Source organism: Roseovarius conchicola (assembly GCF_041403425.1).
Classification (GTDB): Bacteria; Pseudomonadota; Alphaproteobacteria; order Rhodobacterales; family Rhodobacteraceae; genus Roseovarius; species Roseovarius conchicola.
Window position 1 is genome coordinate 472,176 of the sequence record NZ_JBGEHK010000002.1, and the last position, 57,671, is coordinate 529,846.

Below are 57,671 nucleotides of genomic sequence, written 5' to 3' on the forward strand. Positions count from 1 at the left end.
CAGCGGCGACAACCTGATCTGCGGCGTGCATTACTGGGACTACCGGCTGGACAGCGGCGTGTCGGAATACGCCAATGACGAAGCACTGCCCAGGTTCAAATCGTGGGTTGAGGATGGCGATATCTGGGTGGACAAAGACGAGATCAATGCCTGGGCGCTCGAGAACCCACAGCCTTTCGATCGTGACGCCTACCTGGGGCTTTACGCCGACACCAGCCATGGCACCGAGGAAGAGCCTTACAATGGCTTGATCCAGAAATACGCCAAGGACGGGCTGAGCAAGACAGGCCATCATGGCGCTGTTGAATCGATGGGCGTGCCGCGCAACCAACTGCCGGATTGGGACGATATTCAGATCCTCACAGCACAATTGCACAAAGCGCCTTTGCTGGACGAGGACCCGGTGGGCACCGATGTGGTGATCGGCCCGAATGCGCAAAAACCGCTCACGTTGAAAATCCCGCTATTTGTTTCGGACATGAGCTTTGGCGCACTGTCGGAAACCGCCAAGGTCTCGCTGGCCATGGGGGCCGAGATGGCGGGCACTGGTATCTGTTCAGGCGAGGGCGGGATGCTGCCCGAAGAACAGGCGGCCAACAGCCGGTATTTCTACGAACTGGCCTCGGCTCGCTTCGGGTTTTCCTGGGACAAGCTGGAGAACGTGCAGGCCTTTCATTTCAAAGGTGGACAAGGCGCCAAGACCGGTACGGGTGGCCATCTGCCCGGCAATAAGGTGAAGGGCAAAATCGCCGAAGTGCGCGGGCTGGAACCCGGACAGGGCGCGATTTCACCGCCGCGCTTCCCGGAATGGACCGAGCCTGCACAGATCAAGGAGTTTGCCGATGAGGTACGCGACCGAACTGGCGGTATTCCCATTGGCTATAAGCTGTCGGCGCAGCATATCGAGAAGGATATTGATGCTGCGTTAGAGATTGGCGTCGATTACATCATCCTCGATGGGCGCGGGGGCGGCACGGGGGCGGCTCCGATTATCTTCCGTGACAATATTTCCGTCCCCACCATCCCCGCGTTGGCCCGCGCGCGGGCGCATCTGGACCGGTTAAAGCGGGGCGATGTCACGCTGGTGATCACGGGTGGCCTGCGCAAGCCCGCCGATTTCGTCAAGGCCATGGCGCTGGGCGCGGATGCGATTGCGGTGTCCAACTCGGCGATGCAGGCGATTGGCTGTCTGGCCATGCGGGCCTGTCACACCAACAACTGCCCCGTCGGGATCGCCACGCAGAAACCGCATCTGGTCAGCCGACTGATCGCCGAGAAATCGGCCAGGCAGCTGGCCAATTTCTTCGAGGCTTCGGTCGAGCTGATGCAGGTAATGGCGCGCGCCTGTGGCCATGACCACCTGTCAGGCTTCAATGCCGATGATCTGACCACCTGGCAGCGCAACATGTCTGACCTCTCGGGCGTGACCTATGGCGGCGTGGCATAAGGGAGAAAGCGCAACGCGCCCAAGCAGGGCAGATCTGGGAAACCGGTGTCGCCAATCCTTCCTTTGCCCACCTCTAGGGTGGGCCTTGCGAGAAGGTGAGCAACTCTGCGGACATTGAAACTGCCACCGCAACTGTTTTGGAGATCAACGGACCTGCTCTGGTGGAAATGGCGACCGAGGCTGAACTGGCCTGACGTTCCCATCGGGTCAGGCGCTTTCGTGCCCCATGAAAACATACCCGACCCCATGCACGGTCACGATCAGTTCCGGCGATTTGGGATCAGTTTCGATCTTGGTCCGCAATCGCCCGATCAGCACATCCACCGTGCGATCATAGGGTTGCCATTCGCGTGACGTCAGGCAATCGAGCAGCAGATCACGCTGAAGCACCCTTCCGGCGCGCTTTGCCATGAAACTCAGCAGTTCGAACTCGCCCCGGGTCAGATGCACATCCTCGCCATCGGGGTCTGTCAGACGCCGGGCACTGCGGTCCAGAAGCCATCCGTCAAACTCCTGCTGGTCGCCCTTCGCGCGCAGCGGGACTGTCGGGTTGGCCATGCGGCGCAGGATATTCTTGGTGCGCACCAGCAATTCACGCAGGTTGATCGGCTTATCAAGGTAGTCATCTGCGCCAATCTCAAGCGCCACGATATGATCCACATCCTCTGTCCGTGCGCTCATCACGATCACCGGCACGTCCGAGCTTTTGCGCAATTCGCGCAGGATCGTCAGGCCGTCTTTGCCCGGAAGGCGGATATCCAACACCACCAGATCAATGGCATGGCGGCGCAGTTCCTGCTCCATTTCATTGCTGTCACTGGCACGCCGAACGCGGTACCCTTCAACCTCGAAATAGCTGGCAACCGCCTCAAGGCTGGTCGGATCATCCTCTACGATCAGGATCTGTTTTGGCATGATCATTGCGCGCGCCCCAGGTTGTTTACATCATGTTTACATAAAATTACCAAAGGTTCAAAGCCCTAAGGCAACCTGTTTACAGCCCTCGTCTAACACCTCTGTGACGAAGGAGGCTGCGACAATGATCAAACGGCTATGGAACAGGTTCTGGGGACCTGCGGGGACAATCTCGCTTGGGGTTCTGGCAATCGGCGGGTTTGTTGCCGGGATTGTCTTCTGGGGCGGGTTCAACACCGCCATGGAATACACGAACGAGTTGGAATTCTGCATTTCCTGTCATGAAATGGCAGAAAACGTCTATCCCGATTACAAAGCCTCGCCGCATTTCATGAACGCGTCCGGTGTGGGCGCAATCTGTTCGGATTGCCATGTTCCCAAGAAATGGTTCCCCAAGGTCATCCGCAAGGTGCAGGCCACCAAAGAGCTTTACGGCCACTTCACCGGCAAGATCGACACGCCTGAAAAGTTTGAAGAGCACCGCGCCGCGATGGCGATGAAGGTCTGGGCCAAGATGGAGGCCAACGATTCGCTGGAGTGCCGGAATTGCCACGACGAGTCGCATATGGATTTCGCTCTTCAGAGTGAAAAGGCCGCCAAGGAAATGAAGGCTGGTTTTGAACGCGGCGACACTTGTATCGACTGCCACAAGGGTATCGCTCACCGCCTGCCGGATCTGTCGAAGGGCTATCGCAAGAAGTTCGAGGATCTCACGGCCATGGCTGAGGCGCACAGCCCTTCAGGTGACACCGCCTATCCGTTGGTCACGATCCCGTTCTTTGCCTCGGCCGCCGAAGTCGAAGCGGGTGAAGACGCTATTGGTCAGTTCCTGGCCGCCACCGAGTTGAAGGTCGTCGACCGTGATAACGGTATGCTGAAGGTTGCCGTTGAAGGCTGGCAGCAGGATGGCGTGGAGCAGGTTGTTTATGCCCTGCGCGGCCAGCGGATTTTCGAGGCAACGGTCAAGAAATCGGCGATCGACATTATCGAAACCCACGGAACCGAAACCGATGAGAATACCGATCTCGTTTGGCACCAGGTCAGCCTTGAAGGTTGGGTTGCCCCTGGAACGTTGCTTGAGGATGACGAGGAAATCTGGGCCTACACCAAGGAAATGTACGGGGCCAGCTGTGGCATGTGCCACTCCAAACCCGACCCTGGACATACCCTGGCCAACCAGTGGATCGGTGTCCTGAAGTCGATGAAACGCTTTATCACGCTGGACAAGGAAGAATACCGCATCCTGCAGAAATACCTGCAACTGAATGCCAAGGACACCGGAGCGGCAGGGCATCATGACTGAGTATGTTCCCCTTGCACTGTCCTATCGCTGGCTGGCGCAATTCTTCCTGTCGCCGCCTTCGGCTGAGCAGCTTGAGCAGTATCGTGGTCCGGACGGGCAGCAGGTCTTGTCAGCCTGCCGCTCGGTGCCCGCACTGGCCCCGGTGGTCGGACTGCTCGACGCGATGATTGCACCCGGTCAGGATCTTGAGGCTGAACAGAAGGGGTTTGCCCGCGCTTTCAGTCAGGCCTTCGATGTGGGTGGGCCGCGCTCTGCGCCACCCTATGCCTCGGTCTATGTCAGCGAACGCGGGCTGCTCTGCCAAGAACCGACGCGCGAGATGAACCGCATCCTGTCCGGATTGCAGATGACATTGCCCGGCGGTGTGAACGAACCTTCGGATCATATAGCCATTCAATTGCATGTCGCAGCCGAGTTGTGTGACCGCGAGCAGGCAGGACAGCACCTGCCGATCCCGACCGTCGCGTTTCTGGAACAACACCTGTTGAACTGGTTGCCAGAATTTGCTGATCGCTGCGCGCGGCTGTCCGGCCCGCCGCGGATCAGCCTTTTGACGAATGCAGCGTTGGACCTCGTGCGCGCGGACATCAAGGAGCGCCGCAAGGACCAGCCGGATCACGAGCAAGTTGCACGCGTTGCCCAAAGCGCCCTCGGGGCGATCAAGGCAACCTATTAGACGGCCAGACTGTGCCGCGAAGAGATGATGAAATAAGGCGCATTTACGATCTGTTTACATAAATTTACACCCGGTTAAACGGTTCCCCGCACCTCATTCACATCGCTTTGAAACACTCACGCAAAACGCGGTGGGCCGGCCTTTGGCCCTTGCCGCACAGGACGACCAAGCAATGGAGGGAACACAGATGTCGAGACATGATAGAAACGCGATTTCACGCCGAAGCGTGTTGAAGGGGGCCACGGCCCTTGGGGCGTTCAGCGCCTTTGCGCCTGCAATTTTGCGGCCGGGGGCCGCACAGGCCGCGACCGCCGGTGAGGTTCTGACCGGATCGCACTGGGGGGCGTTCCACGCCACGGTCGAGGACGGCGTCTGGACCAAGCTGCGCGCCTGGGGCGAAGATCCGAAACCCTCGCCCCAACTGGAAGGTGTGATGGACAGCGTCTATTCTCCCAGCCGGATCAAATACCCGATGGTCCGTAAGGCCTATCTGGAAGGCGGCCCGGGCGCGGCCCCCGAGGACCGCGGCAGCGAAGAGTTCGTGCGCGTCAGCTGGGATCAGGCGCTGGAACTGGTCACAAATGAGCTGAAACGCGTCAGCGACACGTATGGCCCCACAGGTATTTTCGCAGGCTCCTACGGTTGGAAAAGCTCTGGCAAGCTTCATAACTGTCAAAACCTTCTGCGCCGTGCCCTGAACGTCGGCCTCGAAGGCAAGTTCGTGAACAGCTCGGGGGATTATTCAACCGGGGCAAGCCAGATCATCATGCCCCATGTGATGGGCACGCTGGAGGTCTATGAACAGCAAACCGTCTGGCCCGTGGTGGTGGAAAGCACTGACGTGCTGGTCTTCTGGGGGGCTGACCCGATCAAGACCAACCAGATCGGCTGGACCGTGGCCGACCATGATGGCTATCCCTACATGGAAGACTTCAAAAACACCGGCAAGAAGGTGATCGTGATCGATCCGATCCGCACCGAAACCGCCAAGTTCTTCGATGCTGAATGGATTCCGATCCGCCCGCATACGGATGTGGCGATGATGCTGGGCGTGGCACATGCGCTCTATTCCGAAGGGATGCACGACCAGGACTTCCTCGATGAATACACCGCCGGGTTCGAAGATTTTCTGCCCTATCTGACGGGTGAAAGCGATGGCACGCCGAAAACACCGGAATGGGCTGCAGAAATCTGTGAAGTGCCTGCCGAACAGATCAAGGAACTGGCCAAACTGTTTGCCGACAACCGCACCATGTTGAGTTCGGGGTGGTCGATCCAGCGTCAGCACCACGGCGAACAATCGCACTGGATGCTGGTCACGCTGGCCTCGATGCTGGGTCAGATCGGTCTGCCCGGAGGCGGCTTTGGTCTCAGCTATCACTATGCCAATGGTGGCTCTCCTTCGGCCAATTCGGTCGTGCTTCCGGGGATTTCGGACGGTGGTGCAGCCGTGGAAGGCGCGGCCTGGCTTACCGAAGCTGGGGCTGCGTCGATCCCGGTCAGCCGGATTGTCGAAATGCTCGAAAATCCCGGTGGCGATATGGATTTCAACGGCACACGGACGCAATATCCGGAAGTGAAGATGGTCTACTGGACCGGTGGCAATCCCTTTGCACACCACCAGGATCGCAACCGGATGATCAAGGCCTGGCAGAGCTTGGAAACCGTGGTCGTACAGGACTTCCAGTGGACCGCCACCGCACGGTTCGCCGACATCGTTCTTCCCGCCACCACATCCTACGAACGCAATGATATCGAGCATATCGGGGATTACTCGCTGAAAGCGATCCTTGGCATGAAAAAGGTCGTTGACCCGGTCTTTGAATCGCGCACCGATTTCGACATCTTCGCCGAGATCGCCGACCGGCTGGGAGCGGGCAACGACTTCACCGAAGGCAAGGACGAGATGGCCTGGATCAAGGGCTTTTACGAGGATGCCGCCAAGCAAGGACCAGCCAAGGGTGTGGAAGTGCCCAGCTTTGACGACTTCTGGGAGGCGGGCGTGGTTGTCTTTGACATCCCCGACAGCGCCAAACAGTTCGTGCGCTATGCCGATTATCGCGATGATCCTTTGCTGGAACCGCTGGGCACGCCCACCGGCAAGATCGAGATCTTCTCGCGCAATATCGAGAAGATGGGCTATGCCGATTGCGGGCCACATCCGATGTGGATGGAACCGGTCGAGCGGCTGGGCGGCAATCAACCCTATCCGCTGCACGTCAATTCGGGCCACCCTGAATACCGCCTGCACTCGCAGCTGTGCGGCACCAAGATCCGCGATCTCTACACGGTTGCAGGGCGCGAACCTTGCGTGATCAACACCGAGGATGCCGCCGCGCGTGGCATTGCCGATGGCGACGTGGTGCGCATCTTCAATGACCGTGGTCAGGTGCTGGCCGGTGCGATCGTGACGGATGACATCCGCCCCGGCGTCCTGCGCCTCTATGAGGGCGGCTGGTACGATCCGGTCAATGGCGGCGAGGCTGGATCGCTGGATGCCTACGGTGACGTGAACTGCCTGACCGTGGGTCACGGCACCTCAAGTCTGGCACAGGGCAATTGCGGCCACACCGGTTTGGCCGATGTCGAGAAGTTCACAGGCGATCTGCCTGATGTGAACGTCTTTGACGCCCCGGCCGAGGGCTGAACAAACACCCGCATGGCGCGCCGATCCCCGTGCGCGCCATGCTTTCCTGACTGAGGTCGCATGATGCAGACCGTTCTCCTTAGAAGTCTTCTCGCGTTTCTGCTGGTGATCCTGTCGCTCAGCACAGCGCAGGCGCAGGACAGCCGAGACACCCGCTATCTTGATGGCACCTACGAGGTTTGGGCCAGCCCGGATGAGGCGGCCCGCCCGATTGGCAAATTGCTTGTGGCGGCCCCTTTGCAGGTTGTCTCACAGACTGGCGATTGGGTTGAAGTATCGCTGGAGGGCTGGACGCAGACGGGTGCCGAACGAGTGCTTTACGCCGCGCCAGGCATCCGCGTTTTGCGCGCTGCGCTGGCCAAGTCCGCGACCGACCAGTTGCAGTTTTCTGAATCAATCACAGACCCTGATACCGATCTGATCTGGACCCGCACGGCGCTGACCGGCTGGTTGAAGGCGCCTGTCTTGCAACCCAGCTTGCAGGATATCTGGGACCGTGCAGAACCACTGTTTGGCGAACGATGCACGGCTTGCCATCAACGGCGCATCGCCGATCACTACACCGCCAATCAATGGACCAGCCATTTGAAGGTCATGGGGCCGCGCACCGGATTGCCCAAGGATGACCAGTTCCTGATCCGCGCTTACTTGCAACATCACGCCAAGGATGCTGCCCGCCTGTTCAACACCCCCTGAAAGGAACAGATGATGACATATCCGATGCCCAGGCCCGCCGCGATCACCGCCCTGATCCGCGACAAGGGTCAGCCCGTTGATCCGATGCTGCACGCCGCTGCCAACCTCCTGCGTGACAAGGGGATGCGCGTGGCCGGAGTGGCGCAACAGGCCAGGTCCGGACGGGCCAGTTGCTGTGACGATTTCAGCCTTGTGAACCTTGCAACGGGCGCGCGGCATTGCATTTCTCAGGATCTTGGATCGGGTTCGAAAGGTTGCCGTCTGGATTATGGCACATTGGCCGAAGCCATCGCCGAGATCAGCACCGCGATCACACCGGATACCGACGTGCTGATCCTGAATCGCTTCGGCTATAGCGAATCTCAAGGCGGCGGGTTCCGCCCGTTGGTCGAAAAGGCGCTGGGCCTGAACATCCCGGTTCTGCTTTCGGTCACGCGGTCTTACCACGACGACTGGCGGGCCTATGCGGGCAGCTACGCAACTGATCTGCCAGCGACATCACCACATGTCCGGCAATGGTGCGATGCAATCCTGCGGGCCTCTGTTAAGATAGGGCAAGAGGCATAAGCGCCCCGGGGGACTTTCAGCATGCAGAGCTTCAAGGAGTTAATCGAACAGAACGAAGGCTGGCTGACCGATCATGTGGTGCACCTTGCGCAGGAGAGCGGCCATACCCAGTACTCGTCAACGCTTCGCGAAGCCTGGCGGATCTCGGTCTGTGGCGTCAGCAAGCCCCTGATCGAGTTCATTGAGCAGGCGCAATCCGCCAGTTCTCCGCGCGAGGCGACGGTCAAGCATCTGACGGAGTTTGGTATCGCCCAAGGGCACCGACACCGGGCGATGGGCATCAGCCTGAGCAGTTTTGTTGGTCTGCTCAAACTCTATCGGTCGGCTTATCTTGATCTGGTGGCTGAGAAAGAGACAGATCCCGAACAGCGCCTGCAATTCCATGACCTGATTTTTGAAGTATTCGACGCGATGGAGATCGGCATTCTCAAAGCCTGGGAGAACCTGACCGAGACTGAAAGACTGGCCGAGCTTCAGGCGCGCAATCGCGAGCTGAGCAACGAGAAGAACAAGTACCTGACCGTGTTCGAAAGCATTGCCGAGCCCGCGATCCTGTTGAACCCGGAGGATCAGCCGACACATGTCAACGCCGCCGCCAATCGCCTGTTGCTGGGCGAGACCAAGCCAGGCGCGGGCTATTACGGCGATCTGAGCAGTCCGGTCCTCAAGGATATTGTCACGCGCATTCTGACTGCGCGCGGCAAGGATGCAGATACCGCGCAGCCGCTGAAACTTGAAACGACAGGCGGCACCTTGGTTTTTCACGTGGCGATCCAGCAGATGCTGGATATCAGCAAGAAATTCGCCGGAACGGTCATCATTTTGCAGGACGTCACGGAATACCTTCAGGCCATTGATGCCGCGCGGGCGGCCGAGCGGGCCAAATCCGTGTTCCTGACCACGCTCAGCCACGAAATCCGCACGCCGATCAACAACATACTCGGGCTGACAGGTTTGCTGGATGATGGCAGTGCGAGTCCCGACAAGGCGCGGCATCTGCAAAGTATGCGGGCCTCGGGCGAGATGTTGTCGACGCTGATCGAGAACTCGCTGGGGCTGTCCAAGGCCGAAAGCAACGCGCTGCAATTGATCGAACAGGATTTCAATCTGGCCGAACTATGCGAGGCGCTGTTTCGCGTGCTGGATCTGAAAGAGTTCCGGCAACAGCTGCGGCTGGAACGTTTTATTGCACCTGACGTCCCAATCCACCTGAATGGCGACAGTCACAAGCTGCGCCATATCCTGATGAACCTGTTGTCAAACGCGCTGAAATTCACCGAGGCGGGCACGGTGACCTTGTCGATCTCGGCGTCCGGTAACACTGCTGGCGGGCGGCACGAATTGCGTTTCGATGTCATTGACACCGGTAAGGGGTTGGATGAGGACGAAATCGATCAGCTGTTTGAACCCTATTATCAAAGCCACAAATCAAGGGAGCATTCGCAAACCCATGGCAGCGGGCTGGGACTTGCCATCAGCAAGCGCCTTGTCGAGTTCCTGGGTGGGAAGATCGAATACCGGCCCAACCCTTTGGGCGGCAGTGTCTTTCGCTTTTGCCTGGCATTTGAGGACTCGCATCACCCTCAAACGTCCGATCTGAATGCCGCCGGGCATCGTGTTCTTGTGGTCGAGGACGATCCCGTCAACGCCATCGTGTTCGAGAGCTATCTGCAGGATCTTGGCCACAACGTCAGGGTTGCAGAGACTTATCAGGACGCGATTGACGCGTTGGATCAGCAAGAATTTGAAATCGTCGTCACCGATTACAAACTGGACGGCAAGACCGGGCTGGATGTGGCTCGCGCTGTCGAGCAGCTGGAGGCGCGCAAGGGGCTGAGCATTCCGGTGATCGTGGTCACGGCGGCGATTCCCGAAGATGCGCTTGAGACCATGGGCCATTCCAATGTGCGGTTGTTCCTTGAAAAGCCCTTTTCACGCTACGAACTGGCCAATGCCCTGGCATCGGTCACGCATCGTCCGGCCCCTGCAACCGGTGAGAGTGCTCCGGCCTCGGACAACGATGTAGACCGCCATGTGAAGACGTCGGACCTGAACCGCCTGTTAACAGACCTTGGCTTTGAGCGCTGTGAGGCCGTTGTGCAGAGTTACCAGGCCAGCGCCTCTGATCTGATCGCGGGGATGCAAAGGATGTTTGGGGCAGCGAATCTGTCCGGCCTGTCCGAGCAGGCCCATCAACTGGTCAGCGCATCAGGATTTGTCGGGGCCTGGAAAATCGTCGAAATGTCGAAAGATCTGACCAGGCTATCCAAGACTGGCAATATGCAGGCTGTCGGCGAAAAGCTTGCCGCGCTCGAAACCGAGAGTGACCTTACAAAGCAGGCGCTTGAAGACTACTGGCATCAGATCGCAAGCGCCTATGACAGCGATTGAACCGGCAACAAAACGCGCCTGAAAGGGCAGATTGCGCTGCCCGGTTCCGTCTCATTTGCAAGCCCGTCCGCGTATCGATGTCGGCGGTGAATTCGGATGCCCCGTTGACCAAAGTCAAGGAATGCGTTCGCGAATGGTGACCTTATGCATGGTGTCTCACCAGCAAATGGAGAGTGATAATGTCACTTGGAATCACCTACAAAAGAACAAGCCGCCTGATGGGCGCAAGCCTGGCACTATTGCTTGGCAGCGTCGCGGCACCCGCATTCGCCGAGGGCCCAACGCTGAGCGAAGAGGCCTTTGAAAGCTCAAAGCAACTCTACTTTGAACGTTGCGCCGGTTGTCACGGCGTGTTGCGCGTCGGCGCTACCGGTAAAAACCTCGAGCCGGAATGGAAGAAGACAGCAGCAGACGGTACCGTGACCGAAGGCGGTACGCTGAAACTGGGCCAAGAACGCCTTGAAAAGATCATCGCGTGGGGCACCGAAGGCGGCATGAACAACTTCTCGGACGTTATGACCGAGCAAGAAATCAAAGACATGGCGACCTACATCATGATGGAGCCGCCCAAGCCGCCAGAAATGTCGCTTGAGCAAATGATGGCGACCCGCAAGGTTTATGTGGAACCCGAAGATTACCCGACCGAGCCGCTGCATGGCCGGAACTGGGAAAACTTCTTCGTCGTCATCGAACGTGACGTGGGTAAAGTGGCCGTGATTGACGGTGACACCAAAGAGGTGCTGGCGCACATCCCGACCGGGTATGCCGTGCACGTTCTGAAAGCCTCCGAGCACCACAAGCTGGAAGAGCCGGAAAACCCGGGCCGCTTCTGGTACACCATGGGCCGCGACGGCAAGATGACCAAGATCGATCTTTGGCAAGAGCCTGAAAACATGCTCGTGGCCGAAGTGACCATCGGGTATGACGCCCGTGACGTGGCTGTGTCCGGCGACGGCAAATACGTGATCGGTGGCGCCTACTGGCCGCCGCACTTCGCCATCGTTGATGCCGAAACCATGGAGCCGAAAAAGGTCGTCTCGACCCGCGGTGTGAACGTGGATGGGGAGTATGTGGAAGAAGCCCGCGTGGCTGCCATCTACACCACCCCGAACGAACCCACCTGGATCGTGGCCGTGAAAGAACTCGGCCAGCTGTGGCAGGTTGATTACACCGATATCGACAATCTCGGCATCACCAAGATCGACAGCTCCAAGTTCCTGCACGATGGGTTCTTTGATCCGACCGGTCGTTACTTCCAGATCGCCGCAAACGCGTCGAACCAGATGGTGGTTGTCGACAGTGAAACCCACAAGCTGGAAGCGATCATCGACACGGCTGCCCTGCCGCACCCGGGACCGGGCGCCAACTGGGTTGATCCGAACTGCGGACCTGTTGGTGGTACAACTCACCTGGGTGAAGGTACTGTGACCGTCTGGGGCAACGATCCGGAAGGCCATCCTGATCAGGCCTGGAAAGTCTGCTACGAGGTGGAAACCGATGGCGCGGGTCTCTTTATCCGGACCCACCCGACCTCGGACTACGTCTGGGCGGATCAGACCAAGCACCCGGAGCCTGAGGTCCAGCAGTCGATTCAGGTGATCTCGAAAGAGACTGGTGAGATCGTGAAAACGATCCAGGTCACCGAAGAGGAAGGCAACGTCGCCGTCCACTTCGAGTTCAACCAGGACGGCAGCGAGGTTTGGGTTTCCAAATGGAACCGCTCGACCTCCAAGGAACCGAACGGCGAGATGGTGATCTACGACGCGAAAACGCTTGAAGAAAAAGCCCGCGTGAAAGGTCTCTATGCTCCGACCGGTAAGTTCAACGTCTACAACCGGTCGAACCACGTCACCTAAGGTGATCTGAACATCACTCGGGAAGGGCGGGCCAAGCGCCCGCCCTTCTTTTATTCACTACGGAGCCGGGACATGAGCCAGAGCAACGAAAACGAACCGAAGAAACCGATCTGGAGCCGCTATGTCTTCTGGGGAATGCCGCTTGCCGGGATCGCCGGGGTATTCGTCGCCGGTATTGTCTTCTGGGGCGGATTCAACACCGCCATGGAAGCCACGAACAAGGAGAAGTTCTGCATCGGCTGCCACGAAATGGAGAATTTCGTCTATCAGGAATACAAAGGGACGATCCACGATGTGAACCGTTCGGGTGTGGGGGCCGTCTGTGCGGACTGTCACGTGCCCAAAGACTGGACCCACAAGATGATCCGCAAGATCAAAGCCTCGCGCGAGTTGTGGGGCAAGGCGACCGGAAGCATCTCGACCAAAGAAAAGTTCGAGGCCAAGCGCCTGCACCTGGCAATGAACGAATGGGAACGCATGAAGGCCAACGATTCAAAAGAATGCCGTAACTGTCATGGTTTCGAATCGATGATGCCCGAGTTTCAGAAACCCCGCGCGCGTCAGCAACACCTGAACGCGATGGAAGCCGGTCAGACCTGTATCGATTGCCACAAGGGTATTGCCCACTCTGATCTGCGCGATCGCGCTGACGAGGATTACCTTGAAGAGCTGGAAACACCGAACCCGAAATTCGTGCGTGAAGTCCCGCAGGAATATCTCGATAGCCTGGCCTATATCACCGAGAAAGAGGCCGAAGAGGCCGCTGTGGTGAAGGCCGCTGAAAAGCAGGCACAAGAGGCGGTTCAGGCTCAGATCCTGGCAGCCGTCGAAGCCGCCCGCGCCGAAGAGCAGGCCAAGGCCGCTGGCACCGCGACCGAAGCGTCGGCCGATGGGGCCGCTGCTGGCGGTGGCAATGTCGCGCCCAATATCGACTGGGATGCGGTGGCGGGCACAGACCTGACCCTGTTCTACCCGGGACAAGCCTCGTTTGAATGGGTGCAGAACGGCAAGCAGCATGGCGGGGCACGTCCGCTGACCAAAGGTGGTGACAAATGCACTACCTGCCACGCAGCCGAACTCGAAGCCATTGGCAGCAAAGTCGTAGGCGGTGCTGGCGGCAAGAACGATGAGCTTGAGCCGACGCCGATCCCCGGCAAACGGGGCACGATCAGCACGACGGTTCAGGCGGCCCATGACGATGAAAACATCTATATCCGTCTGCAATGGCCGGATGCAGGCCACAACCCTGCGCCTTTCGTTGACGGCGGCAAGATGGACCCCGACAACCAGATCAAGGTGGCGATGATGATCACCGGCACCGGTATCGAGCTGGGCGAACAGGTGGGATGCTGGGCCTCGTGCCACGCAGACAACACCTATATGCCCTTCGCGGTCGAACCCGATGCGATCGCTGCCAATGCCGCTGTGCTTGAACAGCTGCAGACCCCGGATACGATCACAAAGTATCTTGCGGAAAGCCGCACGGATATCGAAATCCGGGGCCGTGGTGGCAAGCCGCAAGGCGGCTGGGATCAGCTGAAGCCCCAGGAAGAGATCGACCAGCTTCTGGCCGATGGCACCTTCCTTGATTTGTTGCGTGTCTATGCCGATGGCACCGCCCAGAACGGTCACATCCTGGAACGCCGCGTGGCCGAGGATGGCGAGTTGATGGGCGAGGCGACCTTGTCGGGCGGCATGTGGACGGTGGTGTTTGCCCGTGCGCTGAACTCTGGCGTCGCTGGTGACGTACCGCTGGAAGCGGGCAAAACCTACACGGTCGGCTTTGCCATCCACGATGACTTTGCCGCTGCACGTTTCCACCACGTCTCGCTTGATCTGCACATGGCGCTGGATGATGATGCTGCAGCGATCAATGTGATCAAGCAATGATCAAAGGCGGTGGCCGGATCTTACCCGGCCGCCGCTGTTCACACCGCAAGGAGATCGAAATGACCCGCTCTGTCCCTCTTCTTTCTGCATTTGTGATATCCACTCTGGCCGCTGCACCCGCACTGGCCGGGGGCGAAGACGACGCCGAACGCGCCGCGATCTGCGCCGAGGCCGAAGAACGCTATGTCGAGATGGTGGGCGCACCCTCTGCCGATGCCGAGGACGTGACCGTCGTCACCATGTACAAGTACAATTTCTGCCCCGCGCAGATCACCGTCCCGGTGGGCACAACCGTGCGCTGGGTCAATGTCGACAAACGCACCAGCCACTCCGTGCTGTCGCCCGACGCTGGCATGCCTGAATCCGACCGTGCCTTCCCGGAAGAAAGCATCGAGTTTACCTTCATGGTGCCCGGCGATCAGAATTATCTCTGCGGCCCGCATTGGGAAGTTCACGACATGATCGGTATGGTCACCGTCGAACCTTAAAACCGTCTGTTTCAGCGAAAAAATTTGCAGGCTTAACCTTAGTCAAGGCCGACGCGCGGTTCAGCGGTCATGCTGACGATATGAAACATCCGGCTTGCCCTCGTCTGACTCTCTCCGCTTTGCAGGATTTATCATGCAAAAGCAGAGATTTGCGTCGATTCGGGTGTGGGCTGATCACTGTCAAAAGCGAGATATGCGATGAGCGGTAAAGTGTTCCTGATCGGCGCAGGCCCGGGGGATCCCGAGTTGATGACCCTGCGCGCGCTGCGCATGCTGAATGCCGCCGATGTGGTGGTTTATGACAAACTGGTCAGCCCCGAGATTCTGGCCATGTCCCCGCCCGATGCGCGGATGATCTCGGTTGGGAAATCCCCCAAATGCCATCCCGTCACGCAGGATGGGATCAATGATATCCTTGTTACCGAAGCGCTCGCCGGTCACACGGTCGCGCGCCTCAAGGGTGGCGATCCGATGATCTTTGGCCGGGGCAGTGAAGAGGCCGCACATCTGATGGTGCATGGCGTTGATGTCGAATACGCCCCCGGGATCACCGCCGCGCAAGGGGCCAGTTGTACCACCGGCGTGCCACTGACCCATCGCGGGCTGGCCACCGGCGTGCAATATGTCACCGGCCACCGGCAGGCCGACAAGGTGCTTGATCTCGATTGGAAGCGTCTGGCAAATCCCAATACCACGCTGGTGATCTATATGGGCGTAGCCAATATCGGTCAGATCGCCATGGGGCTGATGACCGAAAACCTGCCCGGATCGACCCCGGTTCTGGCCGTTGCCAAGGCCACAACGGCTGATGAGCGGCGTCTGGTGTCGCGGCTGGATTGTATCGCGCAGGATATCCGCGAGGAAGAGTTTGTCGCTCCCGTTTTGTTCATCGTCGGGCAGGTAGTTTCGCTTTATGCCGAACATCCCTTCAGCGTCATTGCGCCGGGCATTCCGGAGGCAATCGCTCATGGCTAAGCTGGCGCTGATATTGCTGTTTCTGGCGGGCGTCGTTCAGGCGGGGCAAGCCGAACAGGCGATCGACCCCGAGGCGTTGCAACGCCTCGTGCATCAGGATTGCGGCAGCTGTCATGGTCTGACCCTGAAAGGTGGATTGGGTCCCGACCTGCGCGCCCAGAACCTGGAGCATTACGAGGCCGACATTCTGGCCGGAGTGATCCTTGATGGCATTCCCGGTACCGCCATGCCGCCCTGGCGTCCGCTGATAACCGAGGCCGAGGCCGAGTGGATCGCCAACTATCTTTTGCAGACGGAGGCTCAATGAAACGCGCCGTAACATCCTTGATCTTAGTATTTGCGACCAGCCTATTGCTGTCGCCGGCTCAGGCCGAACCCACTGCCACTGGTGATCTGGGTCTGGTGATTGAACGGGCCAAAGGCTCGCTGCTGCTGGTCGATCAATCCGAACGCGCCGCTTTGGCCCGGATCGAAGGGCTGGGCGATCTCAGCCATGCGTCACTGGTCTACAGCCCCGATGAACGGTTCGCCTATGTCTTTGGCCGCGATGGCGGGCTGACCAAGGTCGATATCGTCACCCGCAGCATTGCCAAGCGCGTGGTGCAGGCCGGCAATGCCATCGGCGGGGCGATTTCCGACGATGGCAAACTGGTGGCCGTGTCCAATTACGAACCGGGCGGGGTGCGCATCTTTGATGCCGACACTTTGGAGATGGTTCTGGACCTGCCGACCGGATCGAAAACCATCGGGCTGGTCGATGCACCGGGCAGCCGCTTTGTCTTTACCATGTGGGACACGGGTGAAACCTGGATTGCCGATATGTCAGGCGACGAACCGGCCATCACCAAGATTCCCGACATGGGCGAGAACCCCTATGACGCGCTGATCACCGGCAATGGCCGCACCTATATCACCGGCCTGTTCGGCGAGGATGGCATGACCGCGCTGGACCTCTGGGAGGAAGACCCGCAACCGATCCGCGTTCTGCCCGATTATGGCCGCGGGCAAGAGGAAATGCCGGTCTACAAGATGCCCCATCTGGAGGGCTGGGCGCTGACGGGCCGCGAATTCGTGCTGCCCGCCGTGGGTCACCATGAAGTTCTGTGGATCGACGCCAACAGTCTTGAGGAAACCGGCCGCACCCAAACCCATGGGCAACCGGTCTTTGCCATGGCCCGTCCCGATGGGCGCGAGGTCTGGGTGAACTTCGCCCATCCGCTGAATGACACGATCCAGATTCTGGATACCGTGACCAAAGAGGTCATTCACGAATTCAAACCCGGCCCTGCCGTGCTGCACATGGAGTTTACACCGCGTGGACGCGAAGTATGGATCAGTGTTCGGGATGCCGGAAAGGTCATGATCTACGACACGCAAACTTACGAAAAGCTGGGCGAGATCGACGCCGACAGCCCCTCGGGCATCTTCTTTACGGCCCGGGCGCACAGAACAGGATTGTAAGCCATGGAAGCCATTGCCGATCCCATTGATTGCCATCTCCTGGACAATTGGCAACGGGACTTTCCGGTCACCTCGCGGCCTTTTGCCGAGCTGGCCAATGATCTTGCGCTGGATGAGGCTGACGTGCTGGACCGTTTGCAAAGGATGAGCCGCACCGGCCGGATATCGCGCGTCGGCGCCACCTGCGCGCCGAATACGATTTCGGCCAGCACACTGGCCGCCATCGCCGCGCCACCCGAGCGTCTGGACGAGGTTGTCGCGATCATCAGCGCCGAGCCGGGAATCAATCATTCCTACCTGCGCGAAAACGAATGGAACCTGTGGTTCGTGGCCACCGGCCCGGACCGTGCTTTTGTCGACGCGGCGTTGGAGAACATCCAGACCCGCACCGGGTTGCGGGTGCTTGATTTAAGGTTGGTGCGTCCCTTCAACCTTGATCTGGGCTTCCGTATGAGGGGGCCGCGTGCGACAACCGCGCGGCCCCAGCCCCGCCAACCTGATTTGACCCGGATTGAAGCAGGGGATCGTGACATTCTGCAGGTGTTGGCCGAAGGCTTGCCGATTGTTGCCCGTCCCTATGCCGCACTGGGTGAACGCCTGAACCGGTCCGAAGAAGATGTGATCGAACGGATTGCTGCCTTGCAAGACGCGGCAATCATCTCGCGCCTTGGGGTGATTGTGCGTCACCGCGCGCTGGGCTGGCGGGCCAACGCGATGGTGGTCTGGGACTTGCCTTCAGAGTTGATTGATACGGCCGGTCCCCGCCTTGCCGCGATGTCCGGCGTGACCTTGTGTTACGAACGCCGTCCCGTGCCGGGGGTCTGGCCCTACCGGCTATATTCGATGATCCATGCCCGTGATCAGGCCGAGGCGCTCGCGTTTCTGGACGAAGCGCGAACAATCCCCGAATTGTCGGATGTTCCCTACGAGGCACTGTTTTCCACCCAATGCTTCAAGCAGACCGGTGCAATGATTAAAGACAAACCCGTGGCAGCAGCATGAGCCGAACCGTTCATAACGCCGATCCGGTCGAGCTGGACGAGATTGACCGCACCCTGGTCAACCGGTTGCAGGATGACCTGCCAACCGCGCACCGCCCGTTTGCGCCGCTGGCCGCTGAACTGGGGCTCAGTGAAGAGGCGCTGCTGGACCGGGTGAAAGCCCTGCGGGAAAGCGGTGTTCTGACCCGCTTTGGTCCGTTCTTTGACGCTGCAGCCATGGGCGGGGCGTTTTGCCTCTGCGCGATGGCCGTGCCTGCCGATGTGTTCGAAACGGTAAACGAGACGGTCAATGCCCACCCCGAAGTGGCCCATAACTATGAGCGGACGCACAAGCTGAACATGTGGTTCGTGCTGGCGACCGAGACGCCCGAGGGCATTGTTGAGGTGGCCGACCGGATTGAGGGCGAAACCGGGCTGACTGTTTTCCGCTTTCCCAAATTGCAGGAGTTCTTCGTCGGGTTCCGCGTCGTCGCGTGAGGGTGGGGGATGCACCTGAGGGCGTTGATCATTTTCCTCTGCGTGGGTCTGGCCACAACCGGCCTCGCTGATTCGCAATGGAACGCCGCCCAGATTGAGGCCAGCCGGGTGGTGCAAGAAACAGGCACCGAAACCGACGCGCCCAATTGGCTTGCTGATCCGGCGAATTTGCTCTTGATCGAAGCGGGTGTGCCGCCGTCTCTCCATCTGCTTGATGGCCGCTCTTTTGAGGTGTTTGGACGCATCGACCCTGGTTTTGCCTTGCAGGGGCAGCCTGTTGCTGATCCGGACGGGCGGTATCTGTTCCGCCTGTCTTCCGATGGCTGGGTTCAGAAAATCGACCTTCGGACACTGAGCGAAGTTGTCCGCGTCCGCGCAGGCCTGATCAGCCGCAATATGGCGTTCAGTCATGATGGCAAATGGTTGGCTGTCGCCAATGACGCACCCAACACCCTGACCATTCTGTCCGCAAGTGATCTCAGTGTCGCCAAGGTGCATCAGGTTGTTGACAAGCATGACACGCCGTCCGGAGTTGTGGCCGTTGCCACGCGTCCCACGCAGGAAAGCTTTGTTCTGACACTCAGCGACGTGTATGAAATCCACGAGGTGTTTTACGGTCCCAACCCGCCATTCTATGGCTTTGTGCATGACTACCGGATTGAAGGCCCCCCGGACGAGACCGAGGCCTTTCCCATGCGCTACATCACGGTGCCGGAGCTTTTGGGTGATTTTCAATTCGATCCCAGCTTTGAATATGTCATGGCTGCTGTACAAAACGGCCCGGGCGCTGCGGTGGTCGATCTGGTGATCGGCCACAAGATTGCGGCACCCGAGATGCCCGGTGTGCCTGACTGGGCGTCGGCCGTGACATGGCAGCAGGGCGATCAGGGCGTAACGGCAGTGCCGCATCTGGCGGGCAGCGGGGTGTCCGTGATGGACTTGAAGACATGGAAGGTGATCCGTCATATCACCACAGACGCCCCCGTTGTCGCTATGCAAAGCCATGACAATCTACCGGTGATCTGGGTTATCGCGGGGGATACTGTGCAGGTGATCGACAAGCAAACCTTTGACACGCTCAAAACTTTCCGGCCCCTACCCGGCGCGATGCCAAGCGAGATGATCTTTACCCGTGATGGTGCACATGCCCTGATAACCTTTGCCGAGGCGGACGTCGTTATCGTGCTGGATACGAAAACCCTTGCGCTGGTTCGGCGACTCAAAATGTCCAGACCATCGCTGATTTATGGGATCGGGCGGTAAACGTTTCTTTGAGATTCATGATCAAAGTCAAGGCACGGCGCTGGCCAAACCGTGAAGATAGGGGTGCGAACGGACCAATACTCTCCCAACTCACCCGAAGGCCCGCATGTCACTTGACGCCACAGATCGTTCTATCATCGAGGCCCTGCAAGCAGGCTTGCCACTGGTGCCCGCCCCCTATGCCGAAGTGGCCGAGGGGCTGGGCATTGACGAGGATGAGTTAACCACACGTCTGGACGCGATGAAGGCCAGCGGTGTTATCCGCCGGATCGCGGCAGCGCCCAATCATTACAAGCTGGGTATGACGGCGAACGGGATGACCGTCTGGGATGTCGAAGACGATCAGCTGACTGCGCTTGGCGCCATTGTCGGTGCCTTGCCCTATGTCACGCATAGCTATGAACGCCCCCGCGCCTTGCCGGATTGGCCGTACAACTTCTTTGCCATGGTCCATGGCACCTCGCCCGAGGAGGTCGCGGATAAACGCGCCCGGATCGCGGGCATCCTGGCGCCGGGCCTGCGCGGCAGCGATGTGCTGCTTTCAACCCGCATTCTGAAAAAGACGGGGCTGCGGCTTCGTAAGAAAGGATAGCCGATGTTTCGTATGTCCGAATACATGCACCAATTGGTAAACCCCACGCCGGTGCGCATGCGCCGCGGCACGGGCCCGGTGAAACCGGTCGTGATCTGGAACATGACCCGCACCTGCAACCTCAAATGTCGTCACTGCTACACCGTGTCGGCCAACACCCATTTCCCCGGCGAGCTGACCCATGATCAGGCGATGGCATGCGTGCAGGACATGAAGGATTTCGGCATCTACGCCCTGATTCTGTCAGGGGGCGAGCCGCTGGACCGGTTCGACTGGTTCGATATCGCCAAGGCGGCGCGGCCCTTCACCCGAATGCTGGCGCTCAGCACCAATGGTACGCAGATCCATGGCGAGAATGCCGATAAGGTGGAAGAGATCGGCTTTGACTATGTCGGGATTTCCATCGACGGGGTCGGCAAGACCAATGATTGGTTCCGGGGTGTCGATGGGGCCTTTGACGATGCCGTGCGCGGCGTGCGCGAGTGTAAAAAACGCGGCATCCGCGTGGGCCTGCGTTTTACCCTGACCAAAGATAATGCCGAACAGCTGCCCGATCTGATCAAGCTGTGCGAAGACGAGGATGTCGACAAATTCTACCTCAGCCATCTGGTCTATGCCGGGCGCGGCGATAAGAACCGGGGCGAGGATGCGATGCATGATCACACCCGCAAAGCCCTTGATATGCTGATTGATCACGCCTGGGCCGGGGCCACCGGGCAGGGCTATGCGCTGGATGTGGTGACCGGCAACAATGATGCCGATGCGGTTTACATGATGAACTGGGCGCGTGAACGGTTTGATCAGGACAAGCTGGACAATCTAAAGGATCATCTTGAGGCCTGGGGCGGCAATTCCTCGGGGCTTGGCGTCGCCAATATCGACCACCAGGGCAATGTGCATCCCGACACCTACTGGTCCGATTACAAGATCGGCAGCGTCAAGGACACGCCGTTTTCCCAGCTTTGGACCGGCGATGATCCGATGCTGGCCCAACTCCGCCTGCGCCCACGTCCCTTGAAAGGCCGCTGTGGCGCCTGCGCGCATCAATCCATCTGTGGCGGCAACACCCGTATCCGCGCCCTGCAGGTCACCGGCGATCCCTGGGCGGAAGACCCGGCCTGTTATCTGTCCAATGCCGAGATCGGAATCGAGGATGCCGATCGCCTGAGTGTCACACCGTTCCGAGGCAAACGTCATGACCCGAAACACCAGTTTTTCTAATCTTCGCCGTCTGGCCAAACTGACTCTGACCGCCTTTGTGATCAGCATCGGTTGTGCCCATGCCGACCCGGCCCAGATCTATGCCGAGAACTGTGCCGAGTGTCATGGACCCAACCGTCTGGGCGCGCAGGGCCCCGCCCTGATCCCGCAGACATTGAAACGGATGCGCGGACCCAAAGTGGCCAACGTGATCCTGCATGGCCGTGTCGCCACGCAGATGCCTGCCTATGCGGATATCCTTGATCCCGCAGCCGTGGATGAGTTGGCTGCTTGGCTGAAAACCCCGCTGGAAACCATTCCGGGATGGGAGGTTGACCAGATCAACGCCAGCCTTGCGATGAACCCGGACTATGTTGCCGTGGATGCGCCCAAATGGGCCTCGGACCCGATGAATATCACGTTGGCGGTGGAAACTGGTGATCACCATGTCAGCGTTCTGGATGGGGACACGTTCGAGGTGCTGGATCGTTTCGCCACGCCCTTTGCCGTGCATGGCGGGCCGAAATTCAGCCCCGATGGGCGCTATGTGTTCATCATGTCGCGCGATGGCTGGGTGCAGAAATACGATATCTGGGCGCTGCAAGAGGTTGGTCGTTTACGCGCGGGCCTCAACAGCCGCAACATCGCGATGAGCCATGATGGCAAATGGCTGGCCGTGGCCAATTACCTGCCAATGACCCTGACCATTCTGAGCACCGATGACCTCAGCGTCGCCGACGTGATCCCGGTTCTGGCCAAAGACGATGTGCCCAGCCGTGTCTCGGCGGTTTATCAGGCCCCGCAACGCGAAAGCTTTGTCCTCGCCCTCAAAGACGCCCCCGAGATTTGGGAAGTGGCTGCCGCCCCGGATGGTTTCTCGACACGCCGGATTGAAGTGGGCGAGCCAATTGATGATTTCTTCTTCGATGATGAGTATCGCAACCTGATCGGCGCGGCGCGCGACGGGGTACGCGGCATCGTTGTGAACCTCGATCAGGGGCAGGTGATTGCCGAACTGCCGCTGGATGGCCTGCCGCATCTGGGCTCGGGCATCAGCTGGGAACGCGATGGTCGCCGGGTGATGGCCACTCCGCATCTCAAGGAAGGCAAGCTGTCGGTGATCGATACCGAAACCTGGGAACGCATCACCACGATCAAGACCGAAGGTCCGGGGTTCTTCCTGCGCAGCCATGAAAACACGCCTTACATCTGGTCGGACGTGTTCTTTGGACCCAACAAGGACCTGATGCATGTGATCGACAAGCAAAGCTTCGAGATCGTCAAAACGTTGCAGCCCGTTCCCGGCGCCACGGTCGCCCATGTGGAATTCACGCGGGATGGCAAACACGCGCTTGTGTCGGTTTGGGAAGATGACGGCGCGGTGATTATCTATGATGCCGCGACATTTGAAGAAGTCCGCCGCCTGCCCATGCGAAAACCCTCGGGCAAGTACAACGTCTGGAACAAGATCACCTTCTCGGAAGGCACCAGCCACTAATGCGGCTCGGACGCACGGATCAAAGACGCTGCCAAAGAGTTTCTGCGATGGGGCCAAACCCGGCCGGGTCCGAGAAGGCCGAGATGGTGAGCGACGCAATCCAATCATCGCCTCCGACAGGCACAACCGACCCTTCGGCAAGCTCGGTGGCGATTGCTGTTTCAGGCATCCACGCAAACCCGCTGCCTGCCAACAGCCGCCGCTTTATCGCCTCGACCAGCCCGTCGATATAGAGTGTCTCGACGTTCAACGGCTTTCGATCCACCGTGTGCTCAACAACCATTCCCAGGAAAGACGACCGTTCGTAAGCCAGATAGGGGATTGGCGGCGCCTGGCGGTCTGAAAGGTCCCAGCCGTGAAAGCGTGCGGGCCCGGCGGCCGCCACCGGGATCAGGCGGTCCGTGAAAAGATCTTTGCGTGCGAAAGCCGCTTCATCGATCATGGGCGACACAGAACTATGGCAATAGCACAGCATCATATCGACCGCGCCTTCGACCAATAGTTCGCAACACACGCTCAGCGAATCGGAGAGGACGCGGGTCCGCAGATCGGGAATCTCTTTTTGCATATCTTCGATGCGGGACGCCAAAAAACTCACCGAAATCGTGTGAAGCGCCGAAATGCGGATGAAACGGCTGTCGCCTCGGTCCGCCTCGCGGATGGATTGGCGCGCCTCGGACAATTGCGAGATCGCCGCAATCGAGATTGGCAAAAGCTGGGTTCCGGCCTCGGTCAACTGGATCGGATAGGTTGCACGGTTGACCAGCGGCAGTCCCACCCAGCTTTCCAAGGCTTTGATTCTGCGACTGAAAGCAGATTGCGTGATGTTTCGTTCATTGGCCGCCCGGGTAAAACTCAGCGTTCTTGCAAGACATTCAAAGTCACGAAGCCAGTTCAGATCCACTGCTTTTCCCCTCTGTAGGATGGCGCCAATTACGTAGCGTAAATGAAACTATGCAAAATCAGAATAGTTTTATGAAATGTTTGAATTGGCCCTCTGAAAACCGCCTGCACTAGGCTGATCCCATAAAGAAGACCCGGTTTACGGGGGTGTCAGCACAGTAGCGCCCCAACAGCCCGGATAAAAAATCGCCGGAAAAGGCGCAGACCAACAGAGGAGAAAACCATGAAAACGAAACTGAAGTCCCTCGGCCTTGCGGCCGCTGTCAGCGTTCTGGCCCTGCCAGCCTTCGCTGCGGAAGAGGTCAAGATCGGCGTGCCGTCCTGGACCGGCGCGCAGGCCATCGCCCACCTGCTGGGCGCGGTTGTGGAAATGCGCATTGGCGGTACGGTGGAATACGTCCCCGGCAACAACGCCACGATTTTCCAGGCGATGGACCAGGGCAAGGGCGACATTGATGTGCACCCCGATGTCTGGCTGCCCAACCAGCAAAGCTTTACTCAGAAATACGTGGACGAGGCGGGCACGGTGACCCTGTCCTCAAAGCCTTATGAGGGCAACCAAGGCTTCTGTGTCAGCAAGGATTTCGGCGAAGCCAACAACATCACCGACATCGCCGATCTGGGTCGCCCGGATGTGGCCGCGCTCATGGACAGCGATGGCAATGGACGCGGTGAAATGTGGATCGGTGCACCCGGTTGGGCCTCGGCCAATGTGAACGAAGTGAAGGTGCGTGACTATGGTCTGCTCGACTTTATCGAGCCGGTCCGCGCCGAGGAAAGCGTGAAGACCGCACGTATCAAGGACAGCATCGCCAAAGGCGAAGGTTATGCGTTCTATTGCTACAAACCGCACGCCGTGTGGTTCATGTTTGACGTTGAAATGCTGTCTGAGCCTGCGTTTGACCCGGAAAAATACGTGATGATTCAGCCCTCGGATGACCCGGATTGGTACAATAAATCCATGGTTGCCTCGAAAGATGCGCTGAAGGACGTGCAGATTGCCTGGTCGAACTCCCTGGTGGATCGCTCGCCTGCGATTGCCGAGTTCTTCGCCAATTTCCAGCTGACCGCCGATGACGTGTCGGGTTTCGCCTATGAGATCAGTGGCAAGGGCCGTGATCCTGCAGAAGTCGCCCGCGAATGGGTCGAAGCGAACCCGGATCGTGTCGACGCCTGGCTGGGTCTCTGATCCTGTAACGACATTCAAGGTGGCACCAAAACTGCCGGTGCCACCTTGGAACGGCACAACCCACACAGCGACCTTCGGGGGGACACATGGGCGACGATACCGTTATTGAAATCTCGAATGTCTGGAAGATCTTCGGCGCAAAGCCCGAGATTGCCCTGCAGGCGATCCGCGACAAAGGGTTGAGCAAGGCCGATGTGCTGGCCGAATATAACTGCGTTGTCGGCGTGGCTGACGTCAGCCTGTCGGTAAACCGCGGTGAAATCTTCTGCATCATGGGCCTGTCAGGTAGTGGTAAGTCCACTTTGGTGCGCCATTTCAACAGGTTACTGGAACCCACCGACGGGAAGATCGAGATCGAAGGCACCGACGTGATGGCGTTGGGCCCGCAAGAGCTTCAACAGTTTCGCAACAACAAGATCGGCATGGTGTTCCAGAACTTCGCTCTGATGCCGCACCGTTCGGTTCTGGACAACGTGGCGATGCCGCTGGAGATCCGGCAGGTCAGCAAGAATGAACGCATGCGGCAGGCCGCTGCCATTCTGGACATTGTTGAACTGGGCGCGTGGGGCTCGAAATTCGCGCACGAGTTGTCCGGTGGCATGCAACAACGCGTCGGCCTCGCCCGCGCCTTGGCCGCCAACCCCGACGTCCTTCTTATGGACGAACCATTTTCTGCGCTTGATCCCCTGATCCGGCGCCAATTGCAGGATGAGTTTATCAGGCTCAGTAAAATCCTGAAAAAGACGACTATCTTCATCACTCACGACCTGGACGAGGCGGTACGTATCGGCAACCGCATCGCCATCATGCGCGACGGTAAGGTGGTGCAAATTGGCACTGCCGAGGACATCGTCATGCACCCTGCCGATGACTATGTGGCCGATTTCGTTGCTGGAATATCGCGCCTCAAGGTGGTGCGGGCCCATGCGGTTATGCAACCGATCCCCCAACATGTTGCAGCCCATGGCCCGTTACCCGCCGACGCCCCACGCGTGAACGAGAGCGAAAATCTAAGTACGATGATCAACCTGGCCATCGACAACCCCAGTGCCATCCTGGTCGAGGATGGCGGCGTCGATGTGGGCGTGATCACGCGGGCCGATCTGCTGCGCACGGTGATTGAAGGGACGGAAGTATCATGAGCACATCCGACGTGAACCCCCATGGTGTAAACCCGCTGGAAGACACCGAAAGCGAAGCGGCGCTGGCCTATGCCGAGGAACGGCGCGAGAATATTCGCGCTTTCGTCCGTACCAGCCCCGACTACTACATCGCCAATTTCGACAAGATCGGGGCCTCGTCCCGCTTCACGCCCACCTTCAACCTAATGGCCGGGATTTTCGGCCCGGTCTGGTTTGGTGCACGGGGGTTGTGGACCTGGGCACTGCCTTTCTTGATCATTGAAACACTGGCCTTTGTTCAGATGGCCCGGGGGCTTTTCGGCGATCTGGCCGCTGATGCGATGGAGCGGATCGCGTCCATCGAGGGCACGCTCGAGCTGCGCCGCAGGCAACTGGAAGCCGCGATTGAAGCCAATTCCGACAAGATCGATGTCTATCGCCGAACAGTGGAATCCCTTGAAGAAAATATCGGCGGCATCCGCGCCGAAGCCGAGGCGATGGCCTCAGAGGGGCCAAGTATTGCCCTCACCGGTCTGGCCATCTTGCTGATCGTCAAGGCTATACAGGCCATCGTGGCCAATTGGGCGCTTGAAGCGCGGTTCTCGGACTGGTTGTCTGACCGATCGGTTCGTTCGGCCTTGCCGATTCAAGAGATCGTCTTCAGTGCGATTTTCATGGTGCTGATCGTGACCGCTGCGATGATGCATTACTCGTTTCCGGGACGGTTCTCATTGCTGAGCCATTTTCCAACGGATCCCAACATTCGCCTGACCGGCATCACCTGGGTGGAAGACTTCATCGCATGGTGCGTTCGTAACAGCGAAGTCTTCTTTGACGGGCTGACAATTGGCATCCGCGCTCTTTTGGATGCGCTTGAGGTCATTCTGGTTCAAACCCCTTGGATCGTGATCGCAAGCCTGATCGTTCTGTTGACCTGGCTGACAGCGGGCATCCGCACCGCGATCTATTCGAGCGCCTTTCTGGCCTATATGGGCCTGCTGGGGTTCTGGGAGGCGGCCATGACCACGCTGGCCCTGCTGGGCACGGCGGCGTGTCTGTCCATCGTGATTGGTATTCCCTTGGGCATGTTCGCGGCACGACGGCCCAGGTTCTATGCCTTCATTCAGCCGATCATGGATTTCATGCAGACCATGCCGGCCTTCGTTTTCATGGTCCCGGTCATCGCCTTCTTCGGTGTCGGCAAACCGGCCGCCGTTGTAGTGACGATGATCTTTGGCGGCACGCCGGTGGTGCGTCTGACGGTGCTTGGCCTGCGCGGGGTGCCCGAAAGCGTGCGCGAAGCGGCGATCAGCTTTGGCGCGAACAAGTGGTACCTGCTGACCAAGGTCGACCTGCCCCTGGCGGCGCCGTCGATCCGGGCCGGGATCAACCAGACGATCATGTTGTCACTGGCCATGGTGGTGGTGGCTTCGCTGATCGGGGCGAAGGGTCTTGGTGAAGACGTGCTGGAAGCCCTGCAATACGCCAATGTGGGGCAGGGTATCCTGGCAGGCTTCTCGATCCTGTTCTGCGCGATGATCCTGGATCGCATCGTGCAGGGTGCCAGAAAATGACATCGCTTGTTTTTGTCCATGGGTTCATGGGCGGCAGCCAGCAGTGGCAGGATCAATGCGCGGTCCTTGGCGATGACTTTGAGGTCATCACGCCGGATCTGCCGGGATTTGGCGAGAACGCACATCTTGAAGCACCCGGCAGCATTGCGGGGTTTGCCCAATGGGTGCTGGATGACCTGAGCGCACGGGGTGTCGAACGGTTTCATCTGCTTGGCCACTCGATGGGCGGGATGATCGCGCAGGAGATGGTGGCCCAGGCACCGGATCGCGTCGACCGTCTGGTGCTTTATGGCACCGGGGCCACCGGGATTTTGCCCGGCCGGTTTGAACCCATCGGCGTGTCAAAACAACGCGCCAACGACGAAGGCGCGCGCGCCACGGCCCGCAGGATCGCGGCCACCTGGTTTCTGAAACACGAGGCGGCAACAGCCTATGAAGGGTGTGCCGCCATTGCCGAGCGCAGCGGTCTGCAAGCCATTCATGCCGGTCTGGACGCCATGCAGGGCTGGAGCGGGGTCTCGCACTTGCCCGAGATCCAGACCCAGACATTGCTGATCTGGGGCGACCGTGACCGTACGTATCCCTGGAACCAGACCGAGCAATTGTGGCGCTCGATCTCAGGCGCCAGCCTTGCCGTCATGCCGAAATGCGCGCATGCCGCTCACCTTGAAAAACCAAAGCTGTTCAACAGCATTCTGGACGATTTCCTGAGCGGGTGAACCGACCGCTCAGTCGCACAACAGAACCCCCCGGCTTGACTCGTCACGGGTGGCCGACTCACGACCGTTCAGGACACTCCGGCAAGCATGTCTGATCCAAGGTCTGCTTTGCGGGACGGAGCGGACCTTGCGGGTTGCTCCATCAATGTCCGCTTTCGTTGCGTGCCGTTGTCGTAGAGGCTGCCTCCAGTTCGGCACTCAAAATGGCCGCTAAATCGAAAAACCGTCGTCGCACGGCCTCGGCGTGGGGATTGGCCTTCTCAATCGCTTCGAAAACTTCTGGCGCATCATGCTGAACCATGGAAATCGCCTCGGATAGCAAGTCAAAGCTCTTCGTTGTCATACGCGTTGGCAGCGGCCCCATTCTTAGTAGCACTTTTGCGATGAGGTGCGTGAGTCCTTGGACAACTGCCGCTTCTTGGTCGTGATCGTCTGGTGTCGTCATTATGACAGTCAGACCCAGGGCCTTGCGTAAAAACGCAGCAAGCCGCCCATATCGCCTTCCCCGAATGGGGCAGACCGCAATCTTTAGACCCTCAATACCTGTCGCGGCACTCTGAGGACCGAACAAGGGGTGAGTTGCCACGATGTCCACATGGTCGGGTAGCAGCCGCCGCATGATTTCGGACGGAATGACTTTGACCGAACCAACATCGACAATCAGCGCGCCAGGTTTACAAGCACAAGCAATCTCGCCGACAACCTGCTCAAAGGACGACACTGGTGCCGCGATAAGGATCACATCAGCCCGCGACACTGAATGCAACGATGAGAGAGACACCCCGAGTTGCTGGGCGACCTTGGCAAGGCCCGGTGATGGATCATACGCCGATACTTTGAAGTGCTTACCTAGATGAAGGGCGGCAAGTTGTCCGAAAGCACCAAATCCCACGATGCCTAGTGACGTGTGTTGATTTCTACTGTTGTTGTTCAATTTCTCGACCTTCGAATTTGCCGCCCGGCATAAGGTCGTTTTCATGTTGACCGCTGTCAGGGGGCAGCGGAAAACCAATGATGAATGACCCGCAGCTATCGAAGCTGAGGATAATAGTCCTGAGATCGGGAACATGATTTCATCATGTGATCAGACGTAAAGCACCCAAGAGAGTAAAGTCAACGATTGCCGCAAAGCGAACATCAGCTGCCGCGCAGCATCATGCACTTTGAGCTCTGAGCAGCGCTTTTCTGTCAAGTGCCAGATGGCTGCGTTCAGGGAAGATGGCAACCTGGCCGACACGATGGCATAGCGTCTGCCTTATCCTTTGCTGTATCAAGGCGCGCCTGGACCGGCTGTCACATCATCAGGGCCGCGTCGGATTTCTCGGTGAACACCCGGACATAGTCCCCCGGCGACGATCCGGCCCAATAGACCCAAAGCCGGTGAGGATCATCCTTGTCGATCCAGACATAATCGCCCGGTTCCAGCCCGCGCAATTCTATGCTGATGTAATTGACCGAGGTATTGGCCAGAAAATCGGTGGCCGCCATGGTATCCTCAAAGGCGGCAACGCCCAGGATCGGCGCGTCGAAATAGACATAACCGAACTGGATACTGTCGAGGCTGTCGAAAAACACGTAATGGCTGGCCACCACGGTACCCTGTGCGATCACTCCGTCCTCGCCCCCGCCGATATCGACACGGATCGGCTCGCGCAACGCGATGTTCTGATCCTCGTCAAAGGCATAGAGATTGTCATCGTCGAACGTATCAGCTCCAACCGAGAACTGGTCTGCCGGGTCCAGTTTGACAAACTGCCCATTGCCGCTTTGCTGCTCGACATGGCCGTCAATCACGACCGCTGATGCAGCGTTTGCCAGTAGGGTCAACCCGACGACAAGCACCATGTGCCGGATCATGTGAAACGCTCTAGTCACCCAACTGGCGGCCTTCAACGATCTCGAACGTCTCAAGCGTGTCTCCGTTGACCCAGGCATATCCGCCATTGGTCATCACGATGGTGTAGCCCGCCCAATCCGCGTTGCGCCACCAGCTTTCATACTGATTTGTTCCGGTATTCACCCGCCACTTGCCCTGATCCGGGGGCGATCCCGCGGCAAGATAGATCGTCAGGCCGTTATCGGCGAAATACTGGCGATACCCTGTGCCCGACCACGCGCCGACGGTGGTGTTGCCGCTCAGCAAGGTTTCGATCTGTGCGGCAGTCAGTTGTACCGTGCCCACGGGCCAGTCTTCGGCCAGGGCAGGCAGGCCAAGGCCGGCGGCGCAAACGGCAGTCAGGAACATACGACGGTTCATGGCAGGTCTCCCTCGACTTTGCTTAACCCTGTCAGAGTGCCATGCGCCCGGCCATTCACATCTGCTTGATTACGCTGGGGGCTGGATCAGGATCGCGCGGAAATCATTGACGTTGGTCAGGGTCGGCCCGGTGATCACCTGATCACCCAGCGTGTCGAAGAATCCATGGGCGTCGTTGCGGATCAGCGCGGCATCGGGATCGACCCCCAGGGCACGCGCATTGTCCAGCGTGTCCGGCCCAATCACCGCACCGGCCACTTCGGCAGCCCCGTCCACGCCATCCGTGTCACAGGCAATCGCGTGAATGCCCGGTGCCCCCTTCAGGGCCAGCGCCAGCGCCAGCGCATATTCCGCATTCGGCCCGCCGATGCCGTCACCGGTGCGTGTCACGGTCAACTCGCCACCTGACAAAAGCACCACGGGCGCATCACCAGGCTGCATCCCGTTTTGGACCTCGCGCGCCATGGCAGCCTGCATCGCGCCAATCTCGCGCGCCTCGCCTTCCAGAGCGTCCCCCAGCATCCGGGGTGACATGCCCTCGGCCTCGACCATCTCGGCGGCAGCGGCCAGCGATTGAGAGGGGGCGGCATAGATCACGTTTTCAACCTTTGAGAGCCGCTCATCCTCCGGCTCGATCACGTGGCGGGGGCCATTCAGAACGGCGCGAACAGATGGCGGGGCCGCGATCCCGTACTGATCCAGAATGGCGCGTGCCTCGGCGGGGGTGCTGGCGTCGCCAACAGTGGGGCCTGATCCGATCATCGCCGGATCATCGCCGGGCACATCCGAAATCATCAGGGCCAGCATCTTCGCCGGATAGGCCGCTGCGGCCAGTTGCCCGCCTTTCACGCGGCTCAGGTGCTTGCGCAAGGTGTTCATCTGCCCGATCGGCGCGCCTGATGACAGCAGCGCCGCGTTGACGTCCTGTTTCTCCAGCAGGCTGATATCGCCCGCAGGCTGGACCAGCAGGGCCGAGGCCCCGCCCGAGATCAGCGCGAGAACCATGTCATCCTCGCCCAGCCTCTCGACCAGATCCAGCATCCGCGCCGTGGCGGCCTGACCGGCGGCGTCGGGCACGGGGTGCGCCGCCTCGACAATCTCGATGCCCTGACACGGGCGGTCATAGCCATAGCGCGTGATCACCAGACCATCACAGGGGCCATAAACCGCCTCGACCGCCTCGGCCATCCGCGCGCTGGCCTTGCCCGCGCCGATCACAACCAACCGACCCGCCGGTTTTTCGGGCAGGGCGGCGGCAAGGCTGCGCATCGGATCGGCCACCTCGACGGCGCGATCAAACAGGGCTCTCAGAAAGGTATTGGCGTCTGGCATAAAGCTGGCTCCGGATATCACGTTGATCAAGCTTAGACGCGGATCGGCACGGGCAAAAGCGCAATCGCGTCATCCCGCTAATGGAATGCGCCGGGGCGTCCCGCTTGACAAAGCAAGGGCGGCGCGCAACAGACGCCCGCATGATCATGACGTTTCTTCAGGTGGGCCTTGGCGGGGCCATAGGCGCGATGCTGCGCTTTGGAACCGGGTTGGCGCTGTTGCGCTTGACCGGGGCCGGGTTTCCCTTGGGCGTGCTCGGCGTCAATGTGGTCGGCTCGTTCCTGATGGGCGTCTTTGTCGTTTATGCGCTGCACCGCGATCTTGAACATCTCAGCCCCTTTGTGATGGCGGGTGTGCTGGGTGGCTTCACCACCTTCTCGGCGTTTTCACTTGAGACATTTGCGCTTTATGAAAAGGGCGAGATTGGCCAGGCGGCGCTCTATGTTGCGCTATCGGTCATCCTGTCGATTGGCGCGCTGATCCTGGGCGTTTTTCTGGCAAGGAGTGCCTGGGCATGAGCCGTGTACAAACCCTGACCGTCGAGGCGGGCGATTCCGGTCAACGTCTGGATCGCTGGCTTCGCCGGATTTTCCCGCATGTCCCGCAAGGGCGCATTGAAAAGATGTGTCGCAAGGGTGAACTCCGGGTGGATGGTGGCCGGGTGAAGGCCTCGACCCGTCTGGAAGAAGGCCAAGCCGTGCGCATTCCGCCGCTGCCCGATCCAGGTGCGCGGCCGGAACGAGCGACAATGAACATCTCGGATGCCGATGCCAGGATGATGCAAGACTGCGTCATTTACCGTGACGACCACATCATCGCGCTGAACAAACCGCCCGGCCTGCCGGTGCAGGGCGGTTCGAAACAAAGCCGCCATGTGGATGGTCTGTCCGAGGCACTGCGCTTTGATCTGGAGGAAAAACCGCGTCTGGTGCATCGCCTCGACAAGGACACATCCGGCGTTTTGCTGCTGGCGCGCACCCGCGCGGCGGCCTCGGCCCTGACCAAGGCGATGCGCCATCGTGAGACGCGCAAGATATACTGGGCCGTCGTTGCCGGTGTCCCGCACCCCTTCCTTGGTGAAATCAAGTATGGTCTCGTTAAGGCACCCGGCCATGGCGCCAAGGGCGAGGGCGAAAAGATGATCTGCCTGCATCCCCGCGATGTGGATGCCACCCCCGGTGCCAAACGCGCGATCACGCACTATGCCACGCTATACCGTGTGGCCAGCCGCGCCGCATGGGTGGCGATGGAGCCGATCACCGGGCGCACGCACCAATTGCGCGCGCATATGGCCGAGATCGGGCATCCCATTATTGGCGATGGCAAATATGGCGGATCAGGTCAGGAAAACATGGGCGATGGCTGGGGCGCGCATCTGGGCGGGGTGATCTCGAACAAACTGCACCTGCATGCCCGTTCGATGAGTTTTGAACATCCCACCACCGGCAAGATCATCACCGTCACCGCCGATCTGCCGCCCCATATCGCCCATACGTTTGACACGCTGGGCTGGACCCCTGATCTGGCCGCCGATGACCCGTTCGAGGCGATGCCATGAGCGATCTGCGCCTCGTGATCTTTGACGTGGACGGCACGCTGGTGGACAGTCAGGCCGATATTCTGGCGGCGATGGGCCATGCCTTTGCCGCGGTCGATCTGCCTGCGCCTTCGCGTGAGGATATCCTTGGGATTGTCGGGCTGTCCCTTGAGGTGGCCATGCCGCGCCTCGCGCCGGGCTTGCCGGCGGACACCTATGCCGAGATGGTGCAGGGTTGTAAGAACTCGTACATCAAACTGCGCGCGGCCAGCGGGGCGGCCAAATCCTCGCCACTTTATCCCAATGTGCGGCATGTGCTGGATCAACTGCACGCCGTGCCCGAAACACTGCTGGGCGTGGCCACCGGCAAATCGCGCCGTGGGCTGGACAAGCTGCTGGAAGGGCACGGCCTGCACAGCTATTTCGTCACCCAGCAGGTCAGCGATCACCACCCCTCGAAACCGCACCCGTCGATGATCGAAACGGCCCTGTCGGAAACAGGGGTCGACCCACAAAACGCGGTAATGGTGGGCGACACCAGCTATGATATGGAGATGGCGCGTGCCGCCGGAATTGCGGCGATTGGCGTCAGCTGGGGCTATCATCCCCTGGACCAACTCAGCGCCGCGCACCGCGTGATCGACGATATTCTCAGCCTGCCTGCACTGCTGAGCACATTGTGGGAGCCCGCATCATGAGTGAATGGAAAGCCAAACGGTTCTGGAAAACGGCCAGCGTTGCCGACGCCCCCGGCGGATTTACCGTCGAGCTGGATGGCCGTTCGGTCAAGACACCTGCAAAGGCACTTCTGGTCGTCCCGTCGCACGCACTTGCAGCGCGGATCGCCGAAGAATGGGATGCGCAGGGCGAGGTGGTTGACCCGCTGTCGATGCCCTACACCCGCTCGGCCAATGCCGCGATTGACAAGGTCACGCATCAGCATGGCGAAGTGGCGCAATTGCTGGCGGATTACGGTGATGCAGACCTGCTGTGTTATCGCGCCGAGGGGCCCGACTCTCTGATTGCACGACAAAAGGCAGCATGGGACCCAATTCTGGATTGGGCCGCCGAGGTTCTGGAGGCGCGCCTGACCCCTGTGACGGGTGTCATCCACCGGCCGCAATCGCCTGACGTGCTGGCGGGGCTTTCGGCCCGTGTCCATGCGATGGATGCCTTTACGCTGACCGCCTTTCACGACCTCGTCGGCATGTCAGGTTCCCTGATTCTTGGGTTTGCGGCACTTTATGACCACAAACCCGCTGCCGAGATCTGGCAATTGTCCCGCGTGGACGAGCTTTGGCAGGCCGAACAATGGGGCGATGATGACGAGGCGCTGGAACTGGCCGCGAAGAAAGAATCAGACTTTTTACACGCCAAATCCTTTCACGATCTTGCGAGCCGGCCGTCGGATTGATCAATTCTTGGCCTTACGCAGGGGCAACTGCCCATAGTTCCATCGTTTTTCGTGACCTTGGGGTTGACCTTTTATTATGAATCTAGCCATTCTTGCGCCCACTGAGGGGGCCACTCCCCCTTTGAAGTATCGCTCCGGCTCGTAAGGGGCCGACTAAACCGTCTTGTAACAGGCGGACAATCAGGAAGAGGTAAAAATGAAAAAAACCGTATTCTTTGGTGCGCTCACAGTTGCTGGCCTTGCGGCTGGCGTTGCTGCGGCTGGCACGTTGGATGACGTCAAGGCACGTGGTAAACTGAACTGCGGCGTGACCACCGGTCTGGTGGGCTTTGCAGCCCCCGACGCGAACGGTAAATGGGATGGCTTCGACGTCGGCGTTTGCCGCGCTGTTGCAGCCGCCGTACTGGGTGACTCGGAGGCCGTTGAATTCGTGCCGACCACGGGTAAAACCCGCTTCACCGCTCTGGCATCCGGCGAAATCGACATGCTGGCCCGGAACACCACCTGGACCTTCAGCCGCGACGTGGACCTGAAGTTTGAATTCGTTGGCATCAACTACTATGACGGCCAAGGCTTTCTGGTCCCCAAGGAACTGGGCGTGAGCTCGGCCAAGGATCTGGACGGCGCGACCGTCTGCATCCAGACCGGCACCACGACCGAGCTGAACCTGGCGGATTTCTTCCGCTCGAACAACATCAGCTACGAACCGGTTCCGATCGAAACCAACGCCGAAGGCCAGCAGCAATACCTGGCCGGTGCGTGTGACACCTACACCACCGACGCGTCGGGCCTGGCCGCGACACGCGCCGCGTTCGAAAACCCCGGCGATCACATCATTCTGCCTGAAATCATCTCGAAAGAGCCGCTGGGCCCGCTGGTCCGTCACGGCGATAACGAGTGGGCAGACGTTGTGCGCTGGACTCTGAACGCGCTGATCTCTGCTGAAGAACTGGGCGTCACAAGCGCCAACATCGGCGAGATGTCGAGCGCTGCGGGTAGCAACCCCGAAGTCAACCGTCTGCTTGGCACCGAAGGCAACTTGGGCGAAATGCTGGGTCTGGATGGTGACTGGGCTGTCAAAGCCATCGGCGCCGGTGGCAACTACGGTGAACTGTTCGCTAAGAACATCGGCGAAGACACACCGGTGGGTCTGGCCCGCGGCCTGAATGCTCAGTGGACCGATGGCGGCCTGCTCTACTCGCCGCCGTTCCGCTAAGAACAACTGCAAAAGGGCGCGGATCACTCCGCGCCCTTTTCACGACTGCATAAATGAATAATCGGCCCATCACCGCGCGCCAAAGCGCAGTGCAAAAAACAAAGGGCTGAACAAACGGGGAAGTCCCAGATGACAACATTGTCCGACCCTCCCAGGGAGTCGTTCCGGCTATCCATGCTGTTGAACGATACCCGATACCGGTCCTACACGTTCCAATTCATCGCTCTGATTTGTGTGATCGGCCTGATCGCCTATCTGGCCTCCAACCTGGTGGCCAACCTCAAGGCGCAGGGCCTGAACATCTCATATGAATTCCTGGGCGAGCCTGCGAATTACGATATCAACCAGCGTCTGATCGAATATGACAGCCAGTCTTCGCATTGGCGCGCGTCGGTCGTCGGGGTGCTCAATACGTTGCTGGTGGCCTTTCTGGCCTGCGTCACGGCCACCATATTCGGTGTCTTTGCCGGTGTGCTGCGCCTTAGCCACAACTGGCTGATCCGCAAGCTGATGGCGGTTTACGTCGAGGCGTTCCGCAACGTGCCCGTTCTGATCTGGATCATCATCATCTTCACGATCATGACCGCCGTTCTGCCCCAACCAAGGGCGTTCCGGGGGGATAATGCGACGGCCTCGATGCTGTTTGACGCCTTTGCCTTTACCAATCGCGGGGTGTTCATCCCAAAGCCGGTCTTTGAAAGCGGCTCGATGATCGTGGTGCTGACCTTCCTGGCCTCAATCGTCGGGGTCATTGCCTATCGCCGCTACACTACCAAACTGTTGTACGCGACCGGCAAACTTTTACCACGGACCTGGCCGTCACTGGCGATCCTGTTCCTGCCGTCGATTCTGATCTACTTGATCATGGGTCAGCCGATCAGCCTGGATTACCCTGAGCTGAAGGGCTTCAACTTTACCGGGGGCTGGAATATTCGCGGCTCGCTGATCGCGCTCTGGTTTGCCTTGGCGATCTATACCGGTGCCTTCATCGCCGAGAACGTGCGCGCGGGCATTCAGGCTGTCTCGAAGGGACAGACCGAGGCCGCCGCCAGCCTGGGCTTGCGTCCGGGTCGGATCATGAACCTCGTGGTGCTGCCTCAGGCGCTGCGGGTGATTATTCCGCCGCTGATTTCGCAATACCTGAACATCACCAAGAACAGCTCGCTGGCGATTGCGGTGGGCTATATGGACATCACCGGCACACTGGGCGGCATCACGCTGAACCAGACCGGCCGGGCGATTGAATCGGTGCTGCTGCTGATGGCTTTCTACCTGGCCATTTCGCTGGCAATCTCGGCGCTGATGAATGTCTATAACAACTCCATCAAGCTGAAGGAGCGCTGATATGTCAGATACATCACACCGTTCCGAAGCTTACGTGCGCGCCGAAATGCTGCCCGAGCAGGAACCCCCTGTTACCGAGCGCGGTGCCGTCAAATGGATGCGCGAAAACCTGTTCGCGGACGTTCCCAACTCAATCCTGACCATCGTCTCGATCATCGCGATCTACTACATTCTGGCCGGGGCCTTGCCCTGGTTGCTGAATGGCGTGTGGGACGCCCCGTCAATCCGGGCCTGTCGCGAGGTTCTGGATGGGGCCGTGGGGGGCTGTTTCGCGGTTCTCACCGAACGTTGGAACCAGCTGTTGTTCGGGTTCAAATACCCGACCGGCGAATACTGGCGTCCGGCCGTGGCCTTTGCGCTGCTGTTCGTTGCGGCAGCCCCGGTCATGTTCTTCAAGTACCTGCCGCGCAAGATGCTGATCTTTACCGGCCTCTACCCCTTCCTGGCCTTCTGGCTGATCTGGGGCGGCACGATCTGGACGCCGATCTTTGCGTTGGTCGGCTTTCTCGTCGGCTATGCTGTCTGGACGACCTTCGTGGCGCGGTCCTTCGCGGCGGCCTTCTTCGGGTCGATCGTGGCCGCCTTTGTCACGTGGTGGATCGGGGGTTACATCGCGGCCCTTCTGGCACCTGAAACGCCGCTTCTTTCGGCCGTGCCTTCGCGTGACATGGGAGGCTTCATGCTCAACATGATCCTCGGCACGGTCTGTGTGTCACTGTCGCTGCCTCTGGGCATCGCACTGGCACTGGGGCGTCAAAGTTCGATGCCGATCATCAAGTGGATCTGCGTGATCTTTATCGAGTTCGTCCGCGGTGTGCCGCTGATCACCTTGCTGTTCGTGGCAAACGTGGTTCTGGCCTACTTCCTGCCGCCCGGCACCACCTTCGACTTGATCCTGCGGGTGATCATCATGATCACCATGTTCTCCTCGGCCTATATCGCCGAGGTGATCCGGGGTGGCCTTGCCGCCCTGCCGCGTGGTCAATACGAGGCCGGTGACAGCTTGGGTCTGGATTACCCACAGGCGATGCGCCTGATCATCCTGCCGCAAGCGCTCAAGATCTCGATCCCGGGCATCGTGAACGTCGCGGTGGGTCTGTTTAAAGACACCGTGCTGGTGTCGGTGATCTCCATGTTCGACCTCTTGGGCATGATCCGCGGACCAATTCTCGCCAGTACCGAATGGAATGGCGTCTATTGGGAGCTTCTCGGCTTTGCCGCACTGCTCTTCTTCGTCGTCTGCTACGGCATCTCGCAATATTCGCAATGGCTCGAACGCGAGCTTCAGACCGATCACAGATAGGAGGCCCGGACATGGCCGAACAAGCACAAGCACTGCAGGTCTCAGAAGAGATCGCCATCCAAATTGAGTCGATGAACAAGTGGTACGGTTCGTTCCACGTTCTGCGCGATATCAACCTGACCGTCTACCAGGGCGAACGCATCGTGATCGCCGGGCCGTCGGGCTCGGGGAAATCGACGCTGATCCGGTGCATCAATGCGCTGGAGGAACATCAGAAAGGCAAGATCGTCGTGGATGGCACGCTGCTGTCCTCGGACATCAAGAACATCGACACGATCCGCTCCGAGGTCGGCATGGTGTTCCAGCACTTCAACCTGTTCCCGCACCTGACCATTCTGGAGAACCTCACTTTGGCCCCGATCTGGGTGCGTAAAACGCCCAAGAAGGAAGCCGAGGAAGTGGCGATGCATTACCTTGAAAAGGTGAAAATCCCCGAGCAGGCCGACAAGTTCCCCGGCCAGTTGTCAGGTGGTCAGCAACAGCGTGTGGCGATTGCCCGCTCGCTTTGCATGAAGCCGCGGATCATGCTGTTTGACGAACCCACCTCGGCGCTTGATCCCGAGATGATCAAAGAGGTTCTGGATACCATGGTGGAACTGGCCGAAGAGGGCATGACCATGCTGTGCGTGACCCACGAAATGGGCTTTGCCCGTCAGGTCGCCAACCGCGTGATCTTCATGGACCAGGGCCAGATCGTCGAACAGAACGAACCCGAAGAGTTCTTCAACAACCCCAAGAGCGACCGGACCAAACTGTTCCTCAGCCAGATTCTGGGTCACTAAGGCGCGGCGGGGTAAATCCCGCCCCATATCAAACAACACGGGTAGGGCGGGGTTTCACCCCGCCTTTCCTTTTAGCGCCGTCGCTGGCCAGTTGCGCACGTTAACTGCAGCGAAAGCACGTTTCCTCTCCCGCACCTCACATTGACCAGACACAGCAGGTCTGCGTAGCTCCCAGCGGTTGCAAACGGGTCTCAGCCGGGCGCGGGCACAAGGCACATCCCACGGACCGATTGACTAAACCGCCCCGTGGCCGCATTACAGAAGCCAAACCAGTCCACAAATAAAGAGCAGGACCCATGAAAATTGCAATGATCGGCACCGGGTATGTGGGGCTTGTCTCGGGCGTATGTTTTTCGGATTTCGGGCATGACGTCGTTTGTGTCGACAAGGACCCTGCCAAGATCGAGATGCTGGAGCGCGGCGAGGTTCCGATTTTTGAGCCGGGCCTCGATGCTCTTATGGCCAAGAATGTCGAGGCCGGGCGGCTGTCCTTTACCCTTGATCTGGCCGAGGCGATTGATGGGGCCGAGGCTGTGTTTATCGCTGTGGGTACACCAACGCGGCGCGGCGATGGCCATGCCGACCTGACCTATGTGATGGCCGCCGCCGAAGAAATCGCGCGCGCGGCCAAGGATTACGTGGTGATCGTCACCAAATCCACCGTTCCTGTGGGCACCAACCGGCAGGTCAAACAGACCGTCAAGAAAGCCAATCCCAAGCTGGATTTCGATGTCGCCTCGAACCCCGAATTCCTGCGCGAAGGCGCCGCGATCGAGGATTTCATGAAACCCGACCGCGTGGTTGTCGGCGTGCAGACCGAGCGCGCGGGCGAAGTGATGGCCGGGATTTACCGCCCGCTTTATCTGCGCGACTTTCCGATCCTGACCACCGATCTGGAATCTGCCGAGATGATCAAATACGCCGCCAATGCGTTTCTGGCGACCAAGATCACCTTCATCAACGAAATCGCCGCCCTGTGCGAACGCACCGGCGCGGATGTGAAACAGGTCAGCCAGGGCATGGGGCTGGACGGACGGATCGGCAACAAGTTCCTCCATGCCGGTCCCGGCTATGGTGGCAGCTGTTTTCCCAAGGATACCAGGGCGCTGGCACGCATTGGGCAGGAACACGGTCTGCCCATGCAGATCACTGAAACGGTGATATCCGTCAATGAAGAGATCAAGCGCCGGATGATCGACAAGCTGCAGGATCTGTGTGACGGCAGCTTTAACGGCAAGACCATCTCGATCCTGGGTGTGACCTTCAAGCCCAATACCGATGACATGCGCGACGCGCCCGCCCTGACCATCGTCCCGGCTCTTGTGGGCGGCGGGGCCAAGGTGCGGGTTTGCGATCCGCAAGGCCGGCACGAGGGCGAGGCGATGTTGCCTGGCGTGCACTGGACGGAGGACGCATATAAGTGCGTTCACAAGGCTGATCTGTTGGTGATCCTGACCGAATGGAACGAGTTCCGCGCACTTGATCTCAAACGCATGGCGCGCAAGATGACCACGCCGCGGATGGCGGATTTGCGCAACATTTACTCGGTGCGCGATGCCAAACGCGCCGGGTTCGAGGCCTATGAAAGCATCGGGCGCACCCCGTTCCGGCGCAAGCCCGAAACAGACGAGGGCTAGCATATGCTGTGCCAGATCGGGCCGGTCGAAATCTGGCGCATTCTTGAAATGCACGGCCCCTTCCTGCCGCCTGCCGAGCTGTTTCCAACCGCTGGCCCGGATGTGGCCGAGATTCTTGAGGCCAATGCGCCCGGTCAGGTCTGTTCCCGGACCGGCGGGCTGATCATTCCCGTTCAGGGCTTTCTGCTGAAAACGCCAAGTCATACGATCCTGGTGGACAGCTGCGTGGGCAACCACAAGACCGTGCCGGGCCACCTGCCCTGGCATCAACGCGACAGCACCCGGTTCATGGCGGCTTTGGAGACGGCGGGGGTTGGCCCCGAAGACGTGGATTACGTGCTTTGTACCCATCTTCACACCGATCATGTGGGCTGGAACACGCGACTGGTCGATGGCCGCTGGGTCCCGACCTTTCCGCGTGCCTGCTATCTGATGCCGTCCGAGGACGAGGCGTTTCACAGGGACCAGCAAAGCCACCTCTACCGCGAGAACGTGTTGCCGGTGGTTGAAGCCGGTCAGGCCGAGATGGTCAGCGCGGGGCATATGCTGGGCGATCATGTCACGCTGGTACCGACACCCGGCCATACCCCCGGCCATGTTTCGGTTTTGGTGGATGGTGGAAACCGTCAGGCCCTGATCACAGGTGATGCGTTGCACACGACCTCGCAATGTGCCTATCCCGACTGGCATTTCAAGTTCGATGCCGATCCGGAGCGGGCCGTGATCTCGCGCCGTGCCCTTCTGGAAGAGGCGTCCGAACGGGGCTGCAAGGTGCTGGGCAGCCATTTCGCGCTGCCCTCGGTTGGCCAGGTACGCACCAAGGGCGACGCGTTTGAATGGGATGCGGACTGAGCGTCGGCGCAGTTGGCCATCAGTCGCATTTGTTGTGATGGAAGCTGATCACAGCAGTGCAACTCTATCTCTCGAAGCAGTCTTTCAAAATGCGCAAACTCAATTGATCGGCAATGGTCCTTTGACCAACCGCAGAAAAAGTCATGAACCGCGTCTCAGTTTAGCTCGGGGAAATAGCCCGGAGGGGACACCAAGATATCCAGGACTTCATCCCGGCCTTGTTCAAGCAGGGTGATCGGCGGCCCGATGGAGCTTTGGTGATCCGCATCATCAAGCGCCGCAATGGCTTGCCGGATCGCAAGGATACCTTGTTGCGCAGGATCATCGAAAGGCGCGGCCGCAACACTCCCGTTCAGCAAACCACGTTTGGTGTTGTGGTTGACATATGTGGAAAAGAGCAACGGCCATTTTTCTGCATCCGGATGGGTACTGGCAATGCCCATTGCGGCTTCGATGGCAGGGGCGCTGCCGATCAGCAAATCAATGTCGGGATGGTCCCGCAACGCGATTTGCACAAGGTCCAACTGTTGGCGCAGACCTGTATCAGCACCGTAGACCTGAACGACTTCGACGGCGCTGTCTGCCAGTGCGTCGCGCAGGCCGGTTTCCAGTGGAGCCGCCCAGCCAGACACTTTGGGGCCAGAGATCAGGACGGCCTTCTTTGCTTGCGAACCCTTCGGGAAGCGTGTTGCGAGGTGTCGCCCTAGGCTTCTGCCCATATCGCGCCAGTCAACACCGATGCGTCCGCTTAATGCATCGGAATGCAATTCGTTCACCAGACCGAACAGGCGCTTTGATTTGGCCGCTTGTGACAGGGTGGACAGAAGGTCAGGGTGATCTGAACTGACGGCCCCAAGCAGAATGCCGGCAAGAGTCATGTCAGCGCAGGCTTTGATCTGTTCAATCTGAGCATCCAAAGCCTGATACCCGCCCGCCTCAAAAAGGATCAGGTCCACATTCTGCCGCTCGGCCTCCTGTTCCAGGCCGAACGCGACACTGAGCCAGTAATCATCCTTGAAATGCGGCACGAGCACGCAAAGGGTTCGCTGTGCAGCAGCCGCGTCCTGAGCGCTCGCAGGAATCACCGGAAAGACGCCGAGCAGAAGCACGAGAATTGCACTGGTAATGTGCCGCGCGTAACATTCGAATATGCAGAGAACCAGCTTTGACAAGAGACTGACGCAAACCCTTTCATTCATGGTGTTTCTGGCACTGATGGTGGGGACGTCTGCGCTTGCGGTCAATTGGTTTCTGTCGAACACGCATCGTGCATTCATCGACGCCAATCTGCCGTTTCTGGACGCAGCCAACGAAATTGATCTTGCAACCCAGATCATCTCGGAGCGGTCGCGAGACCTTGTGCTGGCGGAAACCCTTGACGATTTGCAGCGCCACGAACGCGAATTGCAGACCGCCATGGGAACAGTTCAGACCAAGCTGGCTGAATTGCCACCGGAGCTTGCCGGGTCATGGTCCGGTGAGCGCGCGGCACAGATCTCGGAAGTGGTGAATCAACTCGTCCAGAATCGGCACGAATTCATCGACATTCGGACCGAACGATCGCGCCTGTTGCAACGGATCGAGAAGATCGGTGGCCGCCTGAACAAGATCGTGGCCGCAGAGCTGGAGCTGGCCCGGCTCAGGATCATATCGCAGATTGTCAGCCTCTATACCGGGCAGGACGTCAGTCTGCGCGACGATCTGGATCGCCTTGCAGATCAGTATTTCTTTGCCTTCGAGCGCTTGACCGAGATGGTCCGGACCGTCGATGCGGTACGTCTCGGGGTTCAGAGGGTGCCCGACCTGGCAACGCAGGCCGAGGTCGCCGATTTCGAGATGACCTTCGCAGCCGCCATGCGAACCATCGAAACAAGGCAAACCTTCCTGCCCACGAAAAAAGCAGAACAGGAGACGCGTGCGCTGGTCGAACAGCTCCGGATGGCAGTGACATCCTCGGGACTTGTCACGCAGCAGGACAGCTTGATCACGCTGGCTCGGGAAAGCCGACGGGCCAGTAACGCGCTGGCAGACCGGGTATCAGACTTGTCGGATGACATTGTGGAAATCCGGAACAATGTGCAGGAAGCCAGTGTCGCAAGCCTGTCCAGAGCGGACAGGCTGTCCACGCGATTGTTCCTGCTTCTTCTGCTCATAGTGCTGATTGCATCGCTCGCCGGAGTGATCTTGTGGGTGCGTGTGCGCCAGCAATTGCTGAAACGTCTGAGCAATGTGTCGCGCCGCATCGTAAGCGTCGCACAGGGCGACTATGGCGCGCCGGTTCCGATTTCCGGCCATGACGAGATCGGGCAGCTTGAAAAGGCGCTGAACGTGCTGCGAAGGCGGGCCCAGGCTGCGGAAGCGCTGCGGGGTCAATTGGAAGAGCAGGTCATTGCCCGCACTGGCGATGTCGTGGCGCAAATGAAAGCCTCGGATGAGGCGCGCGAAACGGCGGAACGTGCGAGTGCCGCCAAGACCGAGTTTCTGGCCCGCATGAGCCACGAGATCAGGACACCCTTGTCGGGCATGATTGGCATGCTCGATCTGTTGCAACTGGAAGTGACCGATGCATCGCGACGCGCCCGCGTCGAGACGGCGCTTGCCTCCGCGCGGGAGTTGCTGGAAATCACGAATGACGTTCTGGACTTCGCCGGCAGCGATGATCCGGTCAATCGCGGCAATCCCGTGCATTTTCGGTTGCGTGAGCTTGTTGGCCAGCTGGGACATCAACTCATCCCACTCGCGTCGCAACGCGGTTTGAGTGGTGAGGTCGAGCTTGTTGAGCCCGTCCCCGAAGCGCTGTTCGGGGATGTCGTGAAGATCCGCCAGATCGTGGGCAACCTGATATCCAACGCGGTCAAATACACAGACACCGGGCGGGTTTGTCTGACTGTCGAAAGTGCGACGGATCCGGCAACCGGACACCCGGTGATCAGCTTTGCCGTCTCAGACACCGGCATTGGAATGACGCAGGAAGCGGTCGCACATGGCTTTGACGCCTACAGCCGCACAGACCAGGTACGACGCTCCGGGGCGCCGGGAATGGGGCTTGGGCTGGCGATTTCCCGTAATCTGACAGAGGCGCTTGGCGGTTCGCTTCATGTGGAATCCGCGCCCGGTGTGGGCAGCATTTTTACCTTGTCTGTCCCCATGGAGTTCGGTGACGCCGTTCAGATCGATAAGGAAGAAGCCGCGCCCACCTCCGGTGAGGGTGGCCAGAGCGTGCTGGTGATAGACGATCACGCCACCAATCGAATGGTTGCCCGCGGATATCTGGAACGGCTTGGCTGCGATGTGGTTGAAGCCAGCGACGGTCAGACGGCGCTTTCCCTGCTTGCGAAAAGCCCTGTGGACCTGGCGTTGATCGACTTTGACTTGCCGGACATGACCGGCAAGGACGTGGCCCTGGCAATTGCCAAGATGCATCTCAAGATAACACTTGTGTTGCTGACCGCGCATCATATCAAGGACACGGACTCGCTTAGGAAAGAGTTCGGCGTGGCGCGTATCCTATCCAAGCCTGTCTCGCCGCGCGCTTTGTCCGACATCCTGAGTGGTACTATGGCGGGTCCGCCGGACCTGTCGGGCGAGGAAGGGCCAGAGGCCAACCTGCGGCAAGACATCGAAGAGATCGGTATTGAGACTACGGGTCACATCCTGAGCGAGTTTCTGTCGGGATTAGACAACGCAGTGCGCGAAATCAGAAAGGCTCCGCCGGACCAGCGGGCGCGCCTTGCACACCGTCTGAAAGGTGCGGCATCGAACTTTGCGCTGACAGAACTTTGTGCGCATCTGGCGGACATCGAGAAAAGCGAGCCTGCATTGGTAGACCCCTTGCTGGAGGCCCTTGCCGAGAAAGTCGAAACTGCGGTGACCCGGCTTCGCCAGGCGGCTCACAGGTTGGGCATATCTATCGCATGAGGATCGACAAACCGGTATCCTTCTCCGTGCACGGTCAGGATCCAGTCAGGAGAGGCCGGATCGGTTTCGATCTTCTTTCGCAAGCGCCCCACCAACACATCGACCGCGCGATCGCTTGGGTTGACGTTTTTTCGTCCCACCAGTTCGGCAATCCGCGTGCGGCCCAGCGTCAGGCCCGGATGATCTGCAAGGACACACATCAGATCGTATTCTGAGCGTGTCAGATCCTCTGTCTTGTTGATCGAAACCAACCTGCGACGAATTCGGTCAAAACGCCAGGGCCCAAAGGTATCGACACTCTCCGGTTTCTGGGGGGCCTGCCCGATATCGTCGATCCGGGCCAACAGGTTCTTGACGCGGGCCGCGAGTTCCCGTTTGTCAAACGGCTTGGTCACGTAATCATCAGCCCCCATTTCAAGGCCGACGATCTTGTCCACCTGATCGTCGCGGGCCGTGAGAAGTATGATCCCCACGCGCGATTGCGCGCGCTGCTCTCGGGTTATCGTGAGGCCGTCCTTGCCATCAAGATTGATGTCGAGAAGCAAGAGTTCCGCAGGATCACTGTCGATAATCGACTGCATTTCTTCCGCGTCTTCAGCTTCGGAAACGCGGTATCCCATGCTGCGCAAATAGGCAGCCAGGCGCATGCGGCTAACTCTGTCGTCTTCAACGATGAGAACATGATGCGTCAAGAATTGACCCGTTGGCCGGCTGTTACAAACTGTTACATAATCGAACAGCACAACTTGGTCTAAGTCAAGCTTTGCGCAAAGGCCACGCGGTATCATCGGGGCAATTGAAGTTGAAACCCCGGAGGTCACCATGTCACTTTCCAACCCAACCCGTCGTACATTCCTGCAAGGGGGGGCCGCCGCCTTTGGCGCGTCCAGCCTGCTTGGTACCACTGCACTTGCATCCATCGATCCGAACTCCTTCTCGGATCGCATTTTCCATGCCAGTCATTTCGGCCCCTTCGAGGCTGTGGTGCGTGATGGCAAATTGCTGGGTATCCACAGCGTTGTCGAACTTGACGCCCAGCCCACTGAGATGCTGACCTTTGGCGTCAAGGACCGTACCTATGACAAGAGCCGCATCGAATATCCGATGGTGCGCAAGTCCTATCTTGAAGGATGGGAAAGCGGCGACATCAAGCCCGAGTTGCGCGGCAAGGAAGAATACGTGCGCGTCGATTGGGACACCGCCTGGGGCCTGACCGCCAAGGCGCTGCTCGACACCGCCACCAACCACGGCAACGAGGCGATCTTCAGCTCGTCCTATGGCGGCTGGTCCAACGCAGGCGTGTTCCGCCCCAACGTGCTTCAGGGCCGGTTGATCAACCTGATGGGCGGCTGCACCAACACCGCGGGCGACTGGTCGGCCGGTGCCGGACAGGTCGTCATGCCCCACATCATCGGCGATATGGAGGTCTATTCACCGCAATCCGCCTGGGAAACCATCCGGGATGAATGCGAGTTGTTCGTCTTTGTCGGGTGTGACCCGATCAAGAACAACCGGATCGAATACCGCGTCGCCGACCATGGCATGTATGCCCACTGGGCCGAGATCCGCGACAATGGCGTTCAGTTCATCTCGATCAACCCGCAGCGCACCGGTACAGATGAATATCTGGGCGCGGAATGGAAAAAGATCATTCCCAACACCGACACCGCGCTGTTCCTGGCCATGGCCTATCATGTCCTTGAGCAAGGTCTGGAAGATCAGGCCTATATGGACGCCTTCACCGTGGGTGCCGACAAGTACATCGCCTATGTCAAAGGCGAAACCGATGACACACCCAAGACACCGGCCTGGGCCTCGGCGATCACCGGCATTGATGAGCAGGAAATCAAGGATCTGGCCGAACTCATCGCCGCCAAGAAAACCAATATCGGCGCGTCCTGGGCCATTCAGCGGGCACAGCACGGCGAAATGGCCTATTGGTCGATCGTCAACTTTGCGGCCATGCTGGGCAAGATCGGCAAACCCGGTCAGGGCATCGGTTTCTCCTGGCACTACGGCAACGGCGGCATGCCCCAGGGTGGCAACGCCACACCTGTCGGCATGAGCCAGGGCCGCAACTTCGTCAAGAAGATCGTCCCGGCCTCGCGCATCACCGAAGCGCTGGAAAACCCCGGCAAGGAGTTCTTCTATAACGGGCAGACCAATTCCTACCCGGACATCAAGATGATCTTCAACGCGGGCAACAACTTCATGTCGCACCAGCAGGACACCAACCGGCTGATCCGTGCGCTGAACAAGGTGGAAACCGTGGTCAGCGTCGATGTCTGGTGGACCGCCGCGACCCGCTGGGCCGATATCGTGATGCCTGCGGCCTCGACGCTGGAACAGGATGACATCACTTCGGGCGGGACCTATTCCAACGACAAGGTCTACGCCATGAAGAAGGTGATCGACCCCGTCGGCGACAGCCTTCCGGATTACGAGATCTTCGAAGGTCTTGCCGACAAGCTGGGTCTCTGGGCGCAGTTCACGGACAGCGAAGACAAGATGTACCACATCAAGCTGGCCTATGAAGCCTCCGGTGCAGCCAAAGGCACCCCGTTCGAGGAGTTCTGGGAGCAGGGGTATGCCCGGATGCCGGTGCCGAAAGAGGCACGCGGCTGGGTGCGCCACGCCGCCTTCATCAACGATCCCGAAGGCAGCCCGCTTCACACCGCCTCCGGCAAGATCGAGATGTTCTGCGAAAACATCGCCAACATGCAGATCGAAGACTGCCCCGGCATGCCTACATGGATGGAGAAACACGAATTCCTCGGCAATGCCAAAGAAGGCCAGTTGCACGTCGTCTCGCCACACCCGTGGTTCCGCCTGCACAGCCAGATGGACCAATCGGCCAGCCTGCGCGACCTCTACAAGGTACAGGGCCGCGAGCCGGTACGGATCAACGCCCAGGATGCCGCAGATCGCGGGATCGAGGATGGTGATCTGGTCGAGCTTTACAACGATCGCGGCACGGTCATTGCCGGGGCGGTTGTCTCTGACGAGATCATGCCGGGTGTCGTGTCGATCTATGAAGGCTGCTGGCCGTCGCTGGACAGCAAGGGCCGCTGTAACTCCGGTCTGGTGAACTTCCTCACCTCGACCCAGCGTGCATCCGGTCTGTCCGAGGCCACCTCGGCCAACACTGTGCTGATCGAGATGCGCAAATGTACCGATCCCGAAGGTCCGAACCAGGCCTATGAAAAACCGCCGATCATCGACGACATGGAGCTTGCTGCGCTCGACGATGACAAGCTTGGGCTGGAGCGACTGACGGATCTGACAGAGGCCCTGATGGCCGACATGGGGCCGGGCGAGAAGATTTTCTTCGAGCGCTGCACTGTCTGCCACGCCCCGCGCGAGGTCACGCACTATACCCAGCAGCAATGGAAGGGCATCACCCCGTCGATGTTCCCCCGTGCCGGTCTGGACGAGGCCGAAGCTGCGCTGGTCATGGACTACCTCATGGAGAACGCGGCAGACGCGAACTAAAAAAACAGACCTTCGGGCCGGGACCCCCGGCCCGAAGGTTTCCGTCAGGCGAGGCTTTCCCCGATGCTAGATCAAATCATCCCTCCGGCTTGCGATTGCGACGACCCGCATGGCACAGAGAGCCTTCTGGAGATCGAAACCGCGATCTCTCTGGCCTTGTCACTTGTCTCCGAGTTTGACAAAGCCGAGACCATACCGCTGATGACCTCCATCGGCCGGGTCTGTGCAAAGGACCGGCTGGCCACCTGCGAAATGCCATTCTTCGACAACTCGGCCATGGATGGCTTTGCCGTCCGTTGCCAGGACTTTACTGACAAACCTGCCTTGCCGATCTGCGGCACAGTCGCTGCCGGTCAGGCACCCGGGCCGCTCGCACCGGGCACGGCCATGCGCATCTTCACCGGTGCGCCTGTTCCTGCCGGGGCAGATGCGGTGATCAAGGTGGAAGACTGCGTGGAAACCGATGAGGGTGTGACCTTTCGTTGTGCCCCACCCCGACAGGGCCAGAACATCCGGACGCGCGGCAGCGACCAACAGCAGGGGGCCTGCCTGCTTCGTAAGGGCCAGCGTATCGCGGCGCGCCATCTGGGGCTGCTCGCCGCTCAGGGAATTCAAGATATTGGCGTTGCCTGCCGGCCTCGCGTCGCCGTTGCATCCACCGGGCACGAGCTTGGCCCGATGGCTGACGGGGCGGCCCGGATACATGACGCCAATCGCCCGATGCTGATGGCCCTGGTCGCCGCCATGGGGGCAGAGGTGATCGACCTTGGCGTGATCCCGGACGAAGCCGGTGCGACCGCCAAGGCCCTGGCACGCGCGGTTGGTGCCTGCGACCTGATCCTGACCAGCGGGGCCGTGTCGATGGGAGGCAAAGACCATATGCGCGCCGCCGTGACAAACGCGGGCGGGCAGATCGACGGCTGGCGCGTCGCTGTCAAACCCGGCAAACCGGTGATGTTCGGCCATCTCGGCCCCACGGCGATCACCGGCCTTCCCGGCAACCCTTTCGCTGCGTTTGTCGGCTTCCACCTCTTCGCCGCCCCGCAGATCGTCAGGCTGATGGGGGCCGATCATCGGCCTGCGCTGTCGACCCCGGCGCAGGCTGGCTTTGACTGGAGCCGCAAACCGGGCCGCGCCGAGGTCTTTCCGGTGCGCCTGCTCGGCTACTCCGGCGCCGGGGTTCCGCAACTTGACCGTCTGGGCGAAAGCGTGTCGGCGACCTTGTTCCCCTTGTCCGGGGCTGACGGAATCGCGCTGGTGGGGCGCGAAACAGCCCAAGTCGCGCCGGGTGATGCGTTGCTTTGGCATCCGTTTGCAGACCGGGGAGGCGTCCTATGACATCCCCCATGCTCGCCGCCATCCCCTTCGACACGCAGGATGTCGATGGTTTTCTCGGCGATATCTCGCAGTCGATGAAATCCTGCGGCCTTACGGTGCGCGGGGTGGTGCAATCCCGCGGCGCAATCCAGGGCGAATGTCGCTGTGCCGATATGGACCTGACGTCGCTGGGGTCGAGGCAGGTGTTCCGGATTTCCCAGCCTCTTGGCAATGGATCGCGGGGCTGCCGCCTGCACCTGGGCTCCCTGGCAGTTTGTGCGGCACATCTGCAGGATCAGATCGCGCAAGGTGCTGACCTTCTGGTGCTGAACCGTTTTGGACGTGGCGAAAGCGAAGGGCGTGGATTCCGAGACGTCATCGCGCAGGCGCTCGGGGCCGGTATTCCGGTGCTCACTGCCGTGCGTCCGACCTATTGGGCAGCGTGGCGCGGTTTCGCCGGAGATGCAGCGGTGACCCTGCCAATGACCCATGCGGCCGTCTTTGACTGGTTTCAATCGACACGGGAGATCTGTGATGCCGTTTGATGCCTGCGCCGCGCCGCTCTTAGACGGCTTTGGACGTCATGTAAGCTACTTGCGCATGTCGGTCACGGATCGCTGTGATCTGCGCTGTACCTATTGCATGGCGGAGAAGATGAAATTCCTGCCTCGTCGTGACGTGCTGAGCGTGAAGGAAATGCTGTCCTTGTCACGCGTCTTCGTGGATCACGGTGTGCGCAAGATCCGCATCACCGGCGGCGAGCCACTCGTGCGGCCCGACATCATGGATCTCTTTGAGGGACTGGCACCATGGCGCACCACTGGGGCGCTGGATGAAATCACGCTGACCACCAACGGCACCCTGCTGGCGCGCTATGCCGAGGCCCTTTTCAGAAACGGCGTGCGCCGGGCCAATGTGTCGCTCGATACTCTGGATGCCGCGCGGTATCGGGCGCTCACCCGTCTTGGAGACATCAGGCGGGTCCTGACCGGAATCGAGGCGGCGCTGGAGGCAGGCATCAAAATCCGTCTCAACGCGGTGGTAAGCCGCGGTGCGTTCGAAGAGGAAGTGGACGATCTGATTGCCTTTGCGCACGGGCGCGGCATGGACCTCGCCCTGATCGAAGAGATGCCGCTTGGTGAAACCGGGCAGGATCGCGGGCATAGCAGCTTGTCCAACACCGCATTGCTTCAGGACCTGCGCCGGCGGTGGACGCTTTCGCCCGCCTTGAATCGTACCGGCGGGCCAGCCCGGGTGTTTCATGTGGCGGAAACCGGCGGTCAGATCGGCTTTATCTCGCCCATGTCCTGCAACTTCTGTGCGGCCTGCAACCGCGTCCGCCTGAGCTGCACGGGACGTCTTTACACATGTCTTGGAGACGACGGCTCGGTCGATTTGCGTGCGCCCCTGCAACAGTCCGGGGATGCGGTTCTCGTCGCTATACGACATGCGCTGCTGCAAAAACCTGAACGCCATGCCTTCGACATGGCAAAGATTGCGACCCCGTCGCTTGACCGACACATGTCGGTTCTGGGCGGATGAAACCCGCAAGAGCCTGGTGCCCGGTGGCTTTTCGGACGCGAAAACACCCAAGGGCGCCAAAACCGCATTCACAGAGACCGTAGTGGCGGTCGTAACAAACCGAACCGGAAGGAAAGCGATATGACTCAAGAACTCCCAGGCGCAGCTGGCGCATTGGCAAGAAAACACCCGTCGATCTGGGACGCATATTCTGCGCTTGGAGAGGCAACGGCCGGGGCCGGACAGCTGACTGCGCGTGAACGCCGGCTGATAAAGCTTGCCCTGTCGGTTGGAGCGGCGTCCGAAGGCGCGGTCCACTCACATGCACGGCGCGCTCTGGAAGAGGGGATCGGCAAGGCGGATATCGAGCAGGTCGCGTTGCTTGCCATCGGGCCACTTGGTCTGCCTCGCGCCGTGGCAGCGGGCACCTGGATTGCGGACGTCACCGAGGCCTGAATGATCCACGGCACCGGTCCAAACCGCCGGTGTCGTGTGGCCATCAAATGCAGAAGGCTCAATCGACCGTTCATGCCGAAACTCAACCATTTCAGCGGTGCAACAACGGAGTCAGCCTGAACTGGTGCGCGGCCAGAGCCGCCCGCCAACAAGACTGATATGTCTATTCGTTCCGCAATGCGGAACGCACACGGTCAGTTGATGACGTGACGGTCAAAGTCATCTGCTGTGCAATTACTGGAAAACTGGTCGGGCTGAGAGGATTCGAACCTCCGACCCCCTGCTCCCGAAGCAGGTGCGCTACCAGGCTGCGCTACAGCCCGACCGTGCCGCGCGGGATAGCGGTTTGGGCGCTGAAGGGCAAGACAAACTTACGCCAGATGCCTGACCATTTTCGTGGCCGTGGCAAAGCCCAGAAGCGGGCCCAGGACCGAGGTGTGTTCCACGCCTGTCGCCTCAAACCCCAGGTTTTCATACAGCGCCTTGGCCCGCGGATTGGTGTCGATCACGTCCAGCGTGACACCGGTGAACCCTTGCTCCGCGGCATGCGCGAACAGCGCGTTCAGCAGGGCGGTGCCCACCCCTTTGCCGCGCGCGTCTGCGCTGACGCAGATGCCGTCCATCTGCAAAATGCCATCCGGTGCGCTGCGTTCCAACATGGCCAGCGGGATCAGACGCCACAAGGCCCCAACCCCGTAGTGGCGAAACAGGTCCGACATCCCACCCGCCGAAAAGCCATGCCCACCGGTCTTGAAGGCGGCAATACCCAACAGTGTGTCCCTGTCCATCGCGGCCAGCACGGCATCATGGTTCAGGCTCTCGGCAAAGAAGGCCACCCCGCGCGCCTCGGGGCCCATCAGCTTGCCCAGCTTTTCGCCAAAAGCCTGCCAGTAAAGCGCCGCTGCCTTGGTCTCAAGCCCCTTGGGCAGGCCATGGATGATCTGTACCATGGGCCTGGACATGGGGGCTGCCGTCAGAGAAGGGAAGAGCGGAAGGTGGAAAAATCTGCTGCCGCAACGCGGTATGTCAGCTTGTCGAAGGCAGGGGCCTTGATGCTGGCGTAAAAACTCTGCGAACGCGCGTTATCGCGGTCGGTCTGCCAATCCATGCGGGTGCATCCTTCGGCCTCGGCGATTTCAAGCAGCCCTGCCAGCAACGCGCGGCCAGCCCCCAACCCACGCGCCTCGCGCAGAACGAACAGCTCTTTCAAATAAAGCGCGACACCGGCCCCCGCCGGAAAGGTCAGCGCCCATGTGGCAAAGCCAACGGTCCGCGCGCCATCATAGGCCAAAAGGCACGACATGTGCCGCCCGGATGTCAGTAGCGACACGATGCGCGCCTCCTGCTCGGGTGTGGCTGCCGGAATTTGATAATGCTGCAGGCAGGCGCGATAGAGGGTCAGAAACACCTGTTCCTGACCCGCATCATACGCCCGGCAGGTGATCACAGGCTGGCGCTCAGCGCCTCAAGAATGGCGCCGCCCATCTCGGAGGTGCTCATCGGTGTGCCGCCCTCGGGACCCATCAGGTCAGCGGTGCGTGCGCCACTGGCCAGCACGCTTTCTACCGCTGTTTCCAGCCGCGTCGCCTCGTCCCCCTGATCAAAGCTATAGCGCAGTGCCATGGCGAAGCTTAGGATACAGGCGATCGGGTTGGCCTTGCCCTGACCGGTGATGTCCGGCGCGCTGCCATGCACGGGTTCATAAAGTGCTTTGGGTCGTCCGTTTTCCATCGGCGCGCCAAGGCTGGCCGAGGGCAACATGCCAAGGCTGCCGGTCAGCATCGCGGCACAATCCGACAGGATATCGCCGAACAGGTTGTCGGTCAGGATCACGTCGAACTGCTTGGGCGCGCGCACCAGCTGCATCGCGCCATTGTCGGCATACATATGGCTCAGCTCGACATCCGGGTAATCGGCGTGATGCACGTGCTGCACCACCTCGCGCCACAGGATGCCTGACTCCATCACATTGGCTTTTTCCATCGAACACACGCGGTTGTCACGACGCTTGGCCAGTTCGAAGGCCGAGCGCGCGATGCGGTCAATCTCGGATTCGGTGTAGCGCTGGGTGTTGATCCCCACGCGTTCATTGCCTTCCTCGAAAATCCCGCGGGGTTCACCGAAGTAAACACCCGAGGTCAGCTCGCGCACGATGACGATATCCAGCCCCGCAACGATATCTTTCTTCAGCGACGAGAAATCCGCCAGTGCGTCAAAGCACTGCGCCGGCCGCAGGTTGGCGTAAAGGTCCATCTCTTTGCGCAAGCGCAATAGGCCGCGCTCGGGTTTGACCGAGAAATCCAGATCATCGTATTTCGGCCCGCCCACAGCGCCCAGCAGAACCGCGTCCACCTCAAGCGCGTGTGCCATCGTGTCGTCATGCAGCGGCGTGCCGTGTGCATCATAGGCGGCCCCGCCCACCAGATCCTCGCTGACATCAAAGGCCAGATCGCGCTTGGCACCGAACCAGTCGATGATCTTGCGAACCTCGGTCATGACCTCGGGGCCGATCCCGTCACCGGGCAGAATAAGAAGGGAAGGGGTGCTCATCACGCGGCGTCCTTTTTCGAGAGAATGTTGGCATTCGCCTATCGCGGCAGGCCCGGAGGGTCAAGAAAGCTGCGGCCTAAGACCTTGTTCCAGTGCGGTCCAGACAGTTGCAATGCGCGGTGTGTGCCGCAGCGCCTGATGCGTAACCAGCCACAGGGGCAGGCTGGGCAGGTCCAGTGGCAGGTCAAGACGTTCCACTGCCGGATCGCCCTCGGCCACGTGTACCTGACCAAAGCCAAGGCCACAGCCTGCGCGCACCAGTTGCCAGTTGACCGGGTGGCTGTCACAGCGCAGCGCAAACCAATCGCGCGTCGCTGGCCAGCCGCGCTCCTGCATCCCGCGCAGGATTTCCTCGTTGCGGTCATAACCGATCAGCGGGTGATCAAATATCTCTTCGGCCGTTTGCGGCCGACCGGCGCGATCGAGGTATTCGCGCGATGCAAACAGGCCCAACGGCATCTCGCCCAGCTTGCGCGCCACCAATTCCAATTGCTCGGGCTGGTACATGCGCAGGGCGATATCCGCCTCCCGAAACAGCAGGTTCTCGGTGCTGTCGCTGGCAACCAGTTCGATCTGTATACCGGGGTGCTCCCAACGCAGACGGGCCAGAATGGGGGGTAGCACGAAGACCGAGACCATGTCGCTGGCCGTGATCCGCACCGCGCCTTCGATCCGGGTTTCCTGCCCCGCTGCCGTCAGCGAAATCTGGTGCATGGCGTCGCGCATCTTCATCGCCGGGTCCAGCAGGGCGCGGCCGTTCTCGGTCAGGCTGAGGCCCCTTGGACGGCGGTGAAACAGCACCTGTTGCAGGTCTGCTTCAAGCTGCCTGATCTGGCGGCCCAATGTCGGCTGGCTGGCCTTCAGCGCGCGGGCAGCACCCGACAACGAGCCATGCTCGGCCACCGCCAGAAAGCTGCGGATGAGGGACCAGTCGAGGGCTTCAAGGATCTTATCCATTCATTATTGAATATCAGATGTCAGGATTTTGACAATTCGTATTCTCAAAGGAATGGATATACTGCCCATGGTCATTCTTGAGAAAGGAATTGGATCATGCGGAAGTCAGTTCTAATTCTGGGCAGCACGGGCCGGTTTGGCCGCCATGCTGCCGAAGCCTTCTGGAATGCGGGCTGGGGCATTCGCAGCTTTGATCGCCAGCATGATGATCTGGATGCGGCCGCGATGGAGGCGGACGTAATCATCGCCGCCTGGAACCCGCCCTATCCCGATTGGGCCGGGACGGTTCTGCCGCTCCATGCGCAAATCCAACGCGCCGCCAAGGCCAGCGGTGCCACCGTGATCCTGCCCGGCAATGTCTATGTCTATGGCGCCGAGACCCCGACACCCTGGACCCCTGAAACTCCCCATCAGGCCACCAATCCATTGGGTCAGGTCAGGATCGCGCTGGAACGCAGCTATCGCGACAGCGGGGTGCAAACCATCGTTCTGCGTGCGGGGGATTTTCTGGATACCGAACCGTCAGACAGCTGGCTCGACAAGGTGATCCTCTCAAAGCTGGCCAAAGGACAACTGACCTATCCGGGCCGGATGGACGCCGCCCATGCCTGGGCCTATCTGCCCGATCTCGCGCAGGCGGCTGTGATGCTGGCCGATCAGCGGGGTGAGTTGGCGCAATTCAATGACATCGCGTTCCCCGGCTACACGATGACCGGTGCCGAATTCGCTGATGCGGTTGGGGCTGCTGTCGGGCGCTCTCTTCGGGTCAGAAAAATGCCGTGGTGGCCGCTGCAACTGGCCCGCCCGCTCTGGCCCATGGGGCGATGCCTGTGTGAGATGCGCTATCTTTGGGATGTTCCGCACTTTCTGGATGGCGCAGAATTTAAGAGGCTGTGCCCGGCGTTCCGACCCACCCCGCTGGACGAGGCAATGACCA

General features: G+C 59.7%; 52 protein-coding genes and 1 tRNA gene (2 of these 53 cut by a window edge). 40 read left to right on the forward strand and 13 right to left on the reverse strand.

Annotation, left to right across the window (positions count from 1 at the left end; translation table 11 throughout):
- On the forward strand, positions 1-1,447 hold the 3' portion of the coding sequence (locus V6N02_RS08190; RefSeq protein ID WP_371225041.1) for a glutamate synthase-related protein. The gene continues 164 nt to the left of window position 1, outside the view; the window shows 1,447 of its 1,611 coding nt (coding positions 165-1,611); its start codon lies off the left edge, out of view; its stop codon occupies positions 1,445-1,447.
- A gap of 207 nt (positions 1,448-1,654) precedes the next feature.
- Here V6N02_RS08190 and V6N02_RS08195 read toward each other — a convergent pair whose 3' ends face one another.
- On the reverse strand, positions 1,655-2,362 hold the full coding sequence (locus V6N02_RS08195) for a response regulator (RefSeq protein ID WP_371225042.1): 708 nt from the start codon (positions 2,360-2,362) through the stop codon (positions 1,655-1,657).
- A gap of 124 nt (positions 2,363-2,486) precedes the next feature.
- On the opposite strand from V6N02_RS08195, the gene torC reads away from it, so the two are divergent.
- The 18 genes from torC (at position 2,487) to V6N02_RS08285 (ending at position 23,343) form a co-directional block, all read left to right on the forward strand.
- A complete protein-coding gene (gene torC / locus V6N02_RS08200) occupies positions 2,487-3,665 on the forward strand; it encodes a pentaheme c-type cytochrome TorC (protein ID WP_371225043.1) in 1,179 nt (392 codons plus the stop codon).
- A complete protein-coding gene (locus tag V6N02_RS08205) occupies positions 3,658-4,341 on the forward strand; it encodes a TorD/DmsD family molecular chaperone (RefSeq protein ID WP_371225044.1) in 684 nt (227 codons plus the stop codon). Before torC ends, V6N02_RS08205 begins: the two co-directional genes overlap by 8 nt.
- A 187-nt stretch (positions 4,342-4,528) precedes the next feature.
- Positions 4,529-6,988 carry a trimethylamine-N-oxide reductase TorA gene (gene torA / locus V6N02_RS08210; RefSeq protein ID WP_371225045.1) on the forward strand — a complete coding sequence of 820 codons (2,460 nt, stop codon included), beginning with the start codon at positions 4,529-4,531 and terminating at the stop codon, positions 6,986-6,988.
- A 63-nt stretch (positions 6,989-7,051) separates the two neighbouring features.
- Positions 7,052-7,684 carry a hypothetical protein gene (locus V6N02_RS08215; RefSeq protein ID WP_371225046.1) on the forward strand — a complete coding sequence of 211 codons (633 nt, stop codon included), beginning with the start codon at positions 7,052-7,054 and terminating at the stop codon, positions 7,682-7,684.
- Between the two features lie 12 nt (positions 7,685-7,696).
- Positions 7,697-8,251 carry a DUF2478 domain-containing protein gene (locus V6N02_RS08220; RefSeq protein ID WP_371225047.1) on the forward strand — a complete coding sequence of 185 codons (555 nt, stop codon included), beginning with the start codon at positions 7,697-7,699 and terminating at the stop codon, positions 8,249-8,251.
- A 21-nt stretch (positions 8,252-8,272) separates the two neighbouring features.
- Positions 8,273-10,642, forward strand: a complete 2,370-nt coding sequence (locus tag V6N02_RS08225) for an ATP-binding protein (RefSeq protein ID WP_371225048.1) — start codon at positions 8,273-8,275, stop codon at positions 10,640-10,642.
- Between the two features lie 179 nt (positions 10,643-10,821).
- Positions 10,822-12,498, forward strand: coding sequence for a cytochrome D1 domain-containing protein (locus V6N02_RS08230; protein WP_371225049.1), 1,677 nt, complete (start codon positions 10,822-10,824; stop codon positions 12,496-12,498).
- 72 nt (positions 12,499-12,570) lie between these two features.
- Complete coding sequence (locus V6N02_RS08235) at positions 12,571-14,388, forward strand: NapC/NirT family cytochrome c (RefSeq protein WP_371225050.1); 1,818 nt, start codon at positions 12,571-12,573, stop codon at positions 14,386-14,388.
- 59 nt (positions 14,389-14,447) lie between these two features.
- Complete coding sequence (locus V6N02_RS08240) at positions 14,448-14,876, forward strand: cupredoxin domain-containing protein (RefSeq protein WP_371225051.1); 429 nt, start codon at positions 14,448-14,450, stop codon at positions 14,874-14,876.
- A 198-nt stretch (positions 14,877-15,074) separates the two neighbouring features.
- Entirely contained in the window at positions 15,075-15,851 is a 777-nt protein-coding gene (cobA, locus tag V6N02_RS08245; RefSeq protein WP_371225052.1) for a uroporphyrinogen-III C-methyltransferase, read from the forward strand.
- Positions 15,844-16,158, forward strand: a complete 315-nt coding sequence (locus V6N02_RS08250; RefSeq protein WP_371225053.1) for a c-type cytochrome — start codon at positions 15,844-15,846, stop codon at positions 16,156-16,158. The genes cobA and V6N02_RS08250 overlap by 8 nt, the downstream gene beginning before the upstream one ends.
- Complete coding sequence (locus V6N02_RS08255; RefSeq protein WP_371225054.1) at positions 16,155-17,312, forward strand: cytochrome D1 domain-containing protein; 1,158 nt, start codon at positions 16,155-16,157, stop codon at positions 17,310-17,312. Before V6N02_RS08250 ends, V6N02_RS08255 begins: the two co-directional genes overlap by 4 nt.
- Before the next feature lie 3 nt (positions 17,313-17,315).
- The gene (gene ahbB, locus V6N02_RS08260; protein ID WP_371225055.1) at positions 17,316-18,314 is read left to right on the forward strand and encodes a siroheme decarboxylase subunit beta; all 999 of its coding nucleotides are present in this window, start codon (positions 17,316-17,318) and stop codon (positions 18,312-18,314) included.
- Positions 18,311-18,790, forward strand: coding sequence for an Lrp/AsnC family transcriptional regulator (locus V6N02_RS08265; RefSeq protein ID WP_371225056.1), 480 nt, complete (start codon positions 18,311-18,313; stop codon positions 18,788-18,790). The genes ahbB (V6N02_RS08260) and V6N02_RS08265 overlap by 4 nt, the downstream gene beginning before the upstream one ends.
- A 9-nt stretch (positions 18,791-18,799) precedes the next feature.
- Entirely contained in the window at positions 18,800-20,053 is a 1,254-nt protein-coding gene (locus V6N02_RS08270) for a cytochrome D1 domain-containing protein (RefSeq protein ID WP_371225057.1), read from the forward strand.
- A gap of 106 nt (positions 20,054-20,159) precedes the next feature.
- A complete protein-coding gene (gene ahbB, locus V6N02_RS08275) occupies positions 20,160-20,645 on the forward strand; it encodes a siroheme decarboxylase subunit beta (RefSeq protein ID WP_371225058.1) in 486 nt (161 codons plus the stop codon).
- Between the two features lie 3 nt (positions 20,646-20,648).
- Positions 20,649-21,866 carry a heme d1 biosynthesis radical SAM protein NirJ gene (gene nirJ / locus V6N02_RS08280; protein WP_371225059.1) on the forward strand — a complete coding sequence of 406 codons (1,218 nt, stop codon included), beginning with the start codon at positions 20,649-20,651 and terminating at the stop codon, positions 21,864-21,866.
- Positions 21,841-23,343 carry a cytochrome D1 domain-containing protein gene (locus tag V6N02_RS08285; RefSeq protein ID WP_371225060.1) on the forward strand — a complete coding sequence of 501 codons (1,503 nt, stop codon included), beginning with the start codon at positions 21,841-21,843 and terminating at the stop codon, positions 23,341-23,343. The genes nirJ and V6N02_RS08285 overlap by 26 nt, the downstream gene beginning before the upstream one ends.
- 19 nt (positions 23,344-23,362) lie before the next feature.
- Here V6N02_RS08285 and V6N02_RS08290 read toward each other — a convergent pair whose 3' ends face one another.
- Positions 23,363-24,247, reverse strand: a complete 885-nt coding sequence (locus V6N02_RS08290; protein WP_371225061.1) for a LysR family transcriptional regulator — start codon at positions 24,245-24,247, stop codon at positions 23,363-23,365.
- Between the two features lie 222 nt (positions 24,248-24,469).
- Here V6N02_RS08290 and V6N02_RS08295 point away from each other — a divergent pair, with 222 nt between their 5' ends.
- The 4 genes from V6N02_RS08295 (at position 24,470) to V6N02_RS08310 (ending at position 28,849) form a co-directional block, all read left to right on the forward strand.
- Positions 24,470-25,435, forward strand: coding sequence for an ABC transporter substrate-binding protein (locus V6N02_RS08295; protein WP_371225062.1), 966 nt, complete (start codon positions 24,470-24,472; stop codon positions 25,433-25,435).
- Positions 25,436-25,521: 86 nt separating this feature from the next.
- Positions 25,522-26,577 (forward strand): quaternary amine ABC transporter ATP-binding protein, encoded by a 1,056-nt coding sequence (locus tag V6N02_RS08300; protein ID WP_371225063.1) that lies wholly within the window; start codon positions 25,522-25,524, stop codon positions 26,575-26,577.
- Positions 26,574-28,130, forward strand: a complete 1,557-nt coding sequence (locus V6N02_RS08305) for an ABC transporter permease subunit (RefSeq protein WP_371225064.1) — start codon at positions 26,574-26,576, stop codon at positions 28,128-28,130. The genes V6N02_RS08300 and V6N02_RS08305 overlap by 4 nt, the downstream gene beginning before the upstream one ends.
- Positions 28,127-28,849: an alpha/beta fold hydrolase gene (locus tag V6N02_RS08310; protein ID WP_371225065.1), complete on the forward strand. Its 723-nt coding sequence runs from the start codon at positions 28,127-28,129 to the stop codon at positions 28,847-28,849. Before V6N02_RS08305 ends, V6N02_RS08310 begins: the two co-directional genes overlap by 4 nt.
- A 142-nt stretch (positions 28,850-28,991) precedes the next feature.
- Here V6N02_RS08310 and V6N02_RS08315 read toward each other — a convergent pair whose 3' ends face one another.
- From V6N02_RS08315 to V6N02_RS08330, 4 genes are all read right to left on the reverse strand, one after another.
- Entirely contained in the window at positions 28,992-29,828 is an 837-nt protein-coding gene (locus V6N02_RS08315) for a prephenate dehydrogenase/arogenate dehydrogenase family protein (RefSeq protein WP_371225066.1), read from the reverse strand.
- A gap of 314 nt (positions 29,829-30,142) precedes the next feature.
- Entirely contained in the window at positions 30,143-30,706 is a 564-nt protein-coding gene (locus tag V6N02_RS08320; protein ID WP_371225067.1) for a hypothetical protein, read from the reverse strand.
- A gap of 10 nt (positions 30,707-30,716) precedes the next feature.
- On the reverse strand, positions 30,717-31,106 hold the full coding sequence (locus V6N02_RS08325) for a hypothetical protein (protein ID WP_371225068.1): 390 nt from the start codon (positions 31,104-31,106) through the stop codon (positions 30,717-30,719).
- A 69-nt stretch (positions 31,107-31,175) separates the two neighbouring features.
- Positions 31,176-32,438, reverse strand: coding sequence for a glycerate kinase type-2 family protein (locus tag V6N02_RS08330; protein ID WP_371225069.1), 1,263 nt, complete (start codon positions 32,436-32,438; stop codon positions 31,176-31,178).
- A gap of 140 nt (positions 32,439-32,578) precedes the next feature.
- On the opposite strand from V6N02_RS08330, the gene crcB reads away from it, so the two are divergent.
- The 10 genes from crcB to V6N02_RS08380 all read left to right on the forward strand — a co-directional run bounded on the left by crcB (position 32,579) and on the right by V6N02_RS08380 (position 42,523).
- Positions 32,579-32,956: a fluoride efflux transporter CrcB gene (gene crcB / locus V6N02_RS08335; RefSeq protein ID WP_371225070.1), complete on the forward strand. Its 378-nt coding sequence runs from the start codon at positions 32,579-32,581 to the stop codon at positions 32,954-32,956.
- Entirely contained in the window at positions 32,953-33,996 is a 1,044-nt protein-coding gene (locus tag V6N02_RS08340; protein ID WP_371225071.1) for an RluA family pseudouridine synthase, read from the forward strand. The genes crcB and V6N02_RS08340 overlap by 4 nt, the downstream gene beginning before the upstream one ends.
- The gene (locus V6N02_RS08345; protein WP_371225072.1) at positions 33,993-34,673 is read left to right on the forward strand and encodes an HAD-IA family hydrolase; all 681 of its coding nucleotides are present in this window, start codon (positions 33,993-33,995) and stop codon (positions 34,671-34,673) included. The genes V6N02_RS08340 and V6N02_RS08345 overlap by 4 nt, the downstream gene beginning before the upstream one ends.
- Positions 34,670-35,389 carry an ATP12 family chaperone protein gene (locus V6N02_RS08350; RefSeq protein WP_371225073.1) on the forward strand — a complete coding sequence of 240 codons (720 nt, stop codon included), beginning with the start codon at positions 34,670-34,672 and terminating at the stop codon, positions 35,387-35,389. The genes V6N02_RS08345 and V6N02_RS08350 overlap by 4 nt, the downstream gene beginning before the upstream one ends.
- A 196-nt stretch (positions 35,390-35,585) precedes the next feature.
- Positions 35,586-36,605 carry an amino acid ABC transporter substrate-binding protein gene (locus tag V6N02_RS08355; protein ID WP_371225074.1) on the forward strand — a complete coding sequence of 340 codons (1,020 nt, stop codon included), beginning with the start codon at positions 35,586-35,588 and terminating at the stop codon, positions 36,603-36,605.
- Between the two features lie 129 nt (positions 36,606-36,734).
- Positions 36,735-37,949 (forward strand): amino acid ABC transporter permease, encoded by a 1,215-nt coding sequence (locus tag V6N02_RS08360; protein WP_371225075.1) that lies wholly within the window; start codon positions 36,735-36,737, stop codon positions 37,947-37,949.
- 1 nt (position 37,950) lies between these two features.
- Positions 37,951-39,252 carry an amino acid ABC transporter permease gene (locus V6N02_RS08365; RefSeq protein WP_371225076.1) on the forward strand — a complete coding sequence of 434 codons (1,302 nt, stop codon included), beginning with the start codon at positions 37,951-37,953 and terminating at the stop codon, positions 39,250-39,252.
- Between the two features lie 11 nt (positions 39,253-39,263).
- Positions 39,264-40,034, forward strand: coding sequence for an amino acid ABC transporter ATP-binding protein (locus V6N02_RS08370; RefSeq protein ID WP_371225077.1), 771 nt, complete (start codon positions 39,264-39,266; stop codon positions 40,032-40,034).
- Between the two features lie 296 nt (positions 40,035-40,330).
- Positions 40,331-41,671, forward strand: a complete 1,341-nt coding sequence (locus V6N02_RS08375; RefSeq protein ID WP_371225078.1) for a UDP-glucose dehydrogenase family protein — start codon at positions 40,331-40,333, stop codon at positions 41,669-41,671.
- A 3-nt stretch (positions 41,672-41,674) separates the two neighbouring features.
- Positions 41,675-42,523, forward strand: coding sequence for an MBL fold metallo-hydrolase (locus tag V6N02_RS08380; RefSeq protein WP_371225079.1), 849 nt, complete (start codon positions 41,675-41,677; stop codon positions 42,521-42,523).
- A gap of 155 nt (positions 42,524-42,678) precedes the next feature.
- Here the strand turns inward: V6N02_RS08380 and torT are convergent, their stop codons facing one another.
- A complete protein-coding gene (gene torT / locus V6N02_RS08385) occupies positions 42,679-43,722 on the reverse strand; it encodes a TMAO reductase system periplasmic protein TorT (protein ID WP_371225080.1) in 1,044 nt (347 codons plus the stop codon).
- On the opposite strand from torT, the gene V6N02_RS08390 reads away from it, so the two are divergent.
- Positions 43,673-46,441: an ATP-binding protein gene (locus V6N02_RS08390; protein WP_371225081.1), complete on the forward strand. Its 2,769-nt coding sequence runs from the start codon at positions 43,673-43,675 to the stop codon at positions 46,439-46,441. The two genes, torT and V6N02_RS08390, sit on opposite strands and share 50 nt — an antisense overlap.
- Here V6N02_RS08390 and V6N02_RS08395 read toward each other — a convergent pair.
- Positions 46,414-47,184, reverse strand: coding sequence for a response regulator (locus tag V6N02_RS08395; protein ID WP_371225082.1), 771 nt, complete (start codon positions 47,182-47,184; stop codon positions 46,414-46,416). The genes V6N02_RS08390 and V6N02_RS08395 overlap by 28 nt on opposite strands.
- 79 nt (positions 47,185-47,263) lie before the next feature.
- Here V6N02_RS08395 and V6N02_RS08400 point away from each other — a divergent pair, with 79 nt between their 5' ends.
- The 5 genes from V6N02_RS08400 to V6N02_RS08420 all read left to right on the forward strand — a co-directional run bounded on the left by V6N02_RS08400 (position 47,264) and on the right by V6N02_RS08420 (position 53,227).
- Entirely contained in the window at positions 47,264-49,933 is a 2,670-nt protein-coding gene (locus tag V6N02_RS08400; protein WP_371225083.1) for a molybdopterin-dependent oxidoreductase, read from the forward strand.
- Between the two features lie 63 nt (positions 49,934-49,996).
- On the forward strand, positions 49,997-51,271 hold the full coding sequence (locus tag V6N02_RS08405; protein ID WP_371225084.1) for a molybdopterin molybdotransferase MoeA: 1,275 nt from the start codon (positions 49,997-49,999) through the stop codon (positions 51,269-51,271).
- Positions 51,268-51,795, forward strand: coding sequence for a DUF2478 domain-containing protein (locus V6N02_RS08410; RefSeq protein WP_371225085.1), 528 nt, complete (start codon positions 51,268-51,270; stop codon positions 51,793-51,795). The genes V6N02_RS08405 and V6N02_RS08410 overlap by 4 nt, the downstream gene beginning before the upstream one ends.
- A complete protein-coding gene (moaA, locus tag V6N02_RS08415; protein WP_371225086.1) occupies positions 51,785-52,792 on the forward strand; it encodes a GTP 3',8-cyclase MoaA in 1,008 nt (335 codons plus the stop codon). The genes V6N02_RS08410 and moaA overlap by 11 nt, the downstream gene beginning before the upstream one ends.
- 120 nt (positions 52,793-52,912) lie before the next feature.
- Complete coding sequence (locus tag V6N02_RS08420) at positions 52,913-53,227, forward strand: carboxymuconolactone decarboxylase family protein (protein WP_371225087.1); 315 nt, start codon at positions 52,913-52,915, stop codon at positions 53,225-53,227.
- Positions 53,228-53,473: 246 nt separating this feature from the next.
- On the opposite strand, the gene V6N02_RS08425 is transcribed toward V6N02_RS08420, so the two are convergent.
- The 5 genes from V6N02_RS08425 to V6N02_RS08445 form a co-directional block, all read right to left on the reverse strand.
- Positions 53,474-53,550, reverse strand: a tRNA-Pro gene (locus tag V6N02_RS08425).
- A 48-nt stretch (positions 53,551-53,598) separates the two neighbouring features.
- Positions 53,599-54,189, reverse strand: coding sequence for a GNAT family N-acetyltransferase (locus V6N02_RS08430; protein WP_371225088.1), 591 nt, complete (start codon positions 54,187-54,189; stop codon positions 53,599-53,601).
- A gap of 11 nt (positions 54,190-54,200) precedes the next feature.
- Positions 54,201-54,674 carry a GNAT family N-acetyltransferase gene (locus V6N02_RS08435; RefSeq protein WP_371225089.1) on the reverse strand — a complete coding sequence of 158 codons (474 nt, stop codon included), beginning with the start codon at positions 54,672-54,674 and terminating at the stop codon, positions 54,201-54,203.
- Positions 54,671-55,777 carry a 3-isopropylmalate dehydrogenase gene (leuB, locus tag V6N02_RS08440; protein ID WP_371225090.1) on the reverse strand — a complete coding sequence of 369 codons (1,107 nt, stop codon included), beginning with the start codon at positions 55,775-55,777 and terminating at the stop codon, positions 54,671-54,673. Before leuB ends, V6N02_RS08435 begins: the two co-directional genes overlap by 4 nt.
- A 60-nt stretch (positions 55,778-55,837) precedes the next feature.
- Positions 55,838-56,734 (reverse strand): LysR family transcriptional regulator, encoded by an 897-nt coding sequence (locus tag V6N02_RS08445; protein ID WP_371225091.1) that lies wholly within the window; start codon positions 56,732-56,734, stop codon positions 55,838-55,840.
- Between the two features lie 96 nt (positions 56,735-56,830).
- Between V6N02_RS08445 and V6N02_RS08450 the strand changes: the two genes are divergently transcribed.
- Positions 56,831-57,671, forward strand: partial view of a Rossmann-fold NAD(P)-binding domain-containing protein gene (locus V6N02_RS08450; protein WP_371225092.1) — the 5' portion only. 83 nt of this gene lie beyond the right edge of the window; only the first 841 of its 924 coding nucleotides appear in the window; it begins with the start codon at positions 56,831-56,833; the stop codon falls past the right edge of the window.

Bases quoted from the DNA above. Each gene is read 5' to 3' on its own strand.
- V6N02_RS08195 (WP_371225042.1), bottom strand. From the start codon at position 2,362: ATGCCAAAACAGATCCTGATCGTAGAGGATGATCCGACCAGCCTTGAG.
- torC (WP_371225043.1), top strand. From the start codon at position 2,487: ATGATCAAACGGCTATGGAACAGGTTCTGGGGACCTGCGGGGACAATC.
- V6N02_RS08205 (WP_371225044.1), top strand. From the start codon at position 3,658: ATGACTGAGTATGTTCCCCTTGCACTGTCCTATCGCTGGCTGGCGCAA.
- torA (WP_371225045.1), top strand. From the start codon at position 4,529: ATGTCGAGACATGATAGAAACGCGATTTCACGCCGAAGCGTGTTGAAG.
- V6N02_RS08215 (WP_371225046.1), top strand. From the start codon at position 7,052: ATGCAGACCGTTCTCCTTAGAAGTCTTCTCGCGTTTCTGCTGGTGATC.
- V6N02_RS08220 (WP_371225047.1), top strand. From the start codon at position 7,697: ATGACATATCCGATGCCCAGGCCCGCCGCGATCACCGCCCTGATCCGC.
- V6N02_RS08225 (WP_371225048.1), top strand. From the start codon at position 8,273: ATGCAGAGCTTCAAGGAGTTAATCGAACAGAACGAAGGCTGGCTGACC.
- V6N02_RS08230 (WP_371225049.1), top strand. From the start codon at position 10,822: ATGTCACTTGGAATCACCTACAAAAGAACAAGCCGCCTGATGGGCGCA.
- V6N02_RS08235 (WP_371225050.1), top strand. From the start codon at position 12,571: ATGAGCCAGAGCAACGAAAACGAACCGAAGAAACCGATCTGGAGCCGC.
- V6N02_RS08240 (WP_371225051.1), top strand. From the start codon at position 14,448: ATGACCCGCTCTGTCCCTCTTCTTTCTGCATTTGTGATATCCACTCTG.
- cobA (WP_371225052.1), top strand. From the start codon at position 15,075: ATGAGCGGTAAAGTGTTCCTGATCGGCGCAGGCCCGGGGGATCCCGAG.
- V6N02_RS08250 (WP_371225053.1), top strand. From the start codon at position 15,844: ATGGCTAAGCTGGCGCTGATATTGCTGTTTCTGGCGGGCGTCGTTCAG.
- V6N02_RS08255 (WP_371225054.1), top strand. From the start codon at position 16,155: ATGAAACGCGCCGTAACATCCTTGATCTTAGTATTTGCGACCAGCCTA.
- ahbB (WP_371225055.1), top strand. From the start codon at position 17,316: ATGGAAGCCATTGCCGATCCCATTGATTGCCATCTCCTGGACAATTGG.
- V6N02_RS08265 (WP_371225056.1), top strand. From the start codon at position 18,311: ATGAGCCGAACCGTTCATAACGCCGATCCGGTCGAGCTGGACGAGATT.
- V6N02_RS08270 (WP_371225057.1), top strand. From the start codon at position 18,800: ATGCACCTGAGGGCGTTGATCATTTTCCTCTGCGTGGGTCTGGCCACA.
- ahbB (WP_371225058.1), top strand. From the start codon at position 20,160: ATGTCACTTGACGCCACAGATCGTTCTATCATCGAGGCCCTGCAAGCA.
- nirJ (WP_371225059.1), top strand. From the start codon at position 20,649: ATGTTTCGTATGTCCGAATACATGCACCAATTGGTAAACCCCACGCCG.
- V6N02_RS08285 (WP_371225060.1), top strand. From the start codon at position 21,841: ATGACCCGAAACACCAGTTTTTCTAATCTTCGCCGTCTGGCCAAACTG.
- V6N02_RS08295 (WP_371225062.1), top strand. From the start codon at position 24,470: ATGAAAACGAAACTGAAGTCCCTCGGCCTTGCGGCCGCTGTCAGCGTT.
- V6N02_RS08300 (WP_371225063.1), top strand. From the start codon at position 25,522: ATGGGCGACGATACCGTTATTGAAATCTCGAATGTCTGGAAGATCTTC.
- V6N02_RS08305 (WP_371225064.1), top strand. From the start codon at position 26,574: ATGAGCACATCCGACGTGAACCCCCATGGTGTAAACCCGCTGGAAGAC.
- V6N02_RS08310 (WP_371225065.1), top strand. From the start codon at position 28,127: ATGACATCGCTTGTTTTTGTCCATGGGTTCATGGGCGGCAGCCAGCAG.
- V6N02_RS08315 (WP_371225066.1), bottom strand. From the start codon at position 29,828: ATGAAAACGACCTTATGCCGGGCGGCAAATTCGAAGGTCGAGAAATTG.
- V6N02_RS08320 (WP_371225067.1), bottom strand. From the start codon at position 30,706: ATGATCCGGCACATGGTGCTTGTCGTCGGGTTGACCCTACTGGCAAAC.
- V6N02_RS08325 (WP_371225068.1), bottom strand. From the start codon at position 31,106: ATGAACCGTCGTATGTTCCTGACTGCCGTTTGCGCCGCCGGCCTTGGC.
- V6N02_RS08330 (WP_371225069.1), bottom strand. From the start codon at position 32,438: ATGCCAGACGCCAATACCTTTCTGAGAGCCCTGTTTGATCGCGCCGTC.
- crcB (WP_371225070.1), top strand. From the start codon at position 32,579: ATGATCATGACGTTTCTTCAGGTGGGCCTTGGCGGGGCCATAGGCGCG.
- V6N02_RS08340 (WP_371225071.1), top strand. From the start codon at position 32,953: ATGAGCCGTGTACAAACCCTGACCGTCGAGGCGGGCGATTCCGGTCAA.
- V6N02_RS08345 (WP_371225072.1), top strand. From the start codon at position 33,993: ATGAGCGATCTGCGCCTCGTGATCTTTGACGTGGACGGCACGCTGGTG.
- V6N02_RS08350 (WP_371225073.1), top strand. From the start codon at position 34,670: ATGAGTGAATGGAAAGCCAAACGGTTCTGGAAAACGGCCAGCGTTGCC.
- V6N02_RS08355 (WP_371225074.1), top strand. From the start codon at position 35,586: ATGAAAAAAACCGTATTCTTTGGTGCGCTCACAGTTGCTGGCCTTGCG.
- V6N02_RS08360 (WP_371225075.1), top strand. From the start codon at position 36,735: ATGACAACATTGTCCGACCCTCCCAGGGAGTCGTTCCGGCTATCCATG.
- V6N02_RS08365 (WP_371225076.1), top strand. From the start codon at position 37,951: ATGTCAGATACATCACACCGTTCCGAAGCTTACGTGCGCGCCGAAATG.
- V6N02_RS08370 (WP_371225077.1), top strand. From the start codon at position 39,264: ATGGCCGAACAAGCACAAGCACTGCAGGTCTCAGAAGAGATCGCCATC.
- V6N02_RS08375 (WP_371225078.1), top strand. From the start codon at position 40,331: ATGAAAATTGCAATGATCGGCACCGGGTATGTGGGGCTTGTCTCGGGC.
- V6N02_RS08380 (WP_371225079.1), top strand. From the start codon at position 41,675: ATGCTGTGCCAGATCGGGCCGGTCGAAATCTGGCGCATTCTTGAAATG.
- V6N02_RS08390 (WP_371225081.1), top strand. From the start codon at position 43,673: ATGCAGAGAACCAGCTTTGACAAGAGACTGACGCAAACCCTTTCATTC.
- torT (WP_371225080.1), bottom strand. From the start codon at position 43,722: ATGAATGAAAGGGTTTGCGTCAGTCTCTTGTCAAAGCTGGTTCTCTGC.
- V6N02_RS08400 (WP_371225083.1), top strand. From the start codon at position 47,264: ATGTCACTTTCCAACCCAACCCGTCGTACATTCCTGCAAGGGGGGGCC.
- V6N02_RS08405 (WP_371225084.1), top strand. From the start codon at position 49,997: ATGCTAGATCAAATCATCCCTCCGGCTTGCGATTGCGACGACCCGCAT.
- V6N02_RS08410 (WP_371225085.1), top strand. From the start codon at position 51,268: ATGACATCCCCCATGCTCGCCGCCATCCCCTTCGACACGCAGGATGTC.
- moaA (WP_371225086.1), top strand. From the start codon at position 51,785: ATGCCGTTTGATGCCTGCGCCGCGCCGCTCTTAGACGGCTTTGGACGT.
- V6N02_RS08420 (WP_371225087.1), top strand. From the start codon at position 52,913: ATGACTCAAGAACTCCCAGGCGCAGCTGGCGCATTGGCAAGAAAACAC.
- V6N02_RS08430 (WP_371225088.1), bottom strand. From the start codon at position 54,189: ATGTCCAGGCCCATGGTACAGATCATCCATGGCCTGCCCAAGGGGCTT.
- leuB (WP_371225090.1), bottom strand. From the start codon at position 55,777: ATGAGCACCCCTTCCCTTCTTATTCTGCCCGGTGACGGGATCGGCCCC.
- V6N02_RS08445 (WP_371225091.1), bottom strand. From the start codon at position 56,734: ATGGATAAGATCCTTGAAGCCCTCGACTGGTCCCTCATCCGCAGCTTT.